Below are 57,671 nucleotides of genomic sequence, written 5' to 3'. Positions count from 1 at the left end.
TGGCCTTCGTCTTTCCAGGCCTTTGCCAGCGTTTCGTCTTTGAAATAGTCAGCGCGGTAGTTGAAGTTGTGGCAGTCGCCATCAATCGTCACGCGATAGGTTTTACCGTCCCAAGTGCCAACCGGCGGCTTAAGATAGTCCACATAATCGTCGATCTCGATCTGCTTCTTCACCCAGTCAGGCATTTCCGACAAAAGCCCCTTGCCGGCTGTGTCGCCTTCAAAGGGTGCCCCCATTTCCAGAATGTCGAAATCGACCGTGCCTGTAGCAATCGACTGCTGAAGACGAGCATTGTAATCGGCCTGCGCCAAGTCGATCCAGTTGATCTTGGCACCTGTGTAGGCTTCCCAAGGTTTCAGAAAGCCGCGGAACAGGAAATTGTGAAGATTCTGGTTGTTGAGCCCCATAAAGGTCAGCTCGACTCCCGCGAATTCACCCTGCTTGACGTTGGATTTGGTCGGACCAAGGCAGAGTTCACCGACCTTTTGCCAGTCCGAATCCGTCGGCGCGCCCTTACCGACCCCTGGGATTTTCAGGATTTGACTGCGCACGTCATCGGCAGCAAAAGCCGAGGTCGGCACGCCGCCGAAGGCCGTCGAGACGCCCATTAGGGCAGCCGCACTCGCTGTGCCGCGCAGAATGTCGCGGCGGCTCGCCTGACGGCGCATCAAGCTGTCGTAAATTTCGACTTTCATGTGGTCTCCTCCCACGTTTTGAAAAAAACTTAAGTGTCGGATGCCGAGCAAAATCAGTCTTCGATTTTTGCACTGGCCTCCAACGAAACTATCTGTTAAGCAACAAAATGAAACGTTTCATCTGTTGCTTGAAACCGCTCCTCCCGATCTCGGCTGCGAGAATTGGACACCGGCGGGCAAATGTCAACAGATTATGAAACGTTTCATGGAGGAGCATTTTCACGGCATGACGAGACGCCGACCGAACGATCTTCGGCCGATAATGCGTGCAAAATTCTGTGAATGAGAGGGAGAAATGCTAAGGCGCTGATTGTCGATGCAAGCGTTGGCGCCAACGGCAGATGGGAGCGAGATGGCTGAGGTCAAGATCACCGGAGCGCAGAAGTCCTATGGCGCACTAAATGTCCTTCATGGCGTTGATATCGACATCAACGACGGGGAATTCGTCGTCCTGGTCGGCCCTTCCGGATGCGGAAAATCGACCCTGTTGCGGATGGTTGCGGGCCTGGAAGGTATCACAGCTGGAGCGATCTCCATCGGCGGGCGCGTGGTCAACAACCTGCCGCCCAAGGACCGCGACATTGCCATGGTTTTCCAGAGCTACGCGCTATATCCGCACAAGACCGTTGCAGAAAACATGGTTTTTGCACTGCGCCTGCAGAAGCAACCTGCCGATGTCATTAAGCAGCGCCTCAAGGTCGCGGCCGAGACGCTTGACCTCGTTCCTTACCTTGATCGATACCCACGACAATTGTCGGGTGGCCAGCGCCAGCGCGTGGCCATGGGTCGGGCCATCGTCCGCTCGCCGCAAGTCTTCCTCTTCGACGAGCCGCTTTCCAATCTGGATGCCAAGCTGCGCGTTCAGATGCGCAAGGAGATCAAGGAACTCCATCAGCGGCTGCGCACCACTACGATCTACGTCACGCATGATCAGGTAGAAGCCATGACCATGGCAGACAAGATCGTGGTCATGCAGGGCGGACGTGTCGAACAGATCGGGACGCCGCTCGACCTTTACGATTGGCCGAACAACACATTTGTTGCCACCTTCATCGGTTCACCCTCCATGAATCTGATGAAAGGGCATTACAAAGCGGATGGGCAGGTTTTCGTTTCCGAGACAGGTGACGAAATTGCTCTTGGCTTTTTGCCGACGGCGAGTGACGGTCAGGCTGTTCTTCTCGGTGTCAGACCGGAACATCTGCAGCTTTCCGCAGAAGGTCTGAAGGCATCTGTCAACGTCACGGAACCGACCGGCCACGAGACGATGGTCTTCCTGCGCTACGGCGAAGGCGAATTGGTGGCAGTTTTCTCCGAGCGACACGACTTCAGACCAGGAGATGCAGTGACGATTGCACCGCGCACCGGCAAGTTGCATCTCTTCGACGCTCAGTCCGGGCGCTCGCTCAGGCAGTAGGTTCTGCAGCTGCGGAAAGCCAAGGTTTGTGTCCGCTCTCCTCCAACCAGGCATCGCGTTGCGAACGGATCCAGTCGAGGAAGATTTTCACCTTCCTGTGCCGAAGATGATCACGCGGACAAACGATCCACTGTGTGGTCAAAGCGATCTGATGTGGTGTCTTGACCGGGCACACAAGACGGCCCTCGGACAGCTCCTTCCACATCATCAGCTCACTCTCCAGCGCGATGCCGATCCCGTCGCAAGCGGCATCGATTGCCATATGGCTTCGGTCGAAGAGAACCCGCTGCCAGCGGAAATCATGCGAAACGCCTGCTTCTTTCAGCCAGCGTGGCCACTGCGCCTGCGATTTGACGGAGTGGATCAGCCTATGATGCGTCACCTCGTCTGGCTGCAAGCTCCCAATGCTGGCCAGTTGGGGAGAACAGACAGGAATGAACGTCTCTTCCGCCAACCCCTCGACGAACAAACCCGGCCAGCGCCCATCTCCGTGGCGGATCTCCACATCGACAAGTTCCCGGTTGAAGTCGGTCGGCTCGTTGGTTCCGTCGACCCGCAGCTCGATTTCGGGGTGCGTGTTGAGGAACGACTTCAGTCGCGGCAGAAGCCATTTGTTGGAAAGCGTTGGTGTGGCGCGAATGTTCAACGTCGTTACCGTGCGATGGCCGCGCAGTGTGTTCGTGGCATCCGTGATGTGCTCGATCTCGTCGGCGATCATCTCAAAGTAACGCTCGCCGGCTTCCGTTAAAACGATGCCGCGACCCATCTTGTTCATGAGCGTGACGCCAAGCTGGAGCTCCAGGGACTGGATCTGCTGCGTCACCGCCGAGGGCGTCACGCTCAGTTCGTCGGCAGCTTTTGAAATGCTGCCCGAACGAGCCGCCGCGTGAAAGACCAGAATGCTTCGGATCGGCAACTGCAAGGCATCTTCCCCCGATTAAAGATCCTTTCCCACAGGACCAGTCCGTTTAGAACAACTAAACGAAACCACAGTAGTTCTAAATTGCATCTAAGCAATGGCTTTCTTACCCTTGCTCAACCTTCCAGGCACAACATCGCTTGAAGGGGTTCAAGGCCGACGGCTCTGGGAGGAGGCGCGGTGTTGAACGGGAGATATTGAAGCGAGGTAATTTCTACCGCCGCTTCTTACGGGAGGAAAACATCATGAAATTCAAGAACACCGCGATGCTGCTTGCGGCATCGGCCGTTTCGCTGCTCGCCGCGAATGCTGCGTTGTCCGCCGAAAAGTGCTCGGCCTATCCAAAGGCCAAGAGTGAAAAAATCGATTCCACCGACCTTGAAAAGACTTTCGGTGCAGTGCCTAAGCCAGCCAAGGAGCTGCGTTTCGCTTATGTGACGAAGACGTTGATCAACGAATTTTGGCAGGACGTTGCCGCCGGCGTGAAGGACGAGGCTGGCAAGTATAACATTAAGGTCGACGTCCAAGCGGCCAAGGATGAGTCCTCAATGATCGAGCAGCTCAACCTTGCGCAGACCATGCTCTCACAGAAACCGGATGCATTGCTGCTGTCGCCCCAATCCGACTCTAACCTTGCCCCGGTCATCAAGGCAGCGCGCGCTGCCAATATTCCCACCATCATCATTGACGATGCCCGCACCGACGGCGCGAGCAGCTATATTGGCACAGACCAAGTCGCCATCGGCGGAAAAGCAGCCGATTATCTTGGCGAACGCTTCAAGGATGGCGGCAAAGTTGCGCAGATCGAAGGCGCGGCAGGTTCGCCGAATGCCCGCGCCCGCATCAAGGGCTTCCAAGAAGGCTTGAAGAAGTATCCGAAGCTCCAGCTCGTCGCTTCTCAGCCAGGCAACTGGGATCGCCTCGTTGCGCTGAACGCCACCAGCAACATCTTGCGCCAGAACCCAGACCTCGTCGGTGTCTATGCCAACAATGACGGCATGGCGCTCGGCGTTGTCGAAGCGGTGCGCAAGAGCAGTTCGCTCGACAAGGTCGCGGTCGTCGGCACGGACGGCATCCGTGAGGCTAAGAAATCCGTCGGCGCAAAGGAAATGGCGGCGACAGTTGCCGAATTCCCCTTCGAGGAAGGCCAGCTCGGCGTCCAAGTCGCGCTGCGCCTGATCGGCTGCCAGGAAGTCCCTGTCTGGGTTGTCTCGCCGCAGGCCGTTATCACCAGCGAAAACGTTGCAAAATTCCCGGATCCGGTTGCCTCCAAGTAAGCATCAACGCCTTCGAGCGCGGCGAAAGTCGCGCCCGAAGCTCAATTACCGGAGGATGAGATGACGATGCAGCCCCAAGTGGCAGCAGACCACACACGTTCTGCCGGAAGCGACATACCGCTTTTGAAACTAACCGATATTGAGAAGCGCTATGGCTTCAACCACGTTCTCAAGGGCGTCAACCTAACGCTCGCGGGTGGCTCCGTCCATGGTCTCCTCGGCGAGAACGGTGCAGGCAAATCGACGCTGATGAAAGTGGTCTTTGGGCTTGTCCAGCCAGATTCCGGCACGATCGATCACGCACGTCACGGCATCGTGCGCATCTCCGCTCCCCGCCATGCCCTTTCGCTTGGCATCGGCCTTGTAAGCCAGGAGCTCAACCTCGTCCCACAGCTCGACGTTGCTCAGAACATGTTTCTAGGGGCAACCGGCGCTTTGGGTCTAGTGCCACGCAGCGAACTGCGCCAGCGTACTGCACGCATTATGTCGGACCTCGCACCGCATATCGACGTGACCGCGCCCGTCGATAAGCTTGGCATGGCCGACCGCCAGCTTGTTGAAATAGGTCGTACGCTTGCCAAGGGTGGAGAAATCATCGCGTTCGACGAACCGACTTCGAGCCTGACGCCCAACGAGCGCGATAATCTTTTTGCTGTCATCCGCGGTTTGAAAGCCGCCGGAAAGGCCATCATCTACATTTCGCATCGCATGGATGAGATCCGCGCCATCTGCGACACGATTACTATTCTGCGCGACGGCAGAGTCATTCTGTGCGATCAGGTCGCCCGACATGACGATCAGGCAATCAACGAAATGATCACCGGCCGCCAGCTCGGAGCGGTCATGCGCCAGGGCCGTTATGCAGCAAGCGCGCCGGGATCGGTGATGCTCGAACTCAAGAGTATCTCCACGCGGCGTATCACGGACATCTCCCTTTCCGTGCGCGCCGGCGAAATTCTCGGTCTTGCCGGTCTCGTCGGGTCGGGCCGCTCTGCCACACTCCGCGCTATCTTTGGCATCGATCCGCTGACGTCAGGCGAAATTCATGTCGGCGGGGCGAAAGCCAGCATCGCGAGCTCTAAAGATGCCATCGGCTGCGGAATTGCGTATATCCCCGAAGACAGGCGCGGACAGGCCATCATTCCAATGATGAGCGTCGAAGGCAATTTCGGACTTGCCAATCAGCCACGCTTTTCGCGTCTCGGTTTTACAACGTCGATCTCGCGCAAGGCGGCGATCCGGGCCTATGTCAAGGAAATGGGGATCAAGCCCGGCGATATCAGCGTACCGCTTGGCAACCTTTCGGGCGGCAACCAGCAGAAGGTCGTCATTGCTCGTTGGCTTCAGACAGAAGCCAAGGTGCTTTTATTCGACGAGCCGACACGTGGCATTGATGTCGGCGCCAAGGCGGAAATCTACGCATTGCTGCGAGATCTTGCTTCCAAAGGTGCAGCCATCATTGTCGTTTCATCCGAACTACCGGAAGTGCTGTTGCTGAGCGACCGCATCGCAACCATGAGCAAAGGCCGCGTCATCTCCGTCGAAACCAATGGCGAGGATATGACCGAAGAGCATCTGCTGGAAAAGATGGCAGGGGAGAAGTACCATGTCCAAAAGTGAATCCCTGGAGGCGCCCGTAGCGGCAAATGAAAAGAGGCGGGAAACTTTCAGGTTGATGAAGCACGGCGAGTTTGCCCGCAAGGCCAGCGTTTTATCCGGCTGCATTGCACTCTTCATCGTCTTCTCGGTGCTGACCAGTAGCTTCTACCAGCCAGCCAACCTCATCGATATCCTGTTGCAATCCTCGATCAATGCGGTGATTGCGGTCGGTATGACGCTCGTCATAATGACGAAGGGTATCGATCTTTCAGTAGGTTCGATTGTTGGGCTCTCCAGCATGGTAGCAGCCGACATGGCCAATCAAGGGGTCGCCGTGGGCATACTCGCCGGACTTGCCGTTGGTCTTGTTTGCGGCTTTGTCAACGGCGTCCTGATTGCTAAGCTCAAGCTGCCTGACTTTATCGTCACGCTTGGCACACTCAGTATTTTTCGAGGTGCCGCGCTCATCTACACAAACGGCCAGCCAATCTACGGTCTGCCGGACCCGTTCCGCGATCTCTTCGCCGGCCAGCTTTTCGGCGTGCCGACACCTGTCGTGTTCGCCATCGCTATCGCCGCCATTGCCTATGTCATGGTCGCGTTCACCGGGCTTGGCGAACGCATCATCGCCAGCGGCGGCAACGAGGAGGCGGCACGGCTGTCCGGCATCAATGTCGAAACGGTCAAGGTCATCGTTTATACGCTGTCGGGCCTTCTCTCCAGCATCGCAGGTTTTATCCTGATTGCTCGTATCGGGGCCGCCGAACCCATTGGCGGTCAAGGCTTCGAATTGCAGGCTATTGGGTCTGCAGTTATCGGCGGTGCAAGCCTCTTCGGTGGAGTCGGCAACCCCTTCGGATCGCTGATCGGCGCCGTGACGCTGGGCGCACTTCAAAACGGCCTCACACTCATGAACGTGCCCTCCTTCTGGCAGTATGTCGCCTCAGGCTTCGTAGTAATCCTTGCCGTGCTTGCCGACCAGCTGACGCGGCCCAGGCGATGACGGATGATCCTGAAGTCTGGTTCATCGATGCCCATCATCATTTTCAGAATATCGAGGCCTATGACTATCCGTGGCTCGATCCCTCTCGTCCGCCAGCGCTCGAAGGCGATCTATCGCCAATTCGCCGAAACTTTCTTCCGGATGAGTATCGACAGCTCGTCTCTGGCTGGCGCGTGCGCAAATCCGTTCATATCCAGAACGGCTGGCGTGCGGAGGATCCTATCGGCGAAACACGCTGGCTTTCCGGCCTGATCCAATCCTACGACCTAGACATGGCAATTATTGGCTATGCCGACCTGGCGAATTCCAATATTGACCACACGCTCGATGCGCATATTGCCTTTGAACATTTCCGCGGCATTCGCCAGATTCTGAACTGGCATGAGAACCCGGCGCTCCAGGTAGCGTCCCGACCCGATCTTATGGAGCAGCCCGAATGGCGCCGCGGGTTTGCGGCGCTTGCCGAACGCAACCTTTCCTTCGACCTGCAAATCTATTGGCCGCAGATGGAAATGGCACTCGAACTGGCTCAGGATTTTCCTGGAACGCAGATCGTCTTGAACCATTTCGGCATGCCCATCGATCGTTCCGCCTCGGCACTTCGCCACTGGACGAGTGCGATTGAGCGGCTGGCGCTGGCAGATAATGTGAGCGTCAAATTGTCTGGCTATGGTCTCGGTCATCCGCATTGGTCGAAGACCGATACGATCCCACTTCTCCAGGCTGTTACAAGAATATTCGGCCCGGAGCGTACTATGTTTGGATCCAACCTGCCGGTCGATCTGCTATTTTCAACAGCGCGCAAGATCTTTGAGACCTTCGACGCATCCTTACTCTTTCTGGCAAATGATGACCGTGACAGGATCCGCCACAGCAATGCCGAGCGAATTTATCGCTTTTGACGTGGACACATTTGCGGTCTCACCGGGTGACGCGGGGCTGCTCAAGCGGGAAAGGCATGTCAAACCATAACGCAAGCACAGTTCGCCACCTGTTGAAGACGGTCAACCTTGTCTTCTGTCTCGTCACAGCATGTTTTTTCGACGCAATTCGAGGATGATCCCGCTATGGTCAAGATCGCCATCGCCGTGATCGACCATGGCACGGAACAGCTTGTCGACCTCAAGACTGACAGGGAGTGTCAGGCCCCTGCCCTTTGCAAATTGCATGGCAGTTGAGGTGTCCTTGACCTGATATTTAGCCGGGCCACCAGGCATGAAGTCACCTTGCACCATACGCAGTCCGTGCTGGCGTAGGACGGTGGAGTCGGCAAAGCCGCCAAGCAGCGCCTCACGCACCTTGACTGGATCCGCGCCACCGCTTTCAGCCAGCGTCAGAGCTTCCGCCACCGCACAGATCGTCGTAGCAACGATGAGCTGATTGGCGAGCTTGGTCAAAGCTCCGCTGCCGGAGGGGCCGACATGAGTAACGAGGCCGAGCGGGAGAAAAACGTCTGCCAAAGCATCCACAACAATGGCCTCACCACCCGCCATGATGGCGAGGGTCCCCTCTTTCGCTCCCTTTTCGCCGCCGGAGACTGGGGCATCGACCGTGTTAATACGCTTTTCCAACGCAGCCTTTACGATCGCGATTGCTGTTTCAACGGGAATTGAACTCATCACGATAAGCGTTGCGCCTGGCTGCATTTGATCGATAACACCGCCTGGCGTCATCAGGACGTTTTCGCAAACCGGGCCTGAGCTTAGCATGCAGATGACAATGTCGGCCTCGGCAACGGCTTCACCGGCACTTGCAGCAACCGTAATTCCTGCTGCCTGCAGCACGGATGCTTTTTCGATCGTTCGGTTCCAGACGGTGACGGAAAATCCGGCATCGGCAAGCCGGGTCGCCATCGGCCCTCCCATGATGCCGGTACCAAGAACTGCAATGCGGCGAGGCGCTTTCGTCATTGCTACCCCTCCGCGTCAGGGATAGTGGCGATCGCTGAAGCGAACCGGTCTTTCCTCAACGATCAACGCGGGAAACGCCTTGCGAAAACGATCGACATGCTCGGTCTGAAGATGGACGTCAAATGCCGCCCGATCTTTATAAACCTCATAGAAGACCACGATGTCTGGCTCCCCTTGTGGGCAAATAATGTCAAATTGCCGGCACCCAGTTTCCTCCACCACCGAATGGGAGGCGTCGTCACGCGCTGCCGCTAGAAATTCAGGCATCCTTCCAGGCTTGACCTGAAATTCGGCGATCACCACGAAAGCGAGTTTGCTCGAATCCACGACTATCACTCTGCTGCAACCTTTGCCGGGAGGAAACTGCGCTCCATTTCCTGACGCAGGTTCAGCACATCGAGATCATTGACAATCTCGACATCGTCGAAGGAGACGATCTGGTCCTTTTTGATTGCGCGCTTCAGCTTCACGTTATGAGCAAGCCCGATGGGAAGCGCCTTGAGATTGAGGCTGCGCGACGCCGGAATCGCATTTGCCCACACCGCATAACCGCCTTCACCGTCGAGCATTTCGCCGGGTTGCATGTCCTTCTTGGCAGTAGCGACGGCATCGCCGCGAAATTCCTTCGAGCATCCAGTCGCTTCTTTTCGAAGTACAGCGGAAAGCACGCTGACAGATGTTTCCAAGCCGATGATATGGAACGGGCGCCACATGGACGCATACCAGCCTGACGGATCAGTCAGGAGACCATATTGCTTGAAGCAGGCGCGGGCATACTCGTTATGCGCCTTGAACGTCACGAAAACGCCATAGCGGATATTATTGAACACCTCACGGCCATCGGGCTCCTGGCTGGCAGCGATATCGACAAGACCGGTGCGGTCCATGCGTCCGCCGTCGGCAGACGGACGAAACACGCGGGCGAGATCGTGCAAACCGGCTGGCGGAAAGGCTAGTCCGTTATCCGGGCAATCAAGCCCTGTACCGTTGGCCACAGCTGCCATTTCGATTGCCGCCTTCGTGCCATCAGTGAAGGAGTTGTACATTTTAGCATTGAAGTCGCCCTTGGCGACTTCTTCTTCGGTCCAGCCGAAAAAGCCCCAAACGGTATCCGGAGTAGAGTATCGGTAACGCGGCTCGAAATTCATGCCCTTTCCGGCTGCGGTCACCTCAAAACCCGTTGCCCGGGCCCAATCGACGAGTTCGCAAATCAATGCAGGCTGGTCGCCATAGGCCATTGAATAGATAACGCCTGCTTTACGGGCCTTTTCCGCCAGGATCGGGCCCACCATGACATCGGCCTCGACATTGACCATCACCACATGCTTGCGACTATCGATGGCACCAAGCGCATGGCGCGTGCCAGCGATTGGATGGCCGGTTGCTTCAATGATGCATTCGATTTCGTCGCAATCGAAAAGATCCTGTGCGCTGGCAGTAACAAACGTCGTGCCGTTCTTGACGGCGTCGCCGCAGCTGGAAGCGTCATAGCGCTCCTTCGGCCAGCCGACGCGGTCAAGTGACTCGCGCGCCTTGCCGACGTTAAGATCGGCCACCGCAACCATGTGGAAGCCCGCAATGCGTTGTGCCTGGGCTAGCACCATGGAGCCGAACTTGCCGGCACCGATCAGCCCGACACGAACAGGACGTCCGTCGCCGGCGCGCTGTGAAAGAAGAGAATAAAGGTTCATATGTGCATCCTCGGCAAGGGAAAGTTCAATGAGTGCCGGGAAAAAGCTTCGCAGCGGAAATCGCGCCGGCACGCCGTTCCTGCGCGCCAAGCAAAAGTCAATCTGCCGGACAGGCCTCCTCCAGGCACATGGCAACCGCCATGCTCCTCCGGCCGCCTCCCGAGCGGCCTATGAGGGAAGTTTAGGAGCCGAGAGACATTAGCTCAATTTAGAATATTCGGGGATTTTGTTAGAAAATCTAATCTATCCTGCGTTTGAAAATGATCTGTCTACTGCGAGACTTACGATCTAAGTCCGCTCGTCCTCAGGCGTGCCGACCAATTTTGCGGCAGCTCTGTTGGCGAGATCCAAGGCAGCACGGAAATCCATAAACCGCGCAAGAGATGCGGCAAGAACACCGATGAATTCATCACCTGCGCCATGTGTGCTTGCGACATCGACGCGAATCGGATCGATAACGAGCGTTTGCCCTTCGGAATTGCCGTAGGCAACGCCGGAGCCTCCCGCAGTGACCACGACATGTGGAAAGAATTGGGCAAGACGTTTTGCGGCGGCGCGTGCGTCATCGAGTGTTTCTACCGCTTTGGTGCCCGCCAGCATTTCCGCCTCAATAGCATTGACCACTAAAACGTCGATCAGCCCTCTTAGCTCAAAAGAGAGCTCACGTGCTGGTGCGGCATTCAATAGCACCTTGCCACCAGCAGCTTGCACGACCCGAGCCGCCGCAACATTTGCGGCATCCGGTATTTCGTTCTGTAGCACGAGGATTGCCGTCTTTTGAAGAAGCGCCGTTGCCGCCTCGACATCTGCATCGCTCAAGGTCAAGTTGCTGCCGGATACAATGATCGCGCCATAGTCACCCTCTGCATCGAAGATAGCGACGCTCATTCCGGTAGAACGATTAGCATCACGGCGCACATGGATGTGACCAACGCCCTTGGCCGCCAGGTTGGCGATCAAGGTGTGACCGAAATCGTCGTCGGCCACCGCCCCGATCATCTCGGTGCGCGCCCCTGCCCGTACGGCAGACACGGCCTGATTGCCTCCCTTGCCCCCACACTTTGGATACCATGAGGTGCCTGTGACGGTTTCGCCCTTGCGCGGTCGCGCTGGAGCATTGACGGCGATGTCGTAGTGAAGACTGCCGAAGACGGTGACGAGCGGTTCTAAGGTCATCAAACTTTGTCTTTGCGCTTGGAAGTGACTGCAGACATGGTGAGGTCAAGGTTGCGTTCGGCAGAAGCATAATCGCGCTGCGCGACCACCACGAAAAGGGCATCCAGAATATTAAGCTGGGCAATACGCGCGGCCGCATTCTCGCCCATTAGTGGTGAGCCTTGGGCGGTTGAACATAAAACGACATCAGAAGCCGTCGCGAGGGCTGAGCCACCGTAATTGGTGATCGCGATCACCCGCGCGCCATTGCGCCGCGCGAGCTGCGCCGCCTCGATAACGGACGTACTATTACCCGAATGCGAGAAGGCAACAACAACATCCGTCGGAGCGAGGAGTGCGGCAGACATCATCATCATATGCGTGTCGTCGCAGACGCTTGCCCTGACGCCAATCCGCAGGAACTTGTGTGCAGCATCCCGCGCAATCTGCGCCGAGCCGCCAAGTCCATAGAAATCGCGCTGTCTCGCCCTGACCAAAAGATCGGCAGCACGATCGAAGGCGTCATAATCGAGAATGGCGAGCGTTTCCTCCAGCGCCTGCATGGAGGTACGGAAGACTTTCTCGACAATGTCACGCGAGGTGTCCTCGGGCGAAAGCTCCCGATGCATTTCAGCGGTCGGCAGGCGATTGTAGCGCGCAACGGCCTTTCTGAAGTCGCGATATCCGGCAAAGCCGAGCTTCTTGGTGATTTTAACGACCATCGCTTCGGAGACACCGGCTAGCTCGGCGACATCCTTTAGCGCAGTACCCTCCGAAAAACTTGTGAGCGCAAACACCGTTTCAACAACCTTGGTCTCAAGCGGCGTGAGTTGCGGCATCATCATGCGGATGCGCGGACCAACCGCTCTTGGGTCACTATCGAAGCTCATGGCAGCTGCCTCACGGCTCGTCATCACCCCAACATAAGTTCTTGAAGAATGCCTTGCGAGGCCACCGCATCCTGTCGGGCTATCGCATCCGCTAGGCGGTTGTCGGCCTCGAGGCGATCAACCACTTTCAGCATACGCGTCACGGTCGCTATGTTAACCTCGCATTCCCGTACTGGATCGAGCCCAGTGAAGTCCGGAAACGTATCGAAATAGATTGCGCCCTGATAGCCATCGCGCCGGATCTGAGCGAGGAGCTCGATTGTCTGCTGGGCATGGACCGCACCCACCATCAGTCCGTCGTCACGCTTGGCATAGCCGTCGTTGAGGTGAACGCCGAGCAAGCGCGAATGGCGCGCGATCAGCGCGGCCGCGAGGGCCGGCTGCTCATCGGCATAAAGCACATGTGCAAAATCCAGCGTGACTCCAAGATTGGTGGCTCCGACGTCGCGAATGGCCAGCAACGTCGTCGCGCAGTCGGCCAGCAGGCTGTAAGAGCGCGGCTCGTTGGGCTTATATTCAATCGAAATCAGGCAATCTGGATCATGGGCGCAAACTTCACGAATGCCTTCAATTTCGTGCTCCCACATCTGCTTATAGTCAACTTGAAAAGCGTAATCGAAGCCATCCTGACCTAGCCAAAGGGTCATCAGGTTCGCACCGGCCGCGCGGGCTGCATCGATCCCTTTCCTCGTCAGATCAATGGCGTCGCGGCGAACAGCTGGATCGGGATTTGTGAAAGCTCCAAGCTTGAAGGCAGGGTTTGTGTAATAACGCATCGCGAACCCGTTGACGCTCAGTCCGACATCGCCAAGCTGCCTTGCAATCATCGCAGGGTCGTCAGTCACGTGGTCAGGATAGTTCAGGTCCAGATCGGTAAGTCCCTCCACGGTCGCGGCGCGGTTCGCCATCATCATCATGGTCGGTTTACCTTTGTGGTCCGGCCAGGCGAGATGTGCGGCGGAGGCGAAGGAGTTTAAGCGCGTTGCGAAACGGTGTCCGGCCATGGCGAGATCCTAACTAACATCTCTCTCAACTTCACTGACTTATCACAATCTGTAAAGTTATAATTTTTTCTTCGTGCCCGAAAGTTCGAAGGGCACTCCCGCAGTCATCGGAAAACGCGCGCTCAAACACAAATGCCTGGACTGAGGCCGATAGCTGTAACGAATTAGCGAGAGAAGACACGTTAGAAACGACCTCGCAAACGCCTTACGCCCGAGCGGAAGATACTGCCGACGTGCACAGATAATGCAGCATACGGAAAGCAAGTCTCCTGGTCTAACACGGAGCAACCGCCGCTCCAGAAAGAGGAGCGCCTCTCGCCTCTATCGACATTGCGGCAAACATCAGGGATTGCAGTGAGCCAAAGGCGATATTCTAGACTGGCTCGGACTTACGTGAGTAAGTCCAGCGACATCGACACGACACAAGGCAACGATGGACGGACGCGGCGTCGAAGTGCTTCCATCAGCCGATGGATATTGAGCTAACGCTCAGGCGAAGTGAGGGATGACGCGGCATAACCGCTGTCAAAATGAAGGGCGTTAGAACCACCTAATCCTTTCCAGGCTTAAAGCAGCTGCTCCTAGTCAAGGGAGCGACTACATCTAACCTCATCGACCGGACCGGGACAAGTAAACTGCAAAGTTACGTCCTATACCTGCCAATGCCTCTCACCTCCCCCTCCGTTTGGCATATTGAAAATGTGCCAACGGAAACAGGATGACGTGAGAAGCCGCCACCAATGCAAGCCACTCACACATAAACCGTCACCAGTTCGCTGGTTGCGACGGAGGGATCGACTCTGCACGTAACCGGCGCAAAAAAGGCTCGGCTTAAACCGTTGTATTTTCATCAATTTAAATAAATTACGGAATCAAATTAACCTATTTGTTCCGTCATCCAGACGACACACATCTGGATCAAACAGCTGATGCTGACTCGATTTTCACCAGGGCTTCGATAAAGTGATCGCTGGCTTGATAGTAGCATGAGAGGAGGAAATATCCAGCCAATAATCGCAGCCGTACCCGAATATCTACCCAAGATGAGCAACTTAAGTGTTTCCCCTCTAGCTACGTTCCCCGCGGGGAACACGCTGGATTAAAGTTTCGCAGCCGTTGAGACCACGTCTCCAATGAGCCTGAAGTTGCGCCTCGCATCAATTGTGGCCACTGACGCCGCCGTAGGTATCCTTCCTTCACCACATTCGCTTCCGTGGACCTGGATGAACTTTCCTACTTCCACTTTAGTGGGCAGCTGTTTCCCAAACGACGTCCACCCGGCCATGGCGCTATTAAGCCGCATTCTGTCGAAAACACCCTGTCGCCGAAATCAAACTCGAGATTAAGCGGCAAATTCTTCTCCCAGAACCGTGTCAACAGATCGCTGCGAAGCGGGGATCTCAAGTAAGCACAAGATAAAATCAGGTGATCAAACTCTCCCCATTCACCGCAAACAAAGACGGTCGACGAACTACCTATCTTGCTCCACGACCACAGGTAAAATTCCGAATCCCGCGAGCTTGCTAACGCCATTGCTTTGCGACTGCGACCGTGCGGCTCCCTCTCTCGCCCATATGCAGCTGCAAGGCCTACGACTTTTCTGCATCAACTTGACGACCGCATAACTTCTGACTGACCCTGGTCCCGCTTCTTAAACGAGACAATATTGACAGCCTGTCCCTCATACTTGTGGTCGCAAAGAGCATTAAGAAGAGTATGTCGCTTTTGCCGCTCTATGACGTGATCCTCAAGTTTCATGCGGACACCGAGCGGCGCAAGCCACTTGATAAAGAATGGACATCGGGCATCTTCCGAAAATGAAGTTGTTGCAAGCCGCGCAACTTCGAAACGTCGCACTTAAGCCCCTAGTGTCTATGTTCCCGTCTGGAAGCTGCCATCAAAGTAACATGCTCGGAAAACCGGCGAGCGTTTCAAAAGATCCTATGAATTGAGTTTCTGCCGCAGCAAATGGGACGACACATGCGCCTTGGCTTCGCATGCCGATGAATTCAAGCTAACGTTCAGGCCAGCCTAGGAGTTTTCGTGGTATCTCGCTCGGCCTGAACCTTTGCTTCATCTCCACAGCCGCATGCAATCGAGAAGTTCACTCTCCCGTGGCGGTGATACGCAAATGGCGGAAAGCCGGAGTCACACCGAGGGCCAAACTCTTATTGAAGAAGCTACAGGACGCACGGCGCCTCTTTCGCTTGAAAATATCTTCGCGTCAAAACGCAGTACCGAACCGCTGATGCGGAGGCAAATCGCAACCCCGCCGATGGCATACAGGCCCCGCTCTCTACCAGTAATTCCAACCTGCAAGCTGCGTTCGGCTGTTATTGCCAATTCGGCCACCTCCGTGCTTATGAAACTCTGCCGGCGAGCAAACAAGTTTGGTCCCTTAATCAACTCTGGGGACTGGGTGGGCTGGATAAGCGGAAAGGAATATTCTCCTGTCGTTTTTGGCTTCAAAGGCCGATCAGCGCGTCAAAAAAATTAACCCAAGGGTGAGCACCAATACCCGCGAACTGATCTCAAAATATACGTTCCCCGCGGGGAACTTGGCCTAATTGCAGGCAAATGCGAATCGGGATAGGTTTAAAACTACGGAAATAGTGCGAATTATCGTTTTTTACCGAAACTTTGCTGGTAGCGTCCGGCGGTTCGAAGATCTCGATAGCCGTATTATGTGACCTGAGGATGATATCGTGAACCGGCACCTGAGCAGTTTGGACTTTATGCAGAGCTTTTCCACAAAGTTGGAAACCGCGTTGCAGAATCTTACCCTGGCGCAATATCCGCCAAGCGCCCGGCGGGAAATGCGTAAGTTCACTTCATCAGAAGTGGCCTCCCTTCTCGACGTGACAGAAGCTTATATCCGGCAGATCGGATTGAAGGATAAGGGCCCTGCTCCCGAAATGGCACCGAACGGCCGGCGCCTATACACCCTGGACCAAATTTTAGAACTGCGGATGCTTCTCTCGGAGAAGGGCCGGAAAAAGTGGATGAACCCGCGTCGTGTGGGTGATGAACAATGTCAGATTATCGCGGTTACGAATTTCAAGGGAGGCTCGAGCAAGACCTCCACCACGATCCATCTCGGCCACTACCTTGCGCTCAAAGGTTATCGCGTTTTGGCAGTTGATCTTGACCCCCAGGCCTCGTTAACCAGCCTACACGGATCACTACCTGATTTTGACCCTCGTCAGGACGACACGTTGTATGCAGCGATCCGATTTGACGAGCCTGTGCCCACGCAGAGCCTGATCCATAAAACGCATATCGCTGGATTCGACGTCATTTGCGCTGGGCTGGATTTGACTGAATTCGAAACGGCGGTCGCGCTAGAGATGCGCAAGAACGGCGGAACCAGCTTCCTGCTTCGCGTAGCCCAGGCACTCGAACAAGTCAGCGATGACTATGACATCATTTTGATGGACTCAGCTCCGTCGCTGAACTTCCTTACCCTCGCCTCACTTACAGCAGCGACTGGCGTGATTATTCCAGTGCCGGCACATATGCTCGACGTTGACTCCACCGGGAAATTCCTTGAGCTGGCTGCGTCCTACATGCAGATCCTCAGCGAGATGGGAACATCCGCACAGTGGGACTTCGCCAAATTTCTCGTGACCAAATTCGAAGCGAACGATCATCCGCAAGCCAATATGACTGCGCTCATGCGACAGGTGTTTGGTGAGGATCTTCTCCTTAACATGGTTGCAAAATCCACAGCCGTTGCGGACGCGCTGACGTGGAAACAAAGTCTCTATGAAGTTCAGAGATCACGCTTTTCCGCGCCGAAGACATATGACCGCGCAATTGAATCCATCAACGCGGCAAATGCTGAAATTGAAAAGCTGCTCTGGGCGGCCTGGGGGAGAGAATGAGCAGAAAAGATTCACGTGGCATGTTTGCCAATGTTCTCGGTCAAATAAACCAGGAGCCGGCAGCACCAACGGCTCAGAAGATCAACTCTCCACATCTCTTGAAGGTCGCAGCTGGCGTGCGCCAGATTCAGGAGAAGGGTGAGTTTCTCGAAAAGATCTTGAAGGAAGGGGAGCGTGTTCTGGACATTGATCCGGACCAAGTTGCACCCTCACCGATTCCTGACCGCTTCGACGGAGCTTACGACAGCGCCGCAATCGAAGACATGGCAGAATCTATTCGAGAGCGCGGACAGATAGTGCCTGGGCTTGTCCGCCACACGCAGAATTCCGAAAAACCATATCAGATCGTGTTCGGCCGCCGCAGACTTGCTGCTGTCAAGAAACTGGGCTTGCCCTTCCGGGCTGTTGTACGCGAGCTTAGCGACGAACAAGCGATCATTTTCCAAGGCGAAGAAAACACCAACCGGAATGACCTGTCTTTCATTGAGAAATGTGCCTTCGCGCTTTCCCAGGAACAGGCTGGTTATAAGCGCGATGTGATCTCAGCGTCTCTGTCGACCGGCAAGTCGCATATATCGGAGATGCTTAGTATCGCCTCAAGCCTTCCACGCGACATCTTGCTTTCAATCGGTCCAGCAACCGAGATCGGAAGGCGCCGCTGGATCGATTTTGCTCAGGCTTGGTCTAACAAACAGGATGCGCATATTTGCGTTGAAAAGGCGCTTGAGAAGCTTTCTGGCCAAGCAAGCTCCGAAGAGCGTTTTGCTGCTGCCTTGGCTGCTTTGAAAGCTGTCGAGAAAGTCTCATTGCCCGATACCAGCCGCGAGATCCGCGCCAATGGTTTCCTACTGGCAACGGTGAATTACTCGAAATCCGGCGCCAAGATGAACTTCTCAAAGTCCGTTCCGCGTGACTTCGTGGAGTTTCTTAATCACCGTATGGAAGCGCTTCACCGCGAATTCCTGCAGTCTGAAACTCAGAACAGAAAAGGATAGAAAGCGCAAAAGAAAAGGCCCCCGAACGGTAACCCATTGCGGAAGCCCTTCTCATGTGTCGCAACCTGAGAATCTCATTTCCGCGAATCGCTGTCAAGAGTCTTGGCGCCATTTCGGCGAGCTGAATTCTTTTGCCTAATCTAAGGTGAAAGAAAAATGTTCATATCTCATGTCACCACGCCTGTCGGGCGGGGGCCAATGTCGCTTGCCCAGATTTCAAGGCAAGTGTCGGCTCATGAACTGACAAAAGGCTCAAAGGTCGACAAGTGGGCGATCTATCGCGCACTTTGCGAAGCCAAGAAGGTTTTCGAGCTTTCAGACCGAACGCTTGCACTCTTGAATGCACTCCTGAGCTTTCATCCAAAGCCGGAGCTCATCGAGGGTGATCAGCTCATCGTATTCCCATCCAACCAGCAACTCTCGAGCAGAGCGCACGGCATGGCCGAGCAGACCATTCGCCGGCACATAGCCGCATTGGTCAATGCTGGGTTCATTCTGCGCTATGACAGCCCGAACGGCAAACGTTACGCACGCAAGGAGCGGAACGGGAAAGTGTTCCAGGCATTTGGCTTTTCACTTGTGCCTCTACTCGCACGCCAGCACGAAATTCTCGACGCTGCGGACAAAGTTCGAGCCGACAAACTTCGCCTCCAATCGCTAAAAGATAACCTTACTTTAGCAAAGCGTGATATTCTTAAGCTCCTTGACACTGCTGCAATTTCTGAACCACTTGAGAACCATGCACCACTGAAAAATGCATTCGAGGTCGTCATTGCTAACGCCTCGCGAACTGCTAATGCCAACGACATTGCCCAAACCCTGGCAGAACTCGTCGAAATTAAAAATTCTCTTGTTAAACTACTGATTAGAAACAATAAAACTGAAATAATGAGCGCCAATCCCTATCAAAATGAGCGGCACCAAGAGAGTCATGAATCAGAATCCTTAAAAGAAGAACGTGCAAAAAGTCTGAGGTTGCAGAACCGGCAGCACACTCTGCAAGAGAATGCGAACACCTCTCATCGATCCTCAAACTCAAAGCCCACATACACAAAACAGTTCTCACCAGGCCAAAAGCAAACGCAGCCAGAAGCAGCTCCTCTGGACGTCATCTTAAGGCATTGCCCAGAAATCGTCGCTTACGGCCCAAGTGGTAATATCGCGAGCTGGAACGACTTTCTCTCCGCATGCAGTGTGGTGAGATCTATGATTGGACTTCCTCTTTCCACGTTCGAACAGGCCTGCAACGTGATGGGCCGTGTCAACGCGGCCACCATAATCGCCTGCATTCTCCAGCGCTTCGACAAGATCGACGTTCCGCAGGCCTATTTCCAGCATCTATTGCGTAAAACCGGGGAGGGGAAGTTTAGCGTGACGGACTTACTCAATAGCACGCTTCACGACGGCAGCCGCGAACGTCAGCTCTAGGATAGGAAGCAGTTTAATGATGCTCATGAAGACAAACTGGGGTCAATCCGTCGCCAACCGGCGGGATACGAAATTCTCTGCGGGGCCTTTCAGCTTCCACACGAGCCGGTTCGCCTCACGGTTCCATTCAACTGTAGAATTGAGGGCTTGAGGCGCGATGCGCTTGAGGATGACGCTACCAAAGCCGCCATGCATATCAGCAACGGCTATATCATCTGCAAAGACCTCCTCCCAGGAGAGCGTGAAGATCCGAGGCTCCCCATCAACTCCATCCAAATCCCAGGTGATATAGATGCCCCCACGCTCTTGATGGAGAACGCCATGTTTCGATGAGTTCACGGCAAGTTCGTGGAAGGCCATACCCAGGTTTTCGACGGCATTGGGTGTCAGCTTAACCAGAGGACCAGAGACATAGATTAGGTTTTCACGATGGAATGTTTTTAGATGCGCCCTGATCAGCTCAGCAAGGCCTGCCCCCGACCAATCCCCTGACACAAGCAGATCGTGCGATGCGGACAGCGCCATAATCCTCTGTCGGATCTGACTTTCAAAATTTTCAGGATCCCTCATCGTCGCGCGGCTCTGCTTAATCATCGAGAGAATAATGGCATACTGATTTTTTACGCGGTGATTTACCTCCCGCAGCAAAAGCCTGATACGCCGCTCCCGATCCTTCGCCATTGAAATATCGCGCGCAATTTTTGATGCACCGATAATCTCGTTCCGGCTATTGCGGATCGGCGACATCGTAAGAGAGACAGGCACGTAGGACCCGTTCTTATGCTGGCGAACCGTCTCAAAGGGTATAATGCGTTCGCCTTGCTCAATGCGTTTCAAAATCTGCATTTCTTCATCATGAAGATGCGCAGGAACGACGGCGAGGATCGACTTTCCAATCATTTCCTCCGCTGTAAAACCATAGAGCCGTTCAGCAGCTTGATTCCACGTCAGAACGATACCGTTTAGGTCCTTACTGACGATTGCGTCGAAAGATGAATCAACAATAGCAGCTAGGAGTTGGCGATCAAACTGCGGGTCGGCTTGGACATTTAGGTTCAAATGATCAGTTTCTTCTGTCATAGCCGGCCTTGACCTTGAAACGCGGCAAGACAAATGACAGCCGCAACCACACTCAAACTGATATCAAGACGCTAGAGGGCATAGCTCTGATCGCAAATATGATCTGATCTTCCTCTTTCTTCTCCAGAACTAGCGGAAATATCTTTAAAACAAGGCCCTGCAATTGTTAGGGATGCAATTGTTTCGCAAATCGCTCAAGCTTCGATTGTCGCGGAGGACCCGCGAAGTCGGTGTGAAAATAATCTTCGCTTCGGTATTCGGGAGAAGACGAGATAAATGATCGGCGTCGTGTAAAGGGTCAATATCTGTGAAACGATCAAGCCCCCAACAATGGTGATGCCGAGCGGCCTGTGCAGGCCGGCACCTGGCCCGCTTGCTATTATGAGCGGAATTGCGCCCATGAAGGCAGCAAGGGTCGTCATTGTGATGGGACGAAACCTGCGTATGCACGCTTCCAAAATTGCGTCTTGAGGCGACTTTCCTTCGCGGCGCTCTGCCTCAAGAGCGAAATCCACCATCATAATCCCATTCTTCTTGACGATCCCGATCAAGAGAATAATGCCGATGAACGCAATTATCGTCAGTTCCGTACCGCTGACCCACAGGGCAAGAAGGGCTCCCAATCCAGCAGAAGGCAGTGTTGAGATGATTGTCAGCGGATGGGCAAGACTCTCATACAAAATCCCGAGGACGATATAAACGGCGAGCAAAGCTGTGAGGATAAGAAGCGGCTGATTGCCGGATGCCTGCATGGCGCTCGAGGCATCTCCCGCAAAATTGGCGTGCAGCGTATCAGGAAGATGCAAACCGTTCACAGCCGCGCGGACGGCCTGGTTGGCTTGGTCAAGGTTAACCCCTAGCGCAAGATTGTAAGAAATCGTCACTGAAGGAAACTGGCCTTGGTGGTTGACTGCCAGCGGTGCGATGCCACGCGCGATATGAGCAAACGCGCTCAGCGGCACTTGGCTACCGTCGGAAGCTGTCACATAGATCCGTAATATCTGCTCGGGGTCTTTCGCGAATTCGGGGTAGGCTTCCAACACCACGCGATACTGGTTTCGATCATCATAAATCGTCGTGATCTGCCGTTGAGCAAATGCATTGTTCAGCGCGGTATCAACCGCCGTCATGGGCACACCGAGACGCGCAGCCGCGGTCCGGTCCACTTCGATATTGGCCTGCAGGCCGCTCGGCTGCCGGTCGCTGTTTACATCCGTCAATAGCGGCTCGTCTCGCAAGCGCTGCAGGATACGAGGAGCCCATGCAATGAGTTCATCATAATCTGCATCCCAAAGCGTGAACTGATACTGAGAATCTGACGAGCGGGCACCGGCCCGGATATCGCCGGGTGAGAAGAACGACGTATCGAGCCCGGGAATTTTTGACGCCTCACGGCGCAAGCGGGCAATGACGTCGTTGATTGGAGGGCGCTCTTCGGCAGGTTTTAGCGAAATTTGCATCTGCCCCCGGTTTGTCGTGCCGAATAAACCGCCGCCTACGGAGGCACCGACGTTCAACACTGCAGGATCGCTTTGAACAACCGTCAGGAGTTGCCGTTGTAGGGCCACCATGGCCGGGTAGGAGATATCGCTTGCCGCTTGACTGCTGCCAACAACGAAGCCCGTGTCCTCCTGCGGAACAAAGCCTTTTGGCACTTTGGCGTAGAGATAAAATGTCAGCCCGACGCAGGCAAGCACCGTGAAGATTGCCAGGATCCGTCGGTGTAGGAGCATCTCGAGGCTGCGGCCGTAAAGAGCGGTCACGCGGTCTAAAAACGCATCCAATCCTCGATCTATCCGACCTGCAAGACCCGTGGGCGCCTGATGAGGCTTTAAGAGTTTTGCACAGATCATCGGCGTCAGCGTCAGCGACACGACGGTCGATACGGCAATGGTAAAGGCAAGGGTCAACGAGAACGCCAGGAAGAAGCGCCCGACGATGCCGCCCATAAAGAAAAGCGGGATGAAAGCCGCCATAAGTGAAATACTGATAGCAACGACAGTAAACCCAATCTGTCGCGCTCCACGTCTTGCCGCTTCGGTCGGCGTCATGCCGCGCTCAAGATTGGCGTAGATATTTTCGATCATGACGATCGCGTCGTCGACGACAAAGCCACTCGCAACCGCAAGCGCCATTAACGACAAGTTATCGATAGAAAGTCCTGTGAGCCACATGGCGGCAAACGCGCCGGCAAAGGAAAGCGGTACAGTGACACCAGCGGCAATTGTCGGAACTGGGCGGCGCAGAAAAACGAATACAACAGCCATAACCAGGACGACGGTGATCAGCAACGTGACCTGCATGCCATTGACGCTGCCGTGGATCGTCAACGTTCGGTCATTGAGGACCTCAATCTCTATGCCCGCGGGGATGAGCTTCTTTACTTCTGGGAGAACGGCTTTGACCTGATCGACGGTCGAGACAACATTCGCATCGGCTGCTTTCGTGATGTTGAGAAGAACGGCCGGTTTGCCATTGAACCAGGCATCGGACCGGCTGTTGCGGACGCCCTCATCGACGGATGCCACATCGGCAAGACGGACCGCCGTGCCGTTTGAGGCATGGATGATAGTGTCCCGATAATCGTCGAGGCCTTGCAGCTGTGCGTTGACGGAAATCGAATAGAAGGACCGAGGTCCGCCAATGCCACCCACCGGAGCGAGAGCATTGGCATTCACGACAGCATTATGAATGTCGTTAGTCGACAAACCTATGGCCGCCAGTCTGTCGGGATTAACGCGAACTCGCACAGCTGGCTGGTCAGCGCCGCTGACGGAGACGTCGCCGACGCCTTCAACCTGCGAAATCCGCTGGACCACAACACTATCTGCCGCATCGAAAACGTCGCTGGCCGGGACAGTGTCCGATGTCAACGCCAAAGTCAGAATGGGGGCTGCAGCTGGATTTGCCTTGCGAAGTGCTGGCGGGGAGGGCATGTCACTTGGCAGGTCAGCTATCGCGGCGTTAATTGCTGCCTGCACATCCTGCGCGGCACTGTCGATGTCACGCGACAAGTCGAATTGAAGGAAGATATTGGTCGAGCCCAGTCCGCTCATCGAGGTCATTTCAGTGACCCCTGCGATGGCTCCCAAATGTCTTTCAAGCGGAGCTGCAACGCTTGCCGCCATGCTCTCTGGATCGGCGCCAGGACGGCTCGCGCCAATGCGTATCGTCGGCAGATCGACAGCCGGCAGACTTGCAACGGGTAGGAAATGATAGGCGACAAAGCCTAATATCATTATGCCGATCGCCAGAAGCGTCGTGCCGATCGGCCGCTCGATGAAGGGATCGGACAGTTTCATTGTCCGTCCTCAGCAAGCAGGCGTCCGCTCTGGGCGTTCCTTCCACTCCATCTCGCGTGCAGCCCATCAAGCGCAAGATAAATCACCGGGGTGGTGTAAAGCGTGAGGAGCTGGCTCAGCAACAGCCCCCCAATGATAGAAATCCCAAGAGGAACACGCAGCTCAGCGCCGGTGCCCTGTGCGAGAGCCAGTGGCAAGGCACCAAAAAGCGCTGCAAGCGTTGTCATCATGATCGGACGAAACCGCAACGCAGCGGCTTCGACGATCGCCTGGCGTGGCGCACGGCCCTCCCGTCTTTCCAGATCCAGCGCAAAGTCGATCATCATAATCGCATTCTTCTTCACGATCCCCATCAGAAGAACGATGCCGATCAAGGCGATGATGGAAAGATCGTGACCGAACAGCATCAGGGCCACCAGCGCACCAACCCCAGCCGAGGGTAGCGTAGAGAGAATAGTGATGGGATGGATGGCGCTTTCGTATAGAAGACCAAGGACGATGTAGATTGTTACAACCGCCGCAAGGATGAGCCACGGTTCGCCAGCAATCGACTTTTCGAACTCTTCCGTATCGCCGCTGTAACTGCGTTGGATCGTCGACGGCATCCCAATTTCGCGTTCAGCCTTCTTGATGGCGTCGACCGCCTGACTGAGCGAGGCGTCAGCAGCAAGATCGAAACTTACCGTGACGGCTGGAAATTGCTCGTCGCGACTGATCACCAGCGGAGATGTGCTCAAATGCGTTGTCGCAAAAGCACTTAGCGGCACCATCGCGCCGTCGGCTCCGTTAAGGTAGATCTGCTTGAGGGACTCCGGATCGGATTGATAGCGCGGTGCAGCTTCGAGAATGACGCGGTACTGGTTCGCCTGACCATAGATCGTGCTGATCTGGCGCTGGCCGAACGCATCGTAGAGCGTGTCGCTGATATTCTGCATTGAAATGCCGAGTCTCGCGGCCAGTTGCCGGTCAACCTCAACGGAAAGCCGGCCCCCTCCCAGTTCCACCTCCGAATTGACGTCGATAAGAAGCGGATTTCCCTCAAGCTTGGCCGCCAGTTTATCGGCCCATTCGGCAACAGCGGACGCCGAGGTTCCGGTCAGCGTATATTGGTAAGCCGCACGGCTGGTGCGGGTGCTGATGGAGATGTCCCGAACGCTTTGGAAGGTCGCGCGCGTTCCTGGTACATCGGCAACTGCCTTGCGAAGGCGGGCGATAATTTCATCGGCAGAAAGGTTACGCTGATCGCGAGGCTTCAGGACGATCGTATAGGAGGCCGTGTTAAGCGTCAGATTGGAGGCCCCTGCACCAATTACCGAAGCGACGCCGGAGACAGCAGGATCCTTGCGAAGCCGATCGGTGATCTGGCCTTGCACCGCCTTCATCGCATCGAAGGAGCTGGTCGGTTCGGTTTCGATAACGGCGGTGATCAGCCCTGTATCCTGTGGCGGCAAAAACCCCTTGGGAACGAAAAGGTAAAGAGCGATCGTCACGAAGATGGTGATCGCGGTGAGGGCAAGCATCAGGGCCCTTTGATCGACAGCCCAATTGACGCTGCGCCGATAACCTTCATTCATGCTGTCCATGATGCGGTTCGTAACACCGAGCAGTCCGGTGTTACGAGCCTTGGGCGCGCGAAGGATGCGGGCGCACATCATCGGGGTCAGCGTGAGCGAGATGATGGCCGAGACCACGACAGCGATCGTTAAGGTCAAGGCGAATTCGTGGAACATGCGCCCAACGATCCCCGTCATGAAAAGGAGAGGGATGAAAACTGCGATCAAGGACGCTGTCAGCGAGATGATGGTGAAGCCGATTTCTCCCGCACCCTTCATAGCAGCCTGCATCGGCGTTTCGCCTTCCTCGATGTGGCGCGCGATGTTTTCGATCATGACAATGGCGTCATCGACAACGAAGCCCGTGCCGATTGTCAGCGCCATGAGAGACAGGTTGTCGAGGCTGAAACCGGCAAACCACATGATGCCGAAGGTTGCGATGAGCGAAAGAGGCAGCGCCACACCAGCGATAATGGTGGCCGTGAGCGTTCGCAGGAAGAGAAAAACAACGAGAACCACCAAACCGACGCTGAGCACTAGCGTGAACTGAACGTCGTGGATCGAGGCGCGGATCGTGTCCGTGCGATTGTCGACAATATCCAACGCAACGCCACTCGGCAGCGCCTGACGCAGCTGCGGCAACCGTTTTAGAACATCATCGACCGTATGAATGACATTTGCGCCCGGCTGTCGCATGACATCGACGATGACAGCCGGGTGACCCTGATAGGATGCGCCGACTTGACTGTTTTCCAGGCCTTCAACGACCTCGGCGACATCCTTCAGGAGAACGGGCGCGTTGTTGCGATAGGCTATAATCGTGTTGCGATAGACTTCGGGATCTTGGATCTGGTCGTTCGCCGAGAGCGTGAAGGATTGATAGGTGCCGTCCACAGCGCCCTTGGCGCCGGAGACATTGGCATTGGTGATTGCCGTTCGCAGATCCTCCAGAGACAGACTGTACGAGGCAAGGCGCGACAGGTCGGCCTGGACGCGAATGGCAGGTTTAACGCCGCCTTGGATGCGAACTTCTCCGACGCCTGACACTTCGCTGAGACGCTGCGCCATGATTGTATCGGCAAAGTCGCTGATTTCACGCAAGGGATAGGTCGCTGAGTGAAGCGCCAGGGTGACGATTGGCGTGTCCGCGGGATTCACTTTGGCATAGGTCGGAGGGTAGGGCAGGGTCCTTGGCAATCCCGATGCCGAATTGATTGCCGCCTGCACATCTTGCGCAGCACCGTCAATGTCGCGGTCGAGATTGAATTGCAGGGTAATCTGGCTGATGCCGTAAGCGCTTGAAGACGTCATCGAGGCCAAGGCCGGAATCTGCCCGAGCGGACGTTCAAGCGGCGCGGTCACCAAGGCGGCTATTGTGTCGGGGTCTGCACCTGGCAGCTGTGTCGTGACGCGGATGGTGGGAAAATCCACCTGCGGTAGCGGCGCTACTGGCAGCGATAGATAACCGAGCAAGCCACCCAGGAGCGTCGCAATTCCAAGTAGCGATGTGGCAATGGGGCGGGCAATAAACGGCGACGATATACTCATTGCGTCGCGCCGTCCGCTTTAGCCGGTGGGTTGGTCGATGGCGTAGTGGCAGGCTGATCGGCTGGTTTTTCCGCTGAGGCGCCATTTTGTCGATGGCCACCACGCTCCTGCCCCTGTCGATGCTGACCGCCTTCTCCGCCCCCTTGCCGGCGTTGGCGACGTGACTGGCTTTCATCGGCAAGTGGTACAGGCAATTTGCTCGGGTCAGCCTCTTCCTGGGATGAAACCTTGACGGCCGTTCCGTCCTGAAGCCGGGCAAAGCCCGTCGTCACGACTTTATCGTCAGCCTTAAGGCCTTCCGTAACAACGGAGATCTTATCGTCTTGCATCGCAAGCTTGATCGCCTGCATTTTCACTGTCTGATCGGGCTCAACGATGTAAGCGTAGGTGCCGCCAGGCCCGCGCTGAACAGCCGCGGAAGGAACGGTCAGGACGTTTTTCATCGTGCTTGCTAAAAGACGTGCGTTGACGAAGGCACCTGGCCAAAGGACCAGTTTTTGATTGTGAAACTCTGCTTTAAGTTTGACCGTGCCGGTCGTCGGGTCGACCTGATTATCAACGACGGTGAGCTTGCCCGTATCGATGACGGTCTTGCCGTCGCCGCTAAGGGCTTCGACCTGCACGTCTCCTGCAGTCACCGCCTCGTTGACCTGCGCCAAACTCTGCTGTGGTATTGCAAATATCACGTTGATCGGCTGGATCTGGGATAAGGTGACGATCCCATTCGTGTCGCTCGAGCTAACGATATTTCCGATGTCGACCGCCCGGATGCCGGTCCTTCCGTCAATGGGTGCAGTGATGGTGGTGTAGTCGAGCTGAGCCTGCGCAGCTTCGATCGCGCCTTGATCAGACTGAATTTGGGCGCTGTACTGGCTGACGAGCGATCGCTGATTGTCGACTTGCTGCTGCGTACCAGCCGCATTTTGTGCCAGGCGTTCGAGCCGGCTTAGTTCGAGTTGCGCATTGGCAAGAAGGGCCTCATCCTGCGCCTTCTTGGCAATCGCTTGATCGAGCTGTGCTTTGTAGAGCGCGTCGTCCAGCTTCGCAATGCGCGATCCCTTCTTGATGTCCTCGCCCTCGTCGAAATCGATAGCAGTGATTTTGCCGGTCACCTGGGCACGGACCACGACCGTGTTTAACGCTTTGACGCTGCCGATCCCGTTGACATAGACAGGCACATCGGACGTGGCGACGGGCGCTGCTATAACGGGAATGGCCTGATCCTTCGCATCACGGCGATCGTCCTGGCGTTCGTGGTTGGCCCATTTGCTTTGAAGCGGCGGCAGCCAGCTTTGCCTGGTGGCATAGGCTAGGCCAGCAATGACGATGATACCAACAAAGAAAACTGCCTTGCGTCTGCCCATTATCCAACCTTGTCTTGACGGATGACCGCCTCTTTCAACCTAAATTTTAGTGGTATGTCCGTAGCCAACAGGTTCAGTGCCCAGCAAAAGCTTAAAGAGAGATACGGTTCGATCATTGTTCAGATCATCTCGGGAATGATGATCCCGCAGCGGGGTGATAAAGCCGTGACAGTTCAGGAAGGCCATCTTCCTCTAATGGAGACAATGGTGATCGAAGCTCATGTCCTAAAAATGATCGGTAGCTAGCATAAGTGTCGATGGCCACATAGTTAAATTCAGTTCATGCACTAAGCCCCGCTACAGCTATAATCGCTTCCATTATATTCAAGTTAACGGGAACAGTCCGACGGATTTGAGGCTGCGGTTGCAACCAATTGGCGTTACGTCCGTTAGGAGTTGCATGGCGGACGCTGGGAGGAAGCAGCTGGTCGCCGGCAACCTCGCTATTTCTGATTTTCGAACCTTTTTGACCTCGTATCGTGCGTGAAATAGGTGGTCGGAGTTTTTCAATGCCAGATGCTTCTCTGCATGCGAACGATGCGTCGGCCTTTCCGATGCAGTCGCTTTTTGTGCCGTTTCCGTTCGTTTGCTTCACGATCGCTCTTGGGACGGATATAGTCTTTTCGCAGACCGCGAATGTGATGTGGCAGAACTTCTCAGCATGGCTGCTATTCATTGGATTGGTGTTCGGTGCACTAAGCTTTGTGGCAGGTCTTATCGATCTTTTAAGGCGGCGGACCTGGCCGCTAAGGCCATCATTCGCAGCAATCTTGTCCTATCTCGTCATGCTCGCTCTTGGCCTGCTGAATAGCCTGATCCACGCTGGTGATGGTTGGACGGCTGTTGTTCCCTACGGGCTTTTGACGTCGGCTGTCACATTTTTTGTCGCGCTGGTGACCATTAGTCTTTCGATCCGGAAATATGCACGTTTGGCCTGGAGACTTTGATGAACACTGCCCGTCTGTTTCTGATCTCTGCCATCACCCTAGCTTTTGCATTTAGCCTTTCTTCATGCAGTGACAATGACGACAACTTCGATGTCTCCCAGCAGATCGGACCAGATCCGGTTTTGCCGGAGCCATCCTTCAAGCTGCTCCCGGACTTGAAAGTGGCGGAAGTTACCGGTTGGAAGGACAATGAGGCACCAACGGTTCCAGATGGTTTGGTAATCAGCGCCTATGTGAAGGATGTCGGCAATCCTCGCAGCGTCCATACGCTTCCCAATGGCGATGTGCTGGTGATCCAGTCACGCGGTCCTACGGGCGAACCTAAGACACGGCCAAAAGATGTTATTCGCGGCTGGATCATGGCAATTGCCCATGGGGCAGGGGCTCCGCAAAAGGAAAGCAATCAGATCACGCTGCTTCGCGATACGAACCGAGACGGGAAGGTCGACGAGCGACATGACTTGCTGAAAAAGCTTGATTCTCCATTCGGCGTCGCTTGGGCGGATAACACGCTTTACGTCGCAACGACCTCAGCCGTTCTTGCTTATCCTTATGAGCTTGGACAGAACGAGATAACGGCGCAACCAAAAATTCTCACACCTTTGCCTGGCGGTCCCATCAATCATCATTGGACAAAAGACCTGGCGCTGAGCCCGGATGGTCGCTTTCTTTATGCCTCCGTTGGGTCGAATTCTAACATCGTCGAAAACGGTCTTGAGGCGGAGAAGAACCGCGCCGCAATCTGGGAAATCGATCGACGCACAGGCGCAAGACGCATCTTTGCTTCGGGCCTGCGCAATCCGAACGGGCTCACATTCAACCCCGAGACCCGCAACCTCTGGACCGTCGTCAACGAGCGGGATGAGCTTGGCCCCAATCTCGTCCCTGATTATATGACCTCCGTCAAAGATGGTGGGTTCTATGGTTGGCCGTGGAGCTACTACGGCAATCATATCGACGAGCGTGTCTATCCACAGCGTCCGGACATGGTTCAAAAGGCCGTTAAACCCGATTACGCGCTCTCCAGTCACGTGGCCGCCTTGGGCCTAACGTTTTCTCTTCATTCCGCTATGCCGGACGCCTATGCCAACGGCGCCTTCATTGGTGAACACGGGAGCTGGAATCGAAAATCGTTCAACGGGTATAAGGTTGTCTACGTGCCGTTCGACAAAGGTCAGCCTGCCGGAAAAGCGCAGGATATCGTGACAGGCTTCATTCAGAACGAGAAAGTAAAGGGAAGGCCTGTCGGTCTCGGCATCGACGGTACCGGAGCATTGCTGATCGCCGATGATGTAGGGGATACCGTATGGCGCGTATCTGCCGCCGACGGGCGTGTGACGCCTCGTCCAATCGGAACAGATGATCTCTCGGCGCCTGCACCGTAGCAGAAGGTGGTGGTGGTTGGTGGGCTTTAGTTGCTCATCTTTGATTGAAATGCCGCCTGCCGCCCCCCGTATCGCTCGGCTCAGAGAATTCCAGGAGACGCCGAACTTTTTCTTGAATATGAAGTTAGTTGGACATGCCCAGGTACTATTTCCATATCCGTGAAGGCGACGACCTTGCGCATGATGACGAAGGTCTCGACCTTCCAGATCTAGAAACAGCGCAGAAGGAAGCCTTGGAAGCGGCTCGTGATATGCTTGTCGAGCTGATAAGGAGCGGGCTTCCTGTTAACGGACAATGCTTTGAGATCTGCGACGAAAAAGGTAAAGTTCTACAGGTGGTTCCATTTCGAAAAGTTCTTAATCTCACCTAAGCTCGCGCATCACCTTTCCCATCATCTCCTCCGCCTACTATCCTGGAGCTGCACCAACAGGCAATCCTTCCTTGCCGCATTCCTCCACCTTGACGCAGGTTCCTGTGCATCCTATGCGTAAGTGACGGTTCCCGGAGGAAGTCTCCAATGGGATTAATAGGGAACACGGTGAGGAAGACCCAAAAGGGGCCAAAACCGTGGCTGCCCCCGCAACTGTAAGCGGATTGTCGATCATCCTCGGCCGAAAGGCGTGCCACTGCGACAGCGGGAAGGCAGATGCGAGATATAAATCCGCGAGCCAGGAGACCTGCCGTCGAACATAATCCCATTAGCCGGGCGGGGATGCCCGGAAGGAGCAACCATGTTTGACCGGTCTTGCAACCGAATCCCGACCTCTATTCGCGTCAATGTGCGGTACAGCCGAGAGTGAAAAACTCTGCATCGAGCACTCACTATTGCCGTCTCGCTTGCATAGAGGTCTTCCCGTGCGCCGATTTATTATCGCCCTCGCTTTTCTTGTCGGTCTTGTCGCCGGACCGCCGGCTTTCGCCGCTTCTTCCAGCCATTATCCTCTCACCATCAGCAATTGCGGGAGGCAGGTGAATTTCACCAAACCACCGGAAAAAATCGTATCGATCGGGCAGGGCATGACCGAGATTTTGCTCTCTCTCGGACTTTCTGACAAAATTGCAGGAACAGCGGTCTGGGTCGGCCCTGTGCTTCCGCAATATCAAGAGGTCAATAGTAAGATCAAACGCCTTGCCGATAACGATCCCAGTTTCGAATCGGTCGTTGGTCAGGAGCCTGATTTGGTTGCTGCCGAATTCGAATGGCATGTGGGCGCGCAAGGATCGGTGGGCCGCCGCGAACAGTTCGCCGACCTTGGTATCAATACCTACATCGCGCCCGCAGATTGCGTTGCGAAGACCAACACTGACGGCGGCGACGGGCTTCGAAAAGAGCTCTTCTCGATGGATCTGATTTACCAGGAAATCGCAGAACTCTCGCAAATCTTCGATGTTCGGGATCGTGGAGATGCGCTCATCGCAGATTTGAAAAAGCGAGAGGCACGAGCGGTCGCCTCCATTTCAGGCGCGTCGGGAAAGAACCTGCCCATCGTTTTCTGGTTTTCCAGCAAGGAGGTCAATGGCGATGCTTTCATTGCAGGGAAAAACAGTGCCCCCGCCTACATTCTCAAAACGATCGGTGCGAGAAACGTTGTGACGACTGAGGAAGAATGGCCACTGGTCGGGTGGGAAACGATTGCGCAGGCAAATCCCGCCGTCATCGTTCTGGCCGTCATGGACCGTCGCCGGTATGCCGCGGATGATCCGCAGGTCAAGATCGACTTTCTTGAGAGCGACCCGGTGACGAAGGAGCTCGATGCGGTAAAGAACAGGCGGTTCGTGTTGATGGACGCGCAGTCGATGAACCCGACGATCCGAACCATCGACGGGATCGAAACACTTGCCAGCGGCATCAAAAGCTTCGGCCTGACGCAGTGAAACCTGCCATTTTCAGCAAGCATGGCGCGCCTGTGTTTTTTGTACTCGCCATCACTGCATTGATCATGCTGGCTTTGATGATCAGTCTCGCCGTTGCAATCGGCGAGATACCGATACCACTATCCACGACGGCCAAAGCCGTTTCGAACCGGCTTTTCGGGACATCCTTTTACCTCAGTCGTATCCAGGAGGGCATCGTCTGGGACTATCGTCTTAGCCGTGCTATTGTTGCTGCCAGTGTCGGCGCGTCCTTAGCCGTGTGTGGCGTCGTGCTTCAGGCCATGTTGCGAAATCCGCTCGCAGAACCCTATGTTCTTGGCATCTCGGCGGGCGCTTCCGCAGGCGCTGTCGGCGTCACCATCCTCGGTCTCGGCTATGGCATTCTTTCGCTTTCTGGCGGCGCGTTTATTGGCGCGGTGCTTGCATTTTTGCTTGTCGCTGCGCTCGCTTCAAGCGCGGGCGGGTCGAGCGAAAGGATCATCTTATGCGGCGTTGCCGGATCTCAGCTCTTCAATGCGTTGACGTCTTACATCGTCACGACATCGGCAAGTGCGGAACAGGCGCGTGGCGTTTTGTTCTGGCTTCTCGGCTCCTTGAGCGGAACGCGATGGCCTGATGTGTATCTTTCAGGACCCATTGCATTAGCCGGGCTTGCCATTTGTCTATGTTATAGACGCGCGCTTGATGCCTTTGCTTTCGGCACGGACTCAGCTGCAGCGCTAGGTATTTCGGTTCGCAATGTGCAAGTCGTTCTTTTTGCGGTCACCGCTGTGATGACGGCAGCCGTTGTCAGTACCGTCGGCTCGATCGGCTTTGTCGGCCTTGTTGTTCCACATGCCGCGCGATTTCTTGTCGGGCCTGCCCATGGAAAACTTCTTCCCGCTGCTGCGCTTGGCGGAGCCATCTTCATGATCCTCGCCGATATCATCTCGAGGACCATCGTGCCGCAACAGGTCCTGCCGATCGGCGTGGTGACGGCACTGGTCGGCGCGCCAGCGTTCGCGCTCATCCTCTACCGCGTACGGAGAACAGCGTGACCATCGCAACCGACAACGTCACTTATACAGTCGGCGACGCGATAATTATCGATGGCGTCACAATTGCAGCGACTGAAGGCAAGATATTGGGTCTCGTAGGGCCGAACGGATCGGGTAAGTCGAGCCTTTTGCGATTGATCTGTCGCCTGCGACGCGCGAAGAGCGGCGTTATTCGTCTCGGTGGAGAAGATCTTTGCACGATGTCGAGGGGCGCTCTCGCCAGCCGGGTGGCTATCGTGGAACAGCAAACGTCAACCGATACGCCGCTGACAGCCCGTGAGGTGGTGAGCCTCGGCCGTACACCTCATCGCGGATTTTTATCCCCGTGGAGCAGTGAAGATGAGCAAGCCGTCGAAGAGGCGCTTGAGCGGGTCGATATGAGCGCGCGCGCGGAACGGTTCTGGCACACCCTTTCCGGCGGAGAACGCCAGCGCGTTCAACTTGCCAAAGCGCTTGCGCAGCGCCCAAGCGAGTTGCTGCTCGACGAACCCACAAACCATCTCGATATTCAGCATCAATTGGAAATTCTGTCGCTTGTTTCCAAACTCGGGATCACCTGCATCATTGCCATGCACGACCTCAATCTGGCGGCCATGTTCTGTAACAGCCTTGCCGTCTTACAAAACGGTAAAGTCGTTGCGTCGGGCAGTCCTGAACATGTATTGACCGCTGATCTGCTTGCTCAAATCTTCCGCGTCAAGGCGCATGTGGAGCGATCAGCGGTTCATGGGCGCTATCACATTCAATACCTGATCGATTGATCGCTCCAAGACACTATTAATTGGACGCGTTGTCGCACATTGGGATGGGCTTGGGCGGCGGCGCAGGATGATCCTGTTTATATCGCGCGATGACGGGTTCGAGCTTTTCCTTTGGCCAGAACACCGGCGTGCCGATCTCTTTGAGGCAGCTCTCGTTCCAGTAAGGCCTGCTTGTCGATGAGGCACGTCCCGCCGCAACAGACTGCGCGACCGCCTTGATGTCCTGAGACTCCGGATAAATGTAGACCGTAGTCGGATTGTCTTTAACCATTGCCAGAACCTGCGGCGCGTCGGACGGCGACCAGCTGGTGCAACCATCGCTTCTTCCGCCTGCATAGGTCACAAGATTGCCGAGAGGCACGAGACCGTCGCGATTGGCGTAGGGGCTATCTGTCTTCTTTTTCATGCAGATGCCGGCGACTTTTGCGGCAGCATGGCCGCCGATCGCCCGCTGCCGTGCATTGGCCGTTTCGCCCATGCCGTCGAACTGCACGAAGGATCGTGTCAGCACGGCTTCCTGCTTTGCACCCGCGTGATAGTAACCTTTGAAAGAGGTCTTGATCTCGCTTGTTAAATAAGGCCCGCCAGCCGTGAGGTTGGAATCGAGGGCGTTCCCGAAATTCTTCGCGCAGAGCCTCCCATTAGAGAAGTTTGCCGCGCCGGGCAGGTTGCGCCCGCTGCCGTGGCCTGCCGATATGACGCGGAACGATTGCTGTGCCTCGCAGATGGTGTAAAAGCGGCCACTTGAGGTCCCATCGGTTCCTGCATTTGGACGCGTGGCGTCCATGGCGAAATAGCAAGAGTTCTTCACCTTGCCTTCGGCAACTTTGGAAAAATAAAGGGCACGTGCTCTTTCGAGCACGGGAAGCGCAATTTGTCCGTCGCCTTCGCCAATATGAGGCTTTAGCCATGCAGGAATGGCAGAGGAGGCGGCCTGTGCTGAAGGAAGGGGCGCCGCTGCTGCAGCGACAAGGCTGAAGACGGTGAAAAATCCGGATCGCGAACAACGCAAGGGATGTCTCCTAAGTGCTAGCCAGAGCAAGGGCTATAAAAGTCTGTTGGTGCCGTCGCAGCGTGATCGAGCGTCTCACGCTGTTATATCATTCTTAAGAAAGCCTTAACATCGCACTTCCAACCGCGTTGCCACGAGCTGTGAATAGTCCGTGCCTTTAGGGTCGCTGAAAAACAAGGAGGTCAGCATGGCCTGATTTTCGGCAAGTATTTCTTTTGAATTGGGTCGGACCACCTTGCGAGAGCAGCGATTGAAGCCCTGCCCAGTCACCTTCAAGTCTTTGTCATCGACAAAGTCGAGAGCTGTGTAAAGGCTCGGGTCGTAGACTCCGAATATGATCAAACCCTTCAAAGGTGTCGGCTGCTTTGGCTTTTGCACGAAGGAAAGGGTCAAGGCGCCGTCGCTATAGTCGGCATGCAGCACGTCAGGCGGATCGAGTGTTACCGCTTTGCCATTGATCGTGATATTGGTGTAAAAATTGTATTGAGCCAGGGATTGTTTGACGGTTTTGGCAACTGCTTTCAGCTCTGGTGGGTCTAGCGTGTTATTTTGGTTTTTGTCGTAGTCCAGCAGAACGGATGAGGAGAAAACCTCGTCGAAGCGCCAGATATCGTGCACTTCCATCAGATTTCCGCTGGCATCTGAGATCGCCTCGAACTTCGCATCAACGAAAATATGCGGATGCGCAAGCGCCGCCGAGGGAGCTGCCAATGCGCAAAGCGTGCTGGCTATGGCAAGGACCCATGTTACTTCGGCTTGTTTGACGTTTTGCAGCTTCATATCAGAGCTGAGTGTTCAGCGATTGCGTCCGATTTAAGTTTTCGCGCAAAAAATCATCTTCTTGATCTTCAAATTGACGATAAGTTGAAGAAGAGGAAATTCTGGTGTCAAGCGTGATGACTTCGAAGTAGCGGCCTGCTTCGAACGCGCGATACGTCCCCACGAAAACCACGCCCGAAATTCGCCCTGAGCGAACGCGTTAAATAGCCTGCCGGACAAAGGAATCGTCCAGGCGATCTTGAATTTATTCCAGTGAGTGCAAGGTGAATGGAAGAACGCACGCTGGCAGGAAAAGTACGGATTAGAGGGGATGCGGATGATAGGAAACGACGCCCATTCTGCCGTTGTATTGATGAGACGTGTCTGAGAATGAATTGGTCATGGCAGTCCCTAAAACAGACGTATCTCACGAAACCGGTTTTGCTACGGTCCCTTCCTGTCGGCGTTGTAATTGCCGCCGGGGTCGTGGCAACCAGCTGGACCCACACGCTGCTCAGCGATCATCAGGATCTCGTGGTCCACACATTCCAGGTCATCGATACCACCAAGGACGTGCTTATCGGTCTGGATGATGCAGAAACCGGTCAACGCGGTTATCTTCTGAGCGGCGATCGACGGTATCTCGATCCTTACGATAAAGCGCTTTCCAGGTTGATCCACCTACGCAGCGATCTCAAGACGGGGATTTCCGATAATGCGGATCAAGAAGAGCGGGTTCGCCGGCTTGACACGTTGATCGACACAAAGCTCGGTGAACTGAAGCATTCGATCGACGTTCATGATAACCAAGGTCCCGATGCCGCAAGGGCTCTCGAGGTCGCGATGATGGAAAAAGCGACCATGGACGATATTCGCCGTGTCATCGGCGACCTCACGGAGAGCGAGAAATCGCTTCTCTCGAAGCGCCAATCCGAAGTCGACAAGGATGAAACCCGTATCCGGATCGTTGCGGTCCTGGTCGGCCTTGCTTCATTTGTGACGCGTATGCTTGTTGAGCTTTATCTGGCGCGCAAAAATAAGCGCGGTTCCGGAAACGCCGCCGCGCTGCGTTGAGTTGGGCCGTATTGCGGAGGTGGTGATAAACTTGGAATGGAAAAGGGGCGCGGCGAAAGCCGCGCCCCTCATCTGTTGACTCATTTATACGAGGTCGAAACGGTCCGCGTTCATCACCTTCGTCCAGGCAGCGACGAAGTCGTTTACGAATTTTTCCTTGGCATCTGACTGCGCATAGACTTCTGCCAAAGCGCGAAGCTGCGAATGTGAGCCAAAGATCAGGTCAACGCGCGTACCCGTCCAGCGAAGTTCGCCGCTCTTGCGATCGCGACCTTCGTAAACGCCGTCTTTGCCTTCGACAGGTGCCCACTGCGTGCGCATGTCGAGAAGGTTGACGAAGAAGTCGTTCGTCAGCGTTTCCGGGTTGTGCGTAAACACACCATGTGCAGGCTGTCCGGCCTTGAGGACACGCAGACCGCCGACGAGTACGGTCATCTCTGGCGCGGTCAAGTCGAGAAGCTGTGCCCGATCAACGAGCGCCTCTTCCGGCTTCATAAATTGACGTCCGCTGAGATAGTTGCGGAAGCCATCTGCACGCGGCTTCAGAGCTTCGAAAGACGTGACATCAGTCTGTTCCTGCGAGGCATCAGCCCGTCCCGGTGTGAACGGAACGGTGATGGCGTGGCCAGAGGCTTTGGCTGCCTGTTCGACACCGGCTGCGCCAGCAAGGACGATAAGGTCCGCAAGCGAAATCTTCTTTCCGCCTGACTGTGCGCCGTTGAAGTCTTTCTGGATTCCCTCAAGAACACTGAGAACCTTGGCAAGCTGCGCTGGCTGGTTGACCTCCCAGTCCTTCTGCGGCGCAAGGCGAATCCGTGCGCCATTGGCGCCGCCTCGCTTGTCGGAGCCACGGAAGGTTGCAGCGGACGCCCATGCCGTCGAGACCAGTTCCTGTACCGAAAGGCCAGATGCCAGAACCTTGGCTTTCAGATCAGCAATATCCTTCTCGTCAACCAGCGGATGATCGACCGCAGGAATGACGTCCTGCCAAATCAGGTCTTCCTTGGGCACTTCGGGGCCGATGTAACGAACCTTCGGGCCCATGTCGCGGTGGGTCAGCTTGAACCAGGCGCGAGCAAATGCATCTGCGAATTGATCGGGATTTTCGAGGAAACGGCGCGAGATCTTTTCGTATGCCGGATCAAAGCGAAGCGCCAAATCTGACGTCAGCATGGTAGGGAGATGCTTCTTGGAAGGATCGTGCGCATCCGGGATGGACGGTTCTGCATCCTTTGCCTTCCACTGGTATGCGCCAGCCGGGCTCTTCGTGAGTTCCCACTCGAACTTGAAGAGGTTTTCGAAGAAGAAATTGCTCCACTGGGTTGGGGTCTGGGACCACGTCACCTCGGGGCCACCCGTAATGGTGTCTGCGCCAAAGCCGGTGCCGAACTTGCTCTTCCAGCCAAGGCCCTGATCCTCAAGGGCACCGCCTTCCGGCTCGGCACCGATGAGGGACGGATCGCCTGCACCATGCGTCTTGCCGAACGTGTGGCCTCCGGCGATCAGCGCGACAGTTTCCTCATCGTTCATCGCCATGCGGCGGAAGGTTTCTCTGATGTCGCGCGCCGAGGCGAGGGGATCAGGATTACCGTTCGGGCCTTCTGGGTTGACGTAGATCAAGCCCATCTGCACCGCGCCCAGGGGCTCGGAAAGCTCACGCTCACCGCTGTAGCGTTCATCTCCCAGCCAAGTGCCCTCCGGGCCCCAGAACAGCTCCTCCGGCTCCCACGTGTCGACACGACCACCGGCAAAGCCGAACGTCTTGAAGCCCATGGACTCAAGTGCTACATTGCCGGTCAGGATGAAGAGGTCTGCCCAGGAGATCTGGTTGCCATACTTCTGTTTGATCGGCCAAAGAAGGCGTCGCGCCTTGTCGAGATTGGCGTTGTCCGGCCAGCTGTTGAGAGGAGCAAAGCGCTGCTGACCAGCGCCTGCGCCGCCACGGCCGTCCGTGATGCGGTATGTGCCGGCGCTATGCCAAGCCATGCGGATGAAGAGGCCGCCGTAATGGCCGAAATCGGCTGGCCACCAATCCTGCGAATCTGTCATCAACGCGTGGAGGTCGCGCTTGAGACCCTCGTAATCGAGCTTTCCGAATTCGTCGGCATAGTTGAAGTCGGGGCCCATCGGATCTGCGATCTTGTTCTTCTGATGAAGGATCTGCACATCCAGCTGTTCTGGCCACCATTCCTTGTTGCCACGGCCTTTTGCACCTGCGGGGCCATGCGCAACGGGACATTTCCCGCCTGTTTCTACTTTGTTGTCCATGGGATTTCTCCTTGATAGCTCACTGTTCGGCTTGAAAGGACAGGTTTTCTATCGATGCTCCGACATCTAACCAGGAATATGAATCTGCATTAAGGCTTTGGCCGGTCTGTAGTCGTCGACGCCTAGCGGACTTCCTCCTGACGCCTTCTTATCCGAGGTTGGTATCAAATTTAAGTTGGATTTACTGATCACTGCGATAAGTTCAACTTATGAGAAATGTGACGTTGAAACAGCTGCGATACTTCGAAGCGCTTGCGCGGGACGGACGCTTTCGCCGCGCGGCAGAAGCATGCGCCATCTCGCAGCCGGCGCTCTCCATGCAAATCAAGGAACTTGAAGAGGAATTGGGCAGCAGTCTCTTTGAGCGCGGCGCAAAAGAAGTCAGGCTGACAGCTTTCGGGCAACTCTTTGCCCTTCGTGTTCGCGACATTTTAAGGTCGGTCGATGAACTCTCAGACTTGGCGCGTGCCTCGCGAGAACAGTTTTTAGCGCGACTACGTCTCGGTGTGATCCCGACAATTGCACCCTACCTTTTGCCGGCCATTATCAGAGAACTCAACACGGCCTTTGAAGGGATTCAGATTGAGATAAGAGAAACCCAGACGGCCAAGCTTTCACAAGAGATTGCCCAAGGCGGGCTCGATCTTGCCATCGTGGCTCTGCCCGTTTCAGAGCCTTCGATCAGCGAGATGAGGCTGTTCGACGAAGAATTCGTCCTCGTTAGGCACCGTGACGATCGCAACAAACCGGTCCCGGAGCCCGATGCGTTGCGGGAAATGCGCTTGCTGTTGCTGGAGGAGGGACATTGCTTTCGCGACCAGGCCCTCTCGTTCTGCAATATCGGCCCGGCGCGGGCGCGGGAAGTGATGGAAGGCAGTTCGCTGTCGACACTTGTTCAAATGGTCAGTGCCGGTATCGGCATAACTTTGATCCCGGACATGGCTGTTGGCATCGAAACGCGCTCTGCTGACGTCTCGATTTGCCGCTTTTCCTCATCGCGCCCGAGCCGGACCATCGGCGTCATATGGCGCAAGTCCACACCGCTAGTCAGGCAGATCCTGCAAGTCTCTGAGGTGATCAAAGCCGCCGCCGAGAGTTTGAGGCAAAGCCAAGCCTGATTTCAATGCGGTAGGGCTTTGCGGTCCTACTCAGAAACCTTGGCCTGTATCGCCTGTGCATCATAAAGCTGGCGATATCGGCCATTGCGCCTTAGAAGCTGTGCGTGCGAACCATGCTCCGCAACGCTTGCATTCTCGACCACGACGATCTTGTCCGCATCTCTGATTGTGGCCAGCCGATGCGCGATGATGAGTGTGGTGCGGCCGACGGCCAGTTCTGCCAGCGATTTTTGGATGGCGCGCTCGGTCTCGGTGTCGAGCGCTGAGGTGGCTTCGTCCAAAATAAGAATGGGTGGATTTTTGAGAAACATGCGAGCGATAGCGACGCGTTGTTTTTGTCCTCCGGAAAGCTTGACGCCGCGCTCCCCGATCACGGTATCAAGTCCGTCCGGCAGGGCTGCGATCATATCCTCAAGATGCGCACGCCGGGCCGCTTCCAAAATGGCTTCGTCATCCGCTCCAAGCCTGCCATAGGCGATGTTTTCCCGGAGCGTTCCACCGAACAGAAATACGTCTTGCTGAACGACGCCGATCTGCCGTCGGAGAGAGGCGAGCGTCATCGCCTTGATATCGATGCCGTCGATCGTGATGGATCCGCTTGTCGCCTCATAAAAGCGCGGCAGCAAGGCACAGATCGTGGTCTTGCCGGCGCCTGACGGCCCGACAAACGCGACGGTTTCGCCAGCCCGAATCGTAAGATCGACATCGCGGAGTACCGGCTTGCCAAGATCGTAACCGAAGGAGACCTTTGTGTAGACGATATCGCCATCGAGCTTTGTCACAGTCTTGGCGTTCGGCTGATCAACAATGTCAGGTACAGTGTCCAAAAGATCGGTGAAACGCCTGAAGCCGGCAATGCCCTTCGGATAGGTCTCGATCACCGAATTGATTTTCTCGATCGGTCTGAAGAATACTCCAACCAAGAGAAGGAAGCCGACGAAGCCGCCGGCAGAAAGCGCGCCGGCGAGGACGTAGTAACTGCCAGCGACCATGACGATCATCTGCGTCAGCCGCATACTCATGTAGCTCAGCGACGTACTCATGGCCATGATGCGATAAGCTTCGAGCTTCGTTTTCCGATAGTTCTGGTTGTCGCGTTCGAAAAGTCCGCGCTCATGATCTTCATTGGCAAAGGCCTGCACGACGCGCATGCCGCCGACATTCTCCTCGATACGCGTGTTGAAATCACCGACACGGTTGAAGAGCGCCCGAAAATTCGCCGTCATTCGACTACCGTAGCGGCTCGTGACCCATGCCGTTAAAGGAACGACAATCGCGGTGATTACGCCGAGTTGCCAGTGGACGCTGATCATCAGGATCAATGCGCCCACGAATGTCATGATCGCAATGAAGAGATCTTCCGGTCCGTGATGGGCGACTTCTCCTATTTCCTCAAGGTCCTTGGTGAGGCGCGCGACAAGATGACCGGTCTTTTGATTGTCGTAATAGCGAAACGAGAGTTTTTGCAGGTGGTCGAAGGCTGCGCGACGCATGTCCGTTTCGATATTGATGCCAAGCATATGGCCCCAATAGGTCACAATCGCCATCAGCCCGGTGTTGACGACATACACCACCAGCAAGCCGGCTGAAGCCAAAAGGATCAAGACCCATTCCTGGCTTAAAAGCAGCCTGTCGACGAACAGTTTGATGGCCATTGGAAAGCCGAGCTCAAGCAGGCCCGACAGGATGGCGCAGCTGAAATCCAGCACAAATAGCCGGCGATAAGGGCGGTAATATTCAAAGAAGCGCATGAGCATGATGCGTTATTTCATAGGTTCCCCACAGCAAAATGTCGATGTTTGAAGCACACGACACTAACCGTCACCTTGCCGTTTTCACGCGTGGCGCGATCCGATCTTAAAGACGCTTTTCGATGATAAGCGGCTTTGCCGAAGCCTCATCCCTGTCGCGTTCCTCGATGAAGATTGTCCAAGCAGCGATGAAAAGAGCCGCAATTACAGGCCCAATGACAAAGCCGTTGATCCCAAGGAGCGAAATGCCGCCGATCGTCGATATCAGGACGACATAGTCCGGCATCTTGGTTTCCTTACCGACCAACGGCGGACGAAGCAGATTGTCGACGAGGCCGATCACAACCACACCTACCACCACTAAGATGATGGCGGAGGCATAAGAGCCTGAAATCGCGAGGTAAAGTGCAATTGGTCCCCATACAATCGCAGCCCCGACGGCTGGCAAAAGCGACATGAACATCATGAGGACCCCGAATAGCAAGGCTGGCTCGATTCCCAGGAACCAAAACGTGACGCCGCCGATGACGCCCTGCACCACGGCAATGATGATATTGCCCCGCACCGTGGCGCGGACAACCGAGGTGAACTTTTCCGTAAAGCGGCGCGTATGCGAGGCGCTGAGCGGAATGGCCTCCATAATCTTTCTGCCCAACATCCGGCCGTCGCGGAAGAGAAAGAACAGAAGGTAGATCATGACACCAAAGACGACGAAAAATTGCAGGGTGTTCTGACCGAAGTTCCAGGCCCGCCCTGCAAAAAAGCTACTGCCTTGCATCAGGCTGGAGGACAAGCGTCTTGCGATATTTTCAAGGCCCTGCGCGTCGAGAGCATCGATACGGTCACGAACGAAATCCGGCAGGCTGTCCTGAACTTTCTTCACCATGCCGGGCAGGTCGATCTGCCCGCTTGAGATCTGCTGGTAAAGCTTATTGCCTTCCTGAAACAGAGAACCAAGGATAAGCAGACCCGGGACAATCACCAGGAAGAGGCAAATGCAGACGGAGAAGATTGCCGCTAGGCTGCGCCGGCCACCGAGCCGATCTTCAATCCAGCAATGCAGAGGGAAGAAAAGGATTGCGAACACCATCGCCCAGAAGACCGCCGAGTAGAAGGGCAAGATGACGCCGATGAAGCCAAGCGTGACGAGAACCAAGAGAATATAGAAGCTTGTACGCTGTACGGACAAAATCGGCTCCTGTCGAAGTAATTGAATTGAAACTGGAAATGGCTCTCATTTGCGAAGTGTCGTGTCAACTGTGACAGGATACGCCCTTCATTGATACCCTTTCGACCAAACCTTTAACAAACACTCTTATGGCAGTGGGTCAGGCGTTGGCAGATTGATCCTTTCCCGCCGATGCGTCAGCCTGCGGCGAGCGAACCTTTAGCCGATCCTCTTCCAGGTTTGCTATGCGGAGCAATGTCATGTCGCCCGATAAGAAAAACTGCAAGCGCAAGCGCGGCTACGCCTCCGTGCACCCAGTAGGCCAGCTGGTAACCGCCGAGATGGGTAAGCCAGCCTGCAACCATGTTGCTGCTTGATGCACCGATACCTTGTACGGTCATGACTGCCGCCAAGCCCACATTGAAGCGACCGCTGCCGGACAATATGCGTTCCACCGCGATAGGTGTTGCAATGCCGATCAAGCCGGCGCCAACGCCATCCAAGATCTGCACTGGGTAAATCGAAAAGAATTCAGGAAAAAAGCCGGCGATAGCGCCTCTCACGGGGAGAGCGCAAAGCGCGACGATGAAAGCAAAGCCAAGCCCGAAGCGCGCAATAATCCATGGTGCGGCAACGGCAACGGCAATCATAGAGACTTGTGAGACGCCCGTCGTGATTGCGGTGGTACGGAAGGGCGTGCCAAGCTGGATCGAGAAATTCTGTGCGATCAAGCGGCTGATCGGGGCGTTTCCGAAATGGAAGATCATCAAGGTAATGGCCAACAAGATGAGCCCGCGACTACTGATCAGCACGGAGTAACCCGACGGTCCGGGCCCGCCATCGTCTTGTTCAAGGCCTCTCGCCACGTTGTGATCGATTTCCTGCGGCCGGATGAAAAAGACCGCGACCAGGGTTGCTGCAGCGGTCAGGATCATGAGCCCAATAACGCCGTTCTGCCCGAAATAAGTCGAGGCGACATACACCCCGGCAAGAGAAAAGACGTTCCCGGCATGGTTCCAGAATTCGTTCTTGGAAACCTGATGGGAAAATTGCTGCTGGCCGACCAGGCCTAATGTAAGGCCCATCAATGCGGGTCCGACAATAGCGCCGACCACGGCCGTTGCCGACTGGCCACCAAAAACAGAGGCATCGTTTGGGGTAATCAGCGTCCACAGGGATGCAACTGTTACCAAAACAACGGGAAGAGCGATCAGTAGCCGTTTGCGATGACTTTCATCCACCCACGCTCCGAACAAAGGTGTTGCAATCATCCCAAGGACACCGCCTAGCGTGGCGACGAACCCCAACGTCATTGGAGACCACCCATGGGTCGCCAAAAATCCATCCAGAAATGGACCAAGCCCATCTCGAGCATCGGCGAGAAAGAAATTCAAAACAGCAAGTGAGATGAGCGAGCGGCGAGTAACACGGCCAGATAAAGTCATAGGTAAAATCCAAAAGGGAATAAACACGCTTAAAACGGGACAGCCAGTGTAAGGTTCCGTACGATCCGCTACTTGCTTCTCTGAAAAGGGCTGTTACATCTCCCGGCGAATGATCAGTCAGGAAGAAAGCCAGGTATGACAGCAACGTCAATAACATGGGGCATCGCCGGCCTTACTGCTTTCGGCATCGTTGTCAGACCATTTCGCTTGCCGGAAGCGGTTTGGGCGGTGCTGGGCGCTCTTCTGCTTTTCCTCTTCGGGACGATTACCGGAATAGACGTCTGGACGGGTATCTCGAAGGGCTTTGACGTCTATCTCTTCCTGATTGGCATGATGCTTTTGTCCGAACTCGCTCGGCTTGAAGGGCTGTTCGATTGGATCGCCGCCATCGCAACAGCCTATGCGAAGGGGTCTCCAACACGCCTCTTCGTGCTGATCTATCTGGTCGGTATTGTTGTAACGGTTTTTCTGTCGAATGATGCAACCGCAGTCGTGTTGACGCCAGCGGTCTACGCCGCTTGTCGTGCTGCAAAGGTCAAGTCTCCTCTCCCTTATCTGCTGATTTGCGCGTTCATCGCCAATGCCGCAAGCTTCGTGCTGCCCATTTCCAATCCGGCCAATCTGGTCGTTTTCGCGGGCGGTGAAATGCCTGCCCTTTCCCGTTGGCTTGCCATCTTCGGCCTGCCTTCTATTGGTGCAATTGCTGCGACCTTCCTCGTTCTCTACCTCACGCAACGTCACGAGTTAGCCCAGGAAACAATCGCCGAGAATGTGGAAAGACCACAGCTTAAGAAGAGCGCGAAGATTGCTGGAAGCGGCCTTATCATCACGGCAGTTCTTCTCGTCATTGCGTCCGCAATGGGCGCCGATCTCGGTATTCCAACCTTCGTAGCCGGTGCCGCCATTTCCTTGATCGTACTGTTGGTCAACAGGCAGTCGCCAGTCGAGGTTCTTAAGGGCGTCTCGTGGAGCGTGCTGCCTCTCGTCGCTGGCCTCTTCGTCGTGGTGGAAGCCCTTGGAAAGACGGGACTGACGGAAATGCTCGCGTCGACCCTGTCGTCCTATGCGGCAGCCTCTCCGCAGAGCACTGCCGCAGGGGCGGGTTTCATTGTTGCTGTGGTCTGCAACCTGGTCAACAATCTTCCGGCGGGCTTGTTTGCAGGTAGCGCCGTTGCCGCCGCGCATGTATCCGATACCGTGGCAGGGGCAGTTCTTATCGGCGTTGATCTAGGCCCCAACCTTTCCGTCACGGGCTCGCTTGCAACGATTCTCTGGCTAACCGCGTTGCGGCGTGAAGGCCTCGACATGGGCGCGATGGCCTTCTTAAGGCTCGGCATGCTCGTCATGTTTCCAGCGCTGGCCGTCGCCCTTGCCGCCATCGTGTTGTTTGGCCCCCATTGAACATCGATGGGAGCTGTGTTTGGATCGCTTTGAAAGATGCGGCTCGCGCATGCAAAAAGATGAGGTCAGGCAGAGCTGCGCAACATAAGTTCGGCCTTCAGCAACACCTGCCGATCCTCGGCCCCGCGTGACGAGATCTCTGCTTCAATCTTTTCAAGCAGCATGTCCATCGCAAGTCTGCCGATCTCGTTGTAATTCTGGGCAACGGTGGTAATGGGCGGGCAGGCATAGCGTGAAAGCGGATGGTCGTCATGGCCGGCAATCCGAAGATCGCATTCAGGTCCGTGACCAACTCTTAACCCGTTTTGGAAAGCCGCAGCAATTGCGCCAAAGGCTATTCGGTCGTTGGCGCAAAGTACGGTCCGAGAGGGAAGTGCGCGGCCTTCTGATATCAATCTCGACATTTCTTCGAAGCCGAAAGCCTCGAATTCCCAACTGCGTGTCTCACGCACCAAGATGATTTTCGGTCCCAGCCCAAATTGGACCATGGCCTCTTCATAAGCTTTCTGGCGGGTGACGGCATTTGTATTAAGGCGCGGCATGCCAAGGTAGCAGGGCGGTTCACCGGAGCGGCAAAGATAATCGACGATGAGCCCAAAACTTTGGCGATTGTCTGTTCCAACGAAAGACGAAGTGTCGCTTTCGATCGGCGAGTCCACGTACACAATCGGAACTGAGTTGCCGAGTTTTCCAAGGACTTTATGGTGAGAATCAACCCCCAGCGGAGCGATGATTGCGCCGGCGACATTCATTGATTTCAGAGTTCTGATGGCGCGTTCTTCTAATTCGGCGCTTCCGTCTGATGAGAGGATAAAGGCGAGAAAGCCCGCATCTGTCGCGATGCGTTCGATCCGGCGCGTCAGGGCCATGTAGAATGGGTCAGTCGAATTTGGAATGACGACCCCAACGATATTACTGCGTCGCCGATTGAGATTGACGGCGAACATATTCGGGCTGAAGCCGGATTTTTTAATCGCGACCTCGATGGCGTCGCGCGTCTTTTTGCGCACCGAGGTTGGATCGTTGAAATATTTGGAAACCGTCGGTCGCGACAGACCGACGAATTCCGAAAAATCTTCCATCGTCCTGATGGTCTTGCCCAACGCTTATTCCCCCAGTTTCCTTTCGGTTCCTAAACGATTGGGAAGAGGAGGAAAAGGCAGCGGCTGCTGCAATCTTCCATCTCTCATTCCGACGTGTATTGCACCTTCATGGCAGCGCTTGACGGTTTGCTCGTGAAAAACCGAAGCACGTCTTGCAACGCCAGCCGGTGTGACACCAGCCGCGCCATCGCACCCTCATCGTGATGCAAAATGCCCAACGCCTCAGGAATATTCCCGTTTAGCGAATGCGATCCACAAATCCGGATTTGCCTACGAAAGACTTCGAAGGGCGCAATAGAAATATGTGCCTCCGGCGCGCACACGCCGAAAATCATGATCGTGCCGCCGTCTGCGGTGTAGTCGATCATCGCTTCGGCCACGGAGGCAATCCCCGTCGCATCTGCGACGAAATCGAAATGACGCCTGAAAGAAGCCAAGTCTCCTGATGCCGACCTTAAAGGTGTCAGTCCCAAATCGGCGGAAAATTCCAATCTTGCTTCGTTTATATCCGCAATCGAAACCTCTTTCACGCCCCGCGCCTTCAAGGAAAGGGCGATTAGAAGTCCAATTGGCCCTGCACCAAAGACAAGTGCGCGTTCTGGAGCAATGGCGCCTTCCTGCAATCCCGCGCTGTGCAGTCCGTTCAAGACACAGGCGAGCGGCTCGGCAAGGGCGGCGGTGGCAAAGTCGAGCGTGCCGATATCATGTAAATGTTCGGCTTTTACCACACAGTATTCGGCAAATCCGCCATTGGTCGTCACGCCATAGGCTTTCAGGTCGCGGCAAAGATTTGTCAGGCCTTTCTGACAGGAACGACAGGTGCCGCAGGGCAGGTTTGGATCTGTAACGACACGTGCTCCGAGAGCCAGCGACCGAACATCAGAGGCGACAGCCTCGACGCAGCCTGCAAACTCATGCCCGGGAACGATCGGGAAACGCCCTTCGCCATAGCGGGCATGCAGCACGTCGATATCTGTATGGCAAAGGCCGGAAGCCTTGATTCGGATGAGGGCATGCCCTGGGCGCAGTTCGGGCATGTCGATCTTTTCGACGGTCGCGGTGCCCTTTTCGGAAAAGACAATAGCCTGCATCAATTGCTTCCAATGTTTATATCAGCTCATCCAATTGCCACCATCGACGTTGTACGTCTGGGCAAGGATATAGTCGCTATCGGAGGAAGCCAAAAACACCGCCAAACCCTTGATATCGTCAGGGGTCGCGAAGCGCCCAATCGGCACCGACTTTGCTACGGCAGCCTTCTTCTCGCCCGGCTTCAAGCCTTCCCATTTTGCGAACTGCGCGTCGACAACGTCCCAGTGCTCGCCGTCAACGACACCCGGCGCGATCGCATTGACATTGATGCCGTGCTTGACCAGGGCAAGCGCTGCTGACTGGGTTGCAGAGATAACGGCAGCCTTGGAAGCACAATAGAGCGTCACCAAAGCCTCGCCGCGACGGCCAGCCTGGCTCGCCATATTAATGATTTTACCGCCACGGCCCCGGGAGATCATGACGTTGGATACCGCCTTCATCATAAAAAGCGGTCCCTTCAAATTGATATCGAAGACCTTGAGATAGCTTTCTTCGGTAATCTCATTGATCGGCGCCATGTCGAAGATCGCTGCGTTGTTCACCAGAATGTCGATGCCGCCATATTCGCCATCGACGGATTTCACGACAGCATCGATTTGGGAAAGATCTGTAACGTCGAGAGCGATCGCTTTGGCCTGAGGGCCGATCTGCGTGGCGGCTTCTTGGGCGCGCGTAATATTGATATCGGCGATCACGACCTTTGCACCTTCTTTGACGAAGGCTTCGGCAAAGCCGAGGCCAATCCCGCGCGCACCGCCTGTAATCAACGCAACTTTATCTTTCAGTCTCATGATTGTCTCCCTCGCGCCGCTCTCTCGTTAACGGCGATCGCAGTTATTAGAATGTGTCCCGGCGGTCTCGCCGGGAGATAGAAACGCGTCACGTTGAGAGCGAAAGCGCGTCAACAGAGGCATGCAGATCGGCTGGCTTATTTAGGATAGCCGGCTTTCTTCATGTCGCGCTCAACCTGCTTTTGCGAAGCGTTCAGCGCTGCGTCGACCGTCTCACGTCCTGAGAGCGCTGAGGCAATTTGCTGGCCAACCACTGTGCCGATAGCCTGGAACTCTGGTATTGCGACGAACTGGACGCCTGTATACGGCACAGGATCCTTCGTCGGCTTGGAAGGATCGGCTGACAAAATAGCCTTCAGAACGGTATCAGCAAAAGGTGCCGCCTTCTGATACTCAGGCAAAGCATAGGTCGATTTACGCGTACCGGGCGGCACTGCTACCCACCCTTCCTTTTCGCCGACAAGTTTCACATAGTCCTTCGAGGTAGCCCATTTCAGGAACGACTTGGCTGTCTCGACTTTTTTTGAGGTCTGGGGGATTGCCAGATTCCAAGACCATGACCAGCTCGATCCATTCGGGGTGACCGCGACCGGCGCACGGGTGAATGCGATTTTGTCAGCAACCTTGCTCTGCTTAGGGTCGTAAACGCGGCCCGCTGCGGAGGTAGCATCGATCCACATGGCGCAATGGCCAGTTGAGAACAGCGCCTGGTTCTCATTAAAGCCGTTTGCAGTTGCACCGGGGGGACCGTATTTCGTCATCAGGGAGACGTAGTCCGTCACGGCGTTCTTCCATGGCGTCGAATTGATCTGAGGCTTCCAATCCATATCGAACCAGCGACCGCCATAGGTATTGATCATCGTGCCGAGGAAAGCCATGTTCTCGCCCCAGCCCGGCTTTCCGCGAAGGCAGATTCCGTATTGCTCCTTCGACTTATCCGTGAGCTTAGCGGCAAATTCCTTGATTTGATCATAGGTCGGCTGGTCGGGCATCTTCAAACCAGCTGCGTCGAAAAGATCCTTGCGGTAGAGCGTGAATGAACTCTCGGTATAAAATGGTACCGCGTAAAGTTTACGATTGACCGTCAAGCCGGCTTTTATCGGCTCAAGAAGGTCGTTGTAGTCGTAGTCGTTTCCAAGATCGTCAACCGGCTGAAGCCATCCTGCCTTACCCCAGATCGGCGCTTCATAGCCGCCGATCGTCATGATGTCGTACTGGCCGCTCTTCGTGGCAATATCGGTCGTCAGCTTTTGGCGAAGAACATTTTCCTCCAGCACAACCCAGTTAAGCTTATTGCCGGTCTGCTTTTCCCACTCAGACGACAGTTTCTGCATGATGATCATATCACCGTTGTTGACGGTGGCGATTGTCAGCTCGTCAGCCTGCGCAATTCCAGCCATTAAGCCGAAACCTGCTGCTGAAGCGGATAGTATGGATATCATTGTTCTCATGGTGCCCGCTCCTCCTTCGGGATAAGCGCGTAAGCTTACGCGCGTAAAGATTTATCGAACGATGATGGTCGGTTTGTCAAGTTGCTTGCATTCACAAGGCCGCCGCCGATTAATGCGGACCCAATCTTGGCGGTGGTCCTGTTTGTGTACGCCTAATTTCATCTGCACCGACAACAGTTTGGCACGCGTAAACTTTTTAGGAGGTTTCACTGTCGGGTTGACGAAGAAGGAAGACATTCTCTAGGCGATGGAAAAGCGCATCACGGCTCTCGAAAACCGTGAAAATCATCACATGTGCCCTGGCAAAGGCGGCATCTAAAAACCGGGGTGCGCGGGTACTGTCTGTCAAATAGAAAACCCCGAAGCTGGCTGTCCAACTTCGGGGTGCGATGGGCATAGAGCGGCGAGAGTAGCTCTGTCGTGATCAGTTCAATTTCGACTTTGCGGCGACCGGCGTAATCGTTGGCGGTGCTATCGTCGGCGCGCCATCTGGATTGTATCCGCCGCCGATCGCGATGTTCAGATTAACGTAATCGGTCGCCATCTGTTGTATCGCCGCAGCTAGGCTGGCTTGTGCGGTCGATACGTTCCGCTGCGCGTCCAGAACGTCAAGTAGCGAGGACGCGCCATCCTTATAGGATGCTGTCGACAACTGCAGCGATTCCTGCGTCGTCTTTACCTGAGCGCGAAGTGAAGCAACCGTGCGGGCATCGCGGCGTACTGCTGAGATATAATTCTCCACCTCTTCAACCGCGGAAAGAACGGTTTGCTTCCAGGCCAAGTACTGAACTTTCGCGTCTGACTTCGCAATATCGACGTTGGCGCGCAGGCGGCCGCCATCCAGGATCGGCAGCGTGACCGATGGGCCAAAGGACCAAGGGGTCAGGTTGAAGTTGGGGCCGACGGGACGAACATATTGCGGCGAGATCGAGCCGCTCAGTGTCAGTGTCGGATAAAGCTGGGCCTCTGCCACGCCGATCTGAGCCGTCGCGGCAGCGAGGTTCCGCTCTGCTTGACGAATATCAGGTCTGTTGCGGATAAGATCGGCCGGAACACCAGCCTCCAGACGACCGCGGTATATCGGCTGCGGTCCCGACCGCTTCAACTCGTCCATCAAGGCAGAAGCGGGTTTACCAAGCAGCGTCGCAATATGATGTGCCTGCTGGCGGAAGCTCGTTTCAAGTCCTGGGATTTCCGCCTGTGTCTGCTGAACAAGACCTTCAGCCTGAACGACGTCAAGTCTCGACGCTGCGCCGGCATCCAACTGGAACTTGGTGAGATCGAAGGTTTCGCGCCGCGACTTCAAGTCTCCGTTCGAAAGAGCGATACGCTCCTGATAATAACGGGCGTTGATGTAGCTGTTTGCCAGATCCTGGATAAAAGCAAGCTTGGCGGCGTCGGCGGAGGCATAAGCAGCGTCAAGAGACGCGCGTGCACCTTCACGGGCTCGCCGGTACTGACCGAAAAGATCGAGGACCCACGAAACCGATGCCGAGCCGGCTGATGTATTGGTGGCACCGGCGTCGGCGCCGCCAGTTCTCGGATTGCCCTTTCCAAGCTGTCCGCTGACCGTATGGGATCCACCGATATCCAGAGACGGCAGCGCCCCTGCACCTGCGACAGTAACCTGCGCTTGCGCCGAGTTGATACGCTCTAAAGCCTGTTGGATCGAAAGGTTCTGCGTAATTCCTTCAGAAACCAGAGCGTCGAGCTTCTTGTCGCGGAAACCGCGCCACCATGCGGTCGTTGTCACGGAGGCATTTGCGGGCTTTGCCGTTCCTTCGCCGAATTTTGCAGGAAGCTGGATCTGTGGCGGTACGTGGTCGGGGCCAACAGAGCAGCTGGCCAACAATAGTAGTAGTGCCGGTGAGGCAAAACGTGGGGACACCATCTATATCTTCCTGTACTCGACCAAGCTTTGTTTTCAGTTTGCGCGAAGCCGTTAGGGTTTCGCTTATCTCTGCACTATAGAATCAACAAAAGCGGTTTATGACGAACCATTCGCGCGGCACTGTAGCAACGTGTTTAAGCTTCTCACAGTGCATTTTTATCACACTCACATTTCATTTTACGTGTGCGCGCTTGCTTCAAATTAGGATTAACGGCCTTTAACGCTTTCGACTCAAAGAGAGTGTTAGTGACGTAATCAATGAATCGTCACCTAGCAAGCCTTGTTGCGCAAACCCACGTCAACGAAAGCCACGATTTGTCGTGCGCGCGCTAAAAGTGTGTCCTTATCGTCACGGGCAATGAACAAGGGATGCAGAACGCATGAGAGCAGCGGACCGATAAGCTCGGCAGCGGACGAGGCACTGCTGCAATTATAGCGACCTTCGTCCATCCCTGCTTGGACAATGGACCTCAACGCTTCTGTCAGCTCCTGCTTGAAACATTGGGCTGCAAGCGACTTCGTTTGAGTTATTTCCATAACGAGTTCGAAGATGATGGGATTTTGCGCCAGCTCCTCGAGATGGTTCTCGACGAGACCAACAACGAAATGTTCGAGGCGACGCGAAGCCGGCATTTCTGCCGCCGGCAATAAAAACCGTGCTGTCTTGCCGTGAAGCCGACGCTCGACAACCGCATCGACGAGAGCGGCCTTGGTATGAAAGTGTTTGAAGACATTGGCAGGCGACATGCCAAGTTCTGCAGCGATATCCGCCACCGCAACGGAAGAAACCCCTTTTTTGCGAAAGAGTAGTTCGGCTGTCGCCAAGATATTCTCTTTCGTCTCTGCGGCGCTTCTTCGAATGCGTGCCATTTGGTCCTCAAGTCAGAAGGAGCCGCTAGCGTGTCGACAGATAGGCGGTGAGGTTGTCGTGAACGCGGTCGACGACGCTCTCGCCACGATCATCCTTCGAAAAAGCCCGACCCGTAATCGTCTCAAAAGCCTTTATATAGACCTCAGAGGTCTGCTGTATCAGTTCTTCAGGAATTTCTGGAATCTCGTCGTGGTACGGATCGCAGCGTTCCGCCACCCAGGACCGAACGAAATCTTTATCAAAGCTGGGTGGGCGCGAGCCCGCCGCAAACGCGGCTTCATATCCATCCGAAAGCCAATATCGGCTACTGTCAGGGGTATGGATCTCGTCGGCGAGGATGACATTACCATCCTCATCCGTGCCGAATTCATATTTCGTATCGACAAGGATCAAACCTTGTCGCGCAGCCAAGTCTTGTCCTCTGGCAAAAAGTGCGAGGGCATATTGTGAGACCGTGTCCCACTGCGATTGACCGAGCAATCCGCGATCAAGGATATCGGCTGGGGTCAGCGGTTCATCATGACCGCCGTCAAATTCCTTGCTTGTGGGTGTGATGATCGGATGTGGCAATACTTCATTGTCGCGCAGCCCATCGGGCAACCGTATCCCATACATGTCTCGCTCGCCCTTCTTATAGAGCGTCAGAATGGAGGTTCCGGTTGTACCGGCGAGATAACCGCGCACGACGATTTCGACGGGCAGGATATCAAGTCGTTTGCCGACAACGACGTTCGGATCGGGATAGTCGATAACGTGATTGGGGCAGATGTCGCTGGTCGCCTCAAACCAGTAGCGGGCGGTTTGCGTCAAAACCTGTCCTTTATAGGGAATGCAGGTCAAGATCTTATCGAAGGCACTGAGCCGGTCCGTGCTGATAATGACGCGCCGCCCATCCGGAAGATCGTAGTTTTCCCGGACTTTGCCGCGGTAGTAATTCGGCAGTTCCGGGAAATGAGCTTGGGAAAGAACGCGCATGATCTGAACCCCATTACAGCATGGTTGCCTGCATCACAGTTGATCCACCTTCAGAGAAGTAGCAGCCGCGATTGATGCGCATGCTTTAGTGTGCTCACCAATCAAGTCAAGCCGCGCGGACCGTCTTTTCGTTTGCTTAGGAGGCAGCGCCATTTTCGTCAGCCGGCTGCCAATCGCCTGATGCAGTCAATTGCAAGAGAGGGGTTTGCAACACGCCTTCAACGCAACCAGTAACGTCTTGCGGCCCTTCTTTCAAGCTATGGAGCCATCGGTCCGATTGAAGCATGGCGGCACCGATTGCGACAGGTTCGATCCTTCGTCTCGCCAACAGAGACAAGGCGGCTCTGATCGACCGCCCACTCGATATGACGTCATCGACCAAGACGACCCGCGGTCCTTCCAAAAGCGGAAGCATGCGTGGGTCGAGATAGAGCTTCTTTTGCTGATCAGGCGTTGTGATGGAGGAAACTGGAACAGACAGCTCCTCATCATACCAAAATTTGCGCGAAAATCCCAAAGGCACGTAGCGCTCGTGGCCGAGTTTGACGGCGACAGCTGCGGCTAGCGTTAACCCGAGTGTCGGCAACCCAACGATGATATCGGGGCGGTATGACGAGAGTTTGGAAGCCAAAGCATCTGCCAGCGCATCCAAAACGACGAAACTTGCTTGATTGATGATCAACGAAGCGAGCCCCTGTTTCTGATTAGGGAGCAAGCGGATGGGCAGGCGAAGACGGCGCCCATCAGGCATCTCGGTAACATAGCTTGGCGGAACTGTGACCGTCCGCGGCTGCGCAGGTTCGAATGCCTGCCAGAAATCATGCGGTTCCATGATCATCGAGAAAGATTCCGTGCCTGGCCACTGTTGCGAACTGCTTGTTGGAGGCTTTGCAGTTCAGCATTATCCAGAGGCCGGCTGGCGCCTTTGGGAAGATCCCCAAGCGCGAGATTGCCGATCGCAACCCGAACAAGTCTCAGACACTCGATTTGCAGTGTCTCCAACATACGCCGGATATGGCGGTTGCGACCTTCATCGAGTTGGATCTCAAGCCAAGCATTCTTTTCACCAGAGCGGAGCAGTCGGACCGAAAGAGCTTTCAGGCGCTCGCCCTCATGATCTACCCCGTCGACCATTTTCGTGAGCGTCTGATCATCGATGAGGTGATCGACCTGCACATGATAGGTCTTTGTCACATGCGTCACTGGATCGAGAAGTGCCTGAGCGAATTCCGTGTCGTTGGTAAAAAGCAAAAGGCCTTCACTCGCTTTGTCGAGACGACCGACGGGCGCGACGTAAGGCAAATCGTCTTTCGACAGGCAATCGTAGACGGTGGGCCGTCCCTCTGGATCATGGCGCGTGGTAACCATTCCCCGCGGCTTGTTCAGCATGAGATAGATCTTTTGGCTTGCCTGAATTGGAACATCGTCGACCGCGATTTTCGCATGAGAGAGATCGACCCAGGCCTCCGGGCTGATCGTCGCGCGTCCATCGACCGAGACGCGCCCTTGGCGAATTAGGTGATCAGCTTCCGTGCGAGAACAGTATCCAAGTTTTGAAAGAGCTCTTGCCAGCATCACTCGCTTGCCGGAGCCTTCCTCGGGTCGTTGTTCGCGTGCGGTCTTCTTCCGATGCGAAACGCGTTGTCTCACCACTGACGTCCCAATTTTCTGAAAGGACGGCTTAAACACCAATTTTTCGCGCGTTGCTAGCGATATCGACAGCTGCAGGCTGCAGATCAATTACTCAACCAGACATGCATCGCCTCGATCGTCCAAAACCTTAGTGCTGAGCAAATCGTGCCAGTTCACTACGGTCCACAACAACACCACGCGCTGCCTTCTTGGGGTCGGGATGCGTATACGACAGTAAACCTATATCAGGCAGGCTGAGTGCCTGTTCGACATTCATGATACCGATGGCGTAGGGGCCGCCTCTACCACCAGCAGTGACCTCGACAATATAATTTCGGGCCTTCTCCCTTGACGCGTCCATGATTTCCTCCCCTGTCACGTGCGTCTTCTTATATGCAGTCGTGATTAAATACTGCTTTTGTCGCGCGGTAAAGAAAGAAAAGCGGCGCGGGCCTTTGCCCGACGCCGCTTGTCGTCAGAAGAGCGTACTCTTAACGCCACCAGTATTGGGAGCGAGAGCGCTGAGGCTTTGCAACAATGTAACCAGCAATGAAACCGATTGCACCTGCGAGGAGCATCGCCGTGCTTGCCGCGGCTGGATGTTCGCGCGCAACCTGTGCTGCGGCAGCGCTTTCAGACCGGATATGGTCGACAGCATTCTTCGCGCGAGGTGCCGCCTCGTCGTAGATCTTCCCGGCTTTATCGCGCATTTCATAATAGGCTTCTGCGCTATGGCCGGCGACCAATTTCTGCAAACGCGCAATTTCCTTCTTCAGCGAGGAAATGTCGTCATTAACTGCACTCTTGTAATCATCACTATCCGTGTTGGGTGCCATAATGGTTCTCCTTTCTCAATTTATGCCTTGGAAACACCGAAGCCCTTTGTTCGGTTCCGTTCCAAGTTCACGACCAGTCGCTAACGCCGCCCCTGATATCGCTGTGCTTCCAAAAGCCGGCCACCTGGCGTTGTGTTTTCCTTGTAAAAAAAATGTCAAAAACTTTTGGGGTAGGTGTTGACTGATTAGCTTGGGTGGGTCTATAAGCCCGCTCACTGACGAGGGCGGCGGGCGCTGCAAGCGGTTGTTGCCTTTGTATCTTGTTTCCTTGATTGGCTGGATTGCTGATTGTGCGGGTTTTGGCTTTTGAGCT

46 protein-coding genes, 1 pseudogene and 1 riboswitch (1 of these 48 running past the window's edge) are annotated in these 57,671 nt (G+C 55.2%); of the genes and pseudogenes, 17 read left to right on the top strand and 30 right to left on the bottom strand.

Annotation, left to right across the window (positions count from 1 at the left end; all coding sequences use genetic code 11):
* Positions 1 to 695: the beginning of a type 2 periplasmic-binding domain-containing protein gene (locus tag VQ830_RS15915; protein WP_337269122.1), read on the bottom strand. It extends 976 nt beyond the left edge of the window; the window shows 695 of its 1,671 coding nt (coding positions 1-695); its start codon is at positions 693 to 695; its stop codon lies beyond the left edge, outside the window.
* Positions 696 to 1,047: 352 nt separating this feature from the next.
* Between VQ830_RS15915 and VQ830_RS15910 the strand changes: the two genes are divergently transcribed.
* Entirely contained in the window at positions 1,048 to 2,112 is a 1,065-nt protein-coding gene (locus VQ830_RS15910; RefSeq protein ID WP_337269121.1) for an ABC transporter ATP-binding protein, read from the top strand.
* Here VQ830_RS15910 and VQ830_RS15905 read toward each other — a convergent pair.
* A complete protein-coding gene (locus tag VQ830_RS15905; RefSeq protein WP_337269120.1) occupies positions 2,102 to 3,034 on the bottom strand; it encodes a LysR substrate-binding domain-containing protein in 933 nt (310 codons plus the stop codon). The genes VQ830_RS15910 and VQ830_RS15905 overlap by 11 nt on opposite strands.
* A 242-nt stretch (positions 3,035 to 3,276) precedes the next feature.
* Between VQ830_RS15905 and VQ830_RS15900 the strand changes: the two genes are divergently transcribed.
* From VQ830_RS15900 to VQ830_RS15885, 4 genes are read left to right on the top strand one after another with little or no spacing between them, the layout of a single operon-like run.
* Positions 3,277 to 4,308, top strand: coding sequence for a sugar ABC transporter substrate-binding protein (locus tag VQ830_RS15900; protein WP_337269119.1), 1,032 nt, complete (start codon positions 3,277 to 3,279; stop codon positions 4,306 to 4,308).
* Between the two features lie 60 nt (positions 4,309 to 4,368).
* Complete coding sequence (locus VQ830_RS15895; protein WP_337269118.1) at positions 4,369 to 5,928, top strand: sugar ABC transporter ATP-binding protein; 1,560 nt, start codon at positions 4,369 to 4,371, stop codon at positions 5,926 to 5,928.
* Positions 5,915 to 6,910 carry an ABC transporter permease gene (locus VQ830_RS15890; protein ID WP_337269117.1) on the top strand — a complete coding sequence of 332 codons (996 nt, stop codon included), beginning with the start codon at positions 5,915 to 5,917 and terminating at the stop codon, positions 6,908 to 6,910. The genes VQ830_RS15895 and VQ830_RS15890 overlap by 14 nt, the downstream gene beginning before the upstream one ends.
* Positions 6,907 to 7,812: an amidohydrolase family protein gene (locus VQ830_RS15885; RefSeq protein ID WP_337269116.1), complete on the top strand. Its 906-nt coding sequence runs from the start codon at positions 6,907 to 6,909 to the stop codon at positions 7,810 to 7,812. Before VQ830_RS15890 ends, VQ830_RS15885 begins: the two co-directional genes overlap by 4 nt.
* A 123-nt stretch (positions 7,813 to 7,935) precedes the next feature.
* Here the strand turns inward: VQ830_RS15885 and VQ830_RS15880 are convergent, their stop codons facing one another.
* From VQ830_RS15880 to VQ830_RS15855, 6 genes are all read right to left on the bottom strand, one after another.
* The gene (locus tag VQ830_RS15880) at positions 7,936 to 8,820 is read right to left on the bottom strand and encodes an NAD(P)-dependent oxidoreductase (RefSeq protein WP_337269115.1); all 885 of its coding nucleotides are present in this window, start codon (positions 8,818 to 8,820) and stop codon (positions 7,936 to 7,938) included.
* 15 nt (positions 8,821 to 8,835) lie between these two features.
* Complete coding sequence (locus VQ830_RS15875) at positions 8,836 to 9,147, bottom strand: putative quinol monooxygenase (RefSeq protein ID WP_337269114.1); 312 nt, start codon at positions 9,145 to 9,147, stop codon at positions 8,836 to 8,838.
* A gap of 5 nt (positions 9,148 to 9,152) precedes the next feature.
* Positions 9,153 to 10,511 carry an NAD(P)H-dependent oxidoreductase gene (locus VQ830_RS15870; RefSeq protein ID WP_337269113.1) on the bottom strand — a complete coding sequence of 453 codons (1,359 nt, stop codon included), beginning with the start codon at positions 10,509 to 10,511 and terminating at the stop codon, positions 9,153 to 9,155.
* A gap of 288 nt (positions 10,512 to 10,799) precedes the next feature.
* Positions 10,800 to 11,687: a ribokinase gene (locus VQ830_RS15865; RefSeq protein WP_337269112.1), complete on the bottom strand. Its 888-nt coding sequence runs from the start codon at positions 11,685 to 11,687 to the stop codon at positions 10,800 to 10,802.
* Positions 11,687 to 12,556: a MurR/RpiR family transcriptional regulator gene (locus VQ830_RS15860; protein WP_337269111.1), complete on the bottom strand. Its 870-nt coding sequence runs from the start codon at positions 12,554 to 12,556 to the stop codon at positions 11,687 to 11,689. The genes VQ830_RS15865 and VQ830_RS15860 overlap by 1 nt, the downstream gene beginning before the upstream one ends.
* A 23-nt stretch (positions 12,557 to 12,579) precedes the next feature.
* A complete protein-coding gene (locus VQ830_RS15855) occupies positions 12,580 to 13,560 on the bottom strand; it encodes a sugar phosphate isomerase/epimerase family protein (protein WP_337269110.1) in 981 nt (326 codons plus the stop codon).
* Positions 13,561 to 16,265: 2,705 nt separating this feature from the next.
* Here VQ830_RS15855 and repA point away from each other — a divergent pair.
* From repA to repC, 3 genes are all read left to right on the top strand, one after another.
* Positions 16,266 to 17,444, top strand: coding sequence for a plasmid partitioning protein RepA (gene repA, locus VQ830_RS15850; protein ID WP_337269109.1), 1,179 nt, complete (start codon positions 16,266 to 16,268; stop codon positions 17,442 to 17,444).
* Entirely contained in the window at positions 17,441 to 18,439 is a 999-nt protein-coding gene (repB, locus tag VQ830_RS15845; protein WP_337269108.1) for a plasmid partitioning protein RepB, read from the top strand. The genes repA and repB overlap by 4 nt, the downstream gene beginning before the upstream one ends.
* A gap of 156 nt (positions 18,440 to 18,595) precedes the next feature.
* Positions 18,596 to 19,867, top strand: a complete 1,272-nt coding sequence (repC, locus tag VQ830_RS15840; protein WP_337269107.1) for a plasmid replication protein RepC — start codon at positions 18,596 to 18,598, stop codon at positions 19,865 to 19,867.
* Between the two features lie 42 nt (positions 19,868 to 19,909).
* Here the strand turns inward: repC and VQ830_RS15835 are convergent, their stop codons facing one another.
* From VQ830_RS15835 to VQ830_RS15820, 4 genes are all read right to left on the bottom strand, one after another.
* Entirely contained in the window at positions 19,910 to 20,947 is a 1,038-nt protein-coding gene (locus tag VQ830_RS15835; protein WP_337269106.1) for a sensor histidine kinase, read from the bottom strand.
* Positions 20,948 to 21,141: 194 nt separating this feature from the next.
* On the bottom strand, positions 21,142 to 24,249 hold the full coding sequence (locus VQ830_RS15830; RefSeq protein WP_337269105.1) for an efflux RND transporter permease subunit: 3,108 nt from the start codon (positions 24,247 to 24,249) through the stop codon (positions 21,142 to 21,144).
* A complete protein-coding gene (locus tag VQ830_RS15825) occupies positions 24,246 to 27,350 on the bottom strand; it encodes an efflux RND transporter permease subunit (protein ID WP_337269104.1) in 3,105 nt (1,034 codons plus the stop codon). The genes VQ830_RS15830 and VQ830_RS15825 overlap by 4 nt, the downstream gene beginning before the upstream one ends.
* Positions 27,347 to 28,714: an efflux RND transporter periplasmic adaptor subunit gene (locus VQ830_RS15820; protein WP_337269103.1), complete on the bottom strand. Its 1,368-nt coding sequence runs from the start codon at positions 28,712 to 28,714 to the stop codon at positions 27,347 to 27,349. Before VQ830_RS15820 ends, VQ830_RS15825 begins: the two co-directional genes overlap by 4 nt.
* A 509-nt stretch (positions 28,715 to 29,223) precedes the next feature.
* Here VQ830_RS15820 and VQ830_RS15815 point away from each other — a divergent pair.
* The 6 genes and pseudogenes from VQ830_RS15815 to VQ830_RS15790 all read left to right on the top strand — a co-directional run bounded on the left by VQ830_RS15815 (position 29,224) and on the right by VQ830_RS15790 (position 34,720).
* Positions 29,224 to 29,661: a DUF2231 domain-containing protein gene (locus VQ830_RS15815; protein ID WP_337269102.1), complete on the top strand. Its 438-nt coding sequence runs from the start codon at positions 29,224 to 29,226 to the stop codon at positions 29,659 to 29,661.
* Positions 29,661 to 31,022, top strand: a pseudogene (locus VQ830_RS15810) (PQQ-dependent sugar dehydrogenase); the annotation flags it as partial. The gene VQ830_RS15815 and the pseudogene VQ830_RS15810, both read left to right, overlap by 1 nt.
* A 158-nt stretch (positions 31,023 to 31,180) precedes the next feature.
* Positions 31,181 to 31,417: a DUF6894 family protein gene (locus tag VQ830_RS15805; RefSeq protein ID WP_337269100.1), complete on the top strand. Its 237-nt coding sequence runs from the start codon at positions 31,181 to 31,183 to the stop codon at positions 31,415 to 31,417.
* Between the two features lie 108 nt (positions 31,418 to 31,525).
* Positions 31,526 to 31,746: riboswitch (cobalamin riboswitch) on the top strand.
* Between the two features lie 156 nt (positions 31,747 to 31,902).
* Positions 31,903 to 32,922: an ABC transporter substrate-binding protein gene (locus VQ830_RS15800; RefSeq protein WP_337269099.1), complete on the top strand. Its 1,020-nt coding sequence runs from the start codon at positions 31,903 to 31,905 to the stop codon at positions 32,920 to 32,922.
* Positions 32,923 to 32,987: 65 nt separating this feature from the next.
* On the top strand, positions 32,988 to 33,959 hold the full coding sequence (locus VQ830_RS15795; RefSeq protein ID WP_337269242.1) for a FecCD family ABC transporter permease: 972 nt from the start codon (positions 32,988 to 32,990) through the stop codon (positions 33,957 to 33,959).
* Positions 33,956 to 34,720, top strand: a complete 765-nt coding sequence (locus VQ830_RS15790; protein ID WP_337269098.1) for an ABC transporter ATP-binding protein — start codon at positions 33,956 to 33,958, stop codon at positions 34,718 to 34,720. Before VQ830_RS15795 ends, VQ830_RS15790 begins: the two co-directional genes overlap by 4 nt.
* A 16-nt stretch (positions 34,721 to 34,736) precedes the next feature.
* Here VQ830_RS15790 and VQ830_RS15785 read toward each other — a convergent pair whose 3' ends face one another.
* Together VQ830_RS15785 and VQ830_RS15780 are read right to left on the bottom strand one after the other, a co-directional pair.
* The gene (locus VQ830_RS15785; protein WP_337269097.1) at positions 34,737 to 35,732 is read right to left on the bottom strand and encodes a hypothetical protein; all 996 of its coding nucleotides are present in this window, start codon (positions 35,730 to 35,732) and stop codon (positions 34,737 to 34,739) included.
* 105 nt (positions 35,733 to 35,837) lie between these two features.
* Entirely contained in the window at positions 35,838 to 36,512 is a 675-nt protein-coding gene (locus VQ830_RS15780; protein ID WP_337269096.1) for a DUF1007 family protein, read from the bottom strand.
* Between the two features lie 420 nt (positions 36,513 to 36,932).
* Here VQ830_RS15780 and VQ830_RS15775 point away from each other — a divergent pair, with 420 nt between their 5' ends.
* Positions 36,933 to 37,565: a CHASE3 domain-containing protein gene (locus tag VQ830_RS15775; RefSeq protein ID WP_337269095.1), complete on the top strand. Its 633-nt coding sequence runs from the start codon at positions 36,933 to 36,935 to the stop codon at positions 37,563 to 37,565.
* Between the two features lie 84 nt (positions 37,566 to 37,649).
* On the opposite strand, the gene katG is transcribed toward VQ830_RS15775, so the two are convergent.
* Entirely contained in the window at positions 37,650 to 39,833 is a 2,184-nt protein-coding gene (katG, locus tag VQ830_RS15770; protein ID WP_337269094.1) for a catalase/peroxidase HPI, read from the bottom strand.
* A 209-nt stretch (positions 39,834 to 40,042) separates the two neighbouring features.
* On the opposite strand from katG, the gene VQ830_RS15765 reads away from it, so the two are divergent.
* Positions 40,043 to 40,951 (top strand): hydrogen peroxide-inducible genes activator, encoded by a 909-nt coding sequence (locus tag VQ830_RS15765; RefSeq protein ID WP_337269093.1) that lies wholly within the window; start codon positions 40,043 to 40,045, stop codon positions 40,949 to 40,951.
* A gap of 26 nt (positions 40,952 to 40,977) precedes the next feature.
* Here the strand turns inward: VQ830_RS15765 and VQ830_RS15760 are convergent, their stop codons facing one another.
* From VQ830_RS15760 to VQ830_RS15750, 3 genes are all read right to left on the bottom strand, one after another.
* Positions 40,978 to 42,708: an ABC transporter ATP-binding protein gene (locus VQ830_RS15760; protein WP_337269092.1), complete on the bottom strand. Its 1,731-nt coding sequence runs from the start codon at positions 42,706 to 42,708 to the stop codon at positions 40,978 to 40,980.
* Positions 42,709 to 42,808: 100 nt separating this feature from the next.
* Complete coding sequence (locus VQ830_RS15755) at positions 42,809 to 43,891, bottom strand: AI-2E family transporter (protein WP_337269091.1); 1,083 nt, start codon at positions 43,889 to 43,891, stop codon at positions 42,809 to 42,811.
* A 176-nt stretch (positions 43,892 to 44,067) separates the two neighbouring features.
* Positions 44,068 to 45,315 (bottom strand): MFS transporter, encoded by a 1,248-nt coding sequence (locus VQ830_RS15750; RefSeq protein WP_337269090.1) that lies wholly within the window; start codon positions 45,313 to 45,315, stop codon positions 44,068 to 44,070.
* A 135-nt stretch (positions 45,316 to 45,450) separates the two neighbouring features.
* On the opposite strand from VQ830_RS15750, the gene VQ830_RS15745 reads away from it, so the two are divergent.
* Complete coding sequence (locus tag VQ830_RS15745; RefSeq protein ID WP_337269089.1) at positions 45,451 to 46,716, top strand: arsenic transporter; 1,266 nt, start codon at positions 45,451 to 45,453, stop codon at positions 46,714 to 46,716.
* 65 nt (positions 46,717 to 46,781) lie between these two features.
* Here the strand turns inward: VQ830_RS15745 and VQ830_RS15740 are convergent, their stop codons facing one another.
* The 12 genes from VQ830_RS15740 to VQ830_RS15685 form a co-directional block, all read right to left on the bottom strand.
* Positions 46,782 to 47,798 carry a LacI family DNA-binding transcriptional regulator gene (locus VQ830_RS15740; protein WP_337269241.1) on the bottom strand — a complete coding sequence of 339 codons (1,017 nt, stop codon included), beginning with the start codon at positions 47,796 to 47,798 and terminating at the stop codon, positions 46,782 to 46,784.
* A gap of 104 nt (positions 47,799 to 47,902) precedes the next feature.
* On the bottom strand, positions 47,903 to 48,910 hold the full coding sequence (locus VQ830_RS15735) for a zinc-dependent alcohol dehydrogenase family protein (protein WP_337269088.1): 1,008 nt from the start codon (positions 48,908 to 48,910) through the stop codon (positions 47,903 to 47,905).
* Positions 48,911 to 48,931: 21 nt separating this feature from the next.
* On the bottom strand, positions 48,932 to 49,702 hold the full coding sequence (locus VQ830_RS15730; protein WP_337269087.1) for an L-iditol 2-dehydrogenase: 771 nt from the start codon (positions 49,700 to 49,702) through the stop codon (positions 48,932 to 48,934).
* A 137-nt stretch (positions 49,703 to 49,839) separates the two neighbouring features.
* A complete protein-coding gene (locus VQ830_RS15725; protein ID WP_337269086.1) occupies positions 49,840 to 51,153 on the bottom strand; it encodes an ABC transporter substrate-binding protein in 1,314 nt (437 codons plus the stop codon).
* A 424-nt stretch (positions 51,154 to 51,577) separates the two neighbouring features.
* On the bottom strand, positions 51,578 to 53,044 hold the full coding sequence (locus VQ830_RS15720; protein ID WP_337269085.1) for an efflux transporter outer membrane subunit: 1,467 nt from the start codon (positions 53,042 to 53,044) through the stop codon (positions 51,578 to 51,580).
* 270 nt (positions 53,045 to 53,314) lie between these two features.
* Entirely contained in the window at positions 53,315 to 53,914 is a 600-nt protein-coding gene (locus VQ830_RS15715) for a TetR/AcrR family transcriptional regulator (RefSeq protein WP_337269084.1), read from the bottom strand.
* A gap of 25 nt (positions 53,915 to 53,939) precedes the next feature.
* On the bottom strand, positions 53,940 to 54,890 hold the full coding sequence (locus tag VQ830_RS15710) for a phosphoribosylaminoimidazolesuccinocarboxamide synthase (RefSeq protein WP_337269083.1): 951 nt from the start codon (positions 54,888 to 54,890) through the stop codon (positions 53,940 to 53,942).
* 136 nt (positions 54,891 to 55,026) lie between these two features.
* The gene (locus tag VQ830_RS15705; RefSeq protein ID WP_438618055.1) at positions 55,027 to 55,722 is read right to left on the bottom strand and encodes a phosphoribosyltransferase; all 696 of its coding nucleotides are present in this window, start codon (positions 55,720 to 55,722) and stop codon (positions 55,027 to 55,029) included.
* A gap of 2 nt (positions 55,723 to 55,724) precedes the next feature.
* Positions 55,725 to 56,540 carry a pseudouridine synthase gene (locus VQ830_RS15700; protein ID WP_438618004.1) on the bottom strand — a complete coding sequence of 272 codons (816 nt, stop codon included), beginning with the start codon at positions 56,538 to 56,540 and terminating at the stop codon, positions 55,725 to 55,727.
* 130 nt (positions 56,541 to 56,670) lie between these two features.
* Positions 56,671 to 56,883, bottom strand: a complete 213-nt coding sequence (locus VQ830_RS15695; RefSeq protein WP_337269081.1) for a hypothetical protein — start codon at positions 56,881 to 56,883, stop codon at positions 56,671 to 56,673.
* Positions 56,884 to 57,013: 130 nt separating this feature from the next.
* Entirely contained in the window at positions 57,014 to 57,358 is a 345-nt protein-coding gene (locus VQ830_RS15690) for a hypothetical protein (protein ID WP_337269080.1), read from the bottom strand.
* A gap of 67 nt (positions 57,359 to 57,425) precedes the next feature.
* Positions 57,426 to 57,671 (bottom strand): hypothetical protein (locus tag VQ830_RS15685; RefSeq protein ID WP_337269079.1); only part of this gene is annotated, 246 nt, incomplete at its 5' end.

Origin of the sequence: Oryzifoliimicrobium ureilyticum (genome assembly GCF_037199735.1) — a bacterium.
In the GTDB taxonomy this organism is placed as follows: Bacteria; Pseudomonadota; Alphaproteobacteria; order Rhizobiales; family Rhizobiaceae; genus Rhizobium; species Rhizobium ureilyticus.
The sequence above is the reverse complement of the archived record's forward strand: the minus strand, read 5'-3'. Positions and strand labels throughout refer to the sequence as shown.

Coding starts and splice junctions, on each gene's coding strand:
- VQ830_RS15910 (WP_337269121.1), top strand. CDS start 1,048: ATGGCTGAGGTCAAGATCACCGGAGCGCAGAAGTCCTATGGCGCACTA.
- VQ830_RS15900 (WP_337269119.1), top strand. CDS start 3,277: ATGAAATTCAAGAACACCGCGATGCTGCTTGCGGCATCGGCCGTTTCG.
- VQ830_RS15895 (WP_337269118.1), top strand. CDS start 4,369: ATGACGATGCAGCCCCAAGTGGCAGCAGACCACACACGTTCTGCCGGA.
- VQ830_RS15890 (WP_337269117.1), top strand. CDS start 5,915: ATGTCCAAAAGTGAATCCCTGGAGGCGCCCGTAGCGGCAAATGAAAAG.
- VQ830_RS15885 (WP_337269116.1), top strand. CDS start 6,907: ATGACGGATGATCCTGAAGTCTGGTTCATCGATGCCCATCATCATTTT.
- VQ830_RS15880 (WP_337269115.1), bottom strand. CDS start 8,820: ATGACGAAAGCGCCTCGCCGCATTGCAGTTCTTGGTACCGGCATCATG.
- VQ830_RS15870 (WP_337269113.1), bottom strand. CDS start 10,511: ATGAACCTTTATTCTCTTCTTTCACAGCGCGCCGGCGACGGACGTCCT.
- VQ830_RS15865 (WP_337269112.1), bottom strand. CDS start 11,687: ATGACCTTAGAACCGCTCGTCACCGTCTTCGGCAGTCTTCACTACGAC.
- VQ830_RS15860 (WP_337269111.1), bottom strand. CDS start 12,556: ATGAGCTTCGATAGTGACCCAAGAGCGGTTGGTCCGCGCATCCGCATG.
- VQ830_RS15855 (WP_337269110.1), bottom strand. CDS start 13,560: ATGGCCGGACACCGTTTCGCAACGCGCTTAAACTCCTTCGCCTCCGCC.
- repB (WP_337269108.1), top strand. CDS start 17,441: ATGAGCAGAAAAGATTCACGTGGCATGTTTGCCAATGTTCTCGGTCAA.
- repC (WP_337269107.1), top strand. CDS start 18,596: ATGTTCATATCTCATGTCACCACGCCTGTCGGGCGGGGGCCAATGTCG.
- VQ830_RS15835 (WP_337269106.1), bottom strand. CDS start 20,947: ATGACAGAAGAAACTGATCATTTGAACCTAAATGTCCAAGCCGACCCG.
- VQ830_RS15830 (WP_337269105.1), bottom strand. CDS start 24,249: ATGAAACTGTCCGATCCCTTCATCGAGCGGCCGATCGGCACGACGCTT.
- VQ830_RS15825 (WP_337269104.1), bottom strand. CDS start 27,350: ATGAGTATATCGTCGCCGTTTATTGCCCGCCCCATTGCCACATCGCTA.
- VQ830_RS15820 (WP_337269103.1), bottom strand. CDS start 28,714: ATGGGCAGACGCAAGGCAGTTTTCTTTGTTGGTATCATCGTCATTGCT.
- VQ830_RS15815 (WP_337269102.1), top strand. CDS start 29,224: ATGCCAGATGCTTCTCTGCATGCGAACGATGCGTCGGCCTTTCCGATG.
- VQ830_RS15805 (WP_337269100.1), top strand. CDS start 31,181: ATGCCCAGGTACTATTTCCATATCCGTGAAGGCGACGACCTTGCGCAT.
- VQ830_RS15795 (WP_337269242.1), top strand. CDS start 32,988: ATGCTGGCTTTGATGATCAGTCTCGCCGTTGCAATCGGCGAGATACCG.
- VQ830_RS15780 (WP_337269096.1), bottom strand. CDS start 36,512: ATGAAGCTGCAAAACGTCAAACAAGCCGAAGTAACATGGGTCCTTGCC.
- katG (WP_337269094.1), bottom strand. CDS start 39,833: ATGGACAACAAAGTAGAAACAGGCGGGAAATGTCCCGTTGCGCATGGC.
- VQ830_RS15765 (WP_337269093.1), top strand. CDS start 40,043: ATGAGAAATGTGACGTTGAAACAGCTGCGATACTTCGAAGCGCTTGCG.
- VQ830_RS15760 (WP_337269092.1), bottom strand. CDS start 42,708: ATGCTCATGCGCTTCTTTGAATATTACCGCCCTTATCGCCGGCTATTT.
- VQ830_RS15750 (WP_337269090.1), bottom strand. CDS start 45,315: ATGACTTTATCTGGCCGTGTTACTCGCCGCTCGCTCATCTCACTTGCT.
- VQ830_RS15745 (WP_337269089.1), top strand. CDS start 45,451: ATGACAGCAACGTCAATAACATGGGGCATCGCCGGCCTTACTGCTTTC.
- VQ830_RS15740 (WP_337269241.1), bottom strand. CDS start 47,798: ATGGAAGATTTTTCGGAATTCGTCGGTCTGTCGCGACCGACGGTTTCC.
- VQ830_RS15735 (WP_337269088.1), bottom strand. CDS start 48,910: ATGCAGGCTATTGTCTTTTCCGAAAAGGGCACCGCGACCGTCGAAAAG.
- VQ830_RS15730 (WP_337269087.1), bottom strand. CDS start 49,702: ATGAGACTGAAAGATAAAGTTGCGTTGATTACAGGCGGTGCGCGCGGG.
- VQ830_RS15725 (WP_337269086.1), bottom strand. CDS start 51,153: ATGAGAACAATGATATCCATACTATCCGCTTCAGCAGCAGGTTTCGGC.
- VQ830_RS15720 (WP_337269085.1), bottom strand. CDS start 53,044: ATGGTGTCCCCACGTTTTGCCTCACCGGCACTACTACTATTGTTGGCC.
- VQ830_RS15715 (WP_337269084.1), bottom strand. CDS start 53,914: ATGGCACGCATTCGAAGAAGCGCCGCAGAGACGAAAGAGAATATCTTG.
- VQ830_RS15710 (WP_337269083.1), bottom strand. CDS start 54,890: ATGCGCGTTCTTTCCCAAGCTCATTTCCCGGAACTGCCGAATTACTAC.
- VQ830_RS15705 (WP_438618055.1), bottom strand. CDS start 55,722: ATGGAACCGCATGATTTCTGGCAGGCATTCGAACCTGCGCAGCCGCGG.
- VQ830_RS15695 (WP_337269081.1), bottom strand. CDS start 56,883: ATGGACGCGTCAAGGGAGAAGGCCCGAAATTATATTGTCGAGGTCACT.
- VQ830_RS15690 (WP_337269080.1), bottom strand. CDS start 57,358: ATGGCACCCAACACGGATAGTGATGATTACAAGAGTGCAGTTAATGAC.